At 58.4% G+C, this 56,170-nt stretch carries 53 protein-coding genes, 1 tRNA gene, 2 pseudogenes and 1 riboswitch (2 of these 57 only partly in view); of the genes and pseudogenes, 33 read left to right on the forward strand and 23 right to left on the reverse strand.

Features of this window, described 5'->3' with window-relative positions:
* The 7 genes from atzF to QYH43_RS21425 all read right to left on the reverse strand — a co-directional run.
* Positions 1 to 1,070, reverse strand: the 5' portion of a protein-coding gene (gene atzF / locus QYH43_RS21395) for an allophanate hydrolase (protein WP_301158034.1). It extends 709 nt beyond the left edge of the window; 1,070 of the gene's 1,779 nt are visible here — the first part of the coding sequence; the start codon lies at positions 1,068 to 1,070; the stop codon falls past the left edge of the window.
* Positions 1,071 to 1,095: 25 nt separating this feature from the next.
* Positions 1,096 to 4,728, reverse strand: a complete 3,633-nt coding sequence (uca, locus tag QYH43_RS21400; protein WP_301158035.1) for an urea carboxylase — start codon at positions 4,726 to 4,728, stop codon at positions 1,096 to 1,098.
* Positions 4,729 to 5,007: 279 nt separating this feature from the next.
* Positions 5,008 to 5,649 carry an urea amidolyase associated protein UAAP2 gene (locus QYH43_RS21405; RefSeq protein ID WP_301158036.1) on the reverse strand — a complete coding sequence of 214 codons (642 nt, stop codon included), beginning with the start codon at positions 5,647 to 5,649 and terminating at the stop codon, positions 5,008 to 5,010.
* A gap of 11 nt (positions 5,650 to 5,660) precedes the next feature.
* Positions 5,661 to 6,386, reverse strand: coding sequence for an urea amidolyase associated protein UAAP1 (locus tag QYH43_RS21410; protein WP_301158037.1), 726 nt, complete (start codon positions 6,384 to 6,386; stop codon positions 5,661 to 5,663).
* A 13-nt stretch (positions 6,387 to 6,399) separates the two neighbouring features.
* Entirely contained in the window at positions 6,400 to 7,188 is a 789-nt protein-coding gene (locus tag QYH43_RS21415) for an ABC transporter ATP-binding protein (protein ID WP_095060244.1), read from the reverse strand.
* Positions 7,185 to 8,000, reverse strand: a complete 816-nt coding sequence (locus tag QYH43_RS21420) for an ABC transporter permease (protein ID WP_301158038.1) — start codon at positions 7,998 to 8,000, stop codon at positions 7,185 to 7,187. The genes QYH43_RS21415 and QYH43_RS21420 overlap by 4 nt, the downstream gene beginning before the upstream one ends.
* Positions 8,001 to 8,015: 15 nt before the next feature.
* Positions 8,016 to 9,083 carry a putative urea ABC transporter substrate-binding protein gene (locus QYH43_RS21425; protein WP_095060248.1) on the reverse strand — a complete coding sequence of 356 codons (1,068 nt, stop codon included), beginning with the start codon at positions 9,081 to 9,083 and terminating at the stop codon, positions 8,016 to 8,018.
* Positions 9,084 to 9,143: 60 nt separating this feature from the next.
* Positions 9,144 to 9,244, reverse strand: a riboswitch (guanidine-I (ykkC/yxkD leader).
* 434 nt (positions 9,245 to 9,678) lie between these two features.
* Between QYH43_RS21425 and QYH43_RS21430 the strand changes: the two genes are divergently transcribed.
* Positions 9,679 to 10,131, forward strand: a complete 453-nt coding sequence (locus QYH43_RS21430; protein ID WP_301158039.1) for a hypothetical protein — start codon at positions 9,679 to 9,681, stop codon at positions 10,129 to 10,131.
* Positions 10,132 to 10,192: 61 nt separating this feature from the next.
* Here QYH43_RS21430 and QYH43_RS21435 read toward each other — a convergent pair whose 3' ends face one another.
* Positions 10,193 to 11,305, reverse strand: coding sequence for an enoyl-CoA hydratase/isomerase family protein (locus QYH43_RS21435; protein ID WP_301158040.1), 1,113 nt, complete (start codon positions 11,303 to 11,305; stop codon positions 10,193 to 10,195).
* Between the two features lie 132 nt (positions 11,306 to 11,437).
* On the opposite strand from QYH43_RS21435, the gene ung reads away from it, so the two are divergent.
* The gene (gene ung, locus QYH43_RS21440; protein ID WP_053155726.1) at positions 11,438 to 12,130 is read left to right on the forward strand and encodes a uracil-DNA glycosylase; all 693 of its coding nucleotides are present in this window, start codon (positions 11,438 to 11,440) and stop codon (positions 12,128 to 12,130) included.
* A gap of 56 nt (positions 12,131 to 12,186) precedes the next feature.
* Here ung and QYH43_RS21445 read toward each other — a convergent pair whose 3' ends face one another.
* From QYH43_RS21445 to QYH43_RS21465, 5 genes and pseudogenes are all read right to left on the reverse strand, one after another.
* Complete coding sequence (locus tag QYH43_RS21445) at positions 12,187 to 13,233, reverse strand: AbrB family transcriptional regulator (RefSeq protein ID WP_095060314.1); 1,047 nt, start codon at positions 13,231 to 13,233, stop codon at positions 12,187 to 12,189.
* Positions 13,226 to 14,740, reverse strand: a complete 1,515-nt coding sequence (locus QYH43_RS21450; protein WP_301158041.1) for a tripartite tricarboxylate transporter permease — start codon at positions 14,738 to 14,740, stop codon at positions 13,226 to 13,228. The genes QYH43_RS21445 and QYH43_RS21450 overlap by 8 nt, the downstream gene beginning before the upstream one ends.
* A 1-nt stretch (position 14,741) precedes the next feature.
* Entirely contained in the window at positions 14,742 to 15,200 is a 459-nt protein-coding gene (locus tag QYH43_RS21455) for a tripartite tricarboxylate transporter TctB family protein (protein WP_301158042.1), read from the reverse strand.
* 59 nt (positions 15,201 to 15,259) lie between these two features.
* Positions 15,260 to 16,237, reverse strand: a complete 978-nt coding sequence (locus QYH43_RS21460) for a tripartite tricarboxylate transporter substrate binding protein (RefSeq protein ID WP_095060258.1) — start codon at positions 16,235 to 16,237, stop codon at positions 15,260 to 15,262.
* Between the two features lie 39 nt (positions 16,238 to 16,276).
* Positions 16,277 to 16,648 (reverse strand): annotated as a pseudogene (locus QYH43_RS21465) (OprD family outer membrane porin); the annotation flags it as partial.
* 301 nt (positions 16,649 to 16,949) lie between these two features.
* On the opposite strand from QYH43_RS21465, the gene QYH43_RS21470 reads away from it, so the two are divergent.
* Complete coding sequence (locus QYH43_RS21470; protein ID WP_007979804.1) at positions 16,950 to 17,621, forward strand: response regulator; 672 nt, start codon at positions 16,950 to 16,952, stop codon at positions 17,619 to 17,621.
* Complete coding sequence (locus QYH43_RS21475) at positions 17,614 to 19,002, forward strand: sensor histidine kinase (protein ID WP_095060260.1); 1,389 nt, start codon at positions 17,614 to 17,616, stop codon at positions 19,000 to 19,002. Before QYH43_RS21470 ends, QYH43_RS21475 begins: the two co-directional genes overlap by 8 nt.
* Positions 19,003 to 19,037: 35 nt before the next feature.
* On the opposite strand, the gene QYH43_RS21480 is transcribed toward QYH43_RS21475, so the two are convergent.
* On the reverse strand, positions 19,038 to 19,859 hold the full coding sequence (locus QYH43_RS21480) for an HDOD domain-containing protein (RefSeq protein WP_095060262.1): 822 nt from the start codon (positions 19,857 to 19,859) through the stop codon (positions 19,038 to 19,040).
* Between the two features lie 34 nt (positions 19,860 to 19,893).
* Entirely contained in the window at positions 19,894 to 20,835 is a 942-nt protein-coding gene (locus tag QYH43_RS21485) for a folate-binding protein YgfZ (protein WP_301158043.1), read from the reverse strand.
* A gap of 149 nt (positions 20,836 to 20,984) precedes the next feature.
* On the opposite strand from QYH43_RS21485, the gene QYH43_RS21490 reads away from it, so the two are divergent.
* Together QYH43_RS21490 and QYH43_RS21495 are read left to right on the forward strand one after the other, a co-directional pair.
* Complete coding sequence (locus QYH43_RS21490; protein ID WP_095060266.1) at positions 20,985 to 21,239, forward strand: succinate dehydrogenase assembly factor 2; 255 nt, start codon at positions 20,985 to 20,987, stop codon at positions 21,237 to 21,239.
* Positions 21,223 to 21,675, forward strand: a complete 453-nt coding sequence (locus QYH43_RS21495) for a protein YgfX (protein WP_301158044.1) — start codon at positions 21,223 to 21,225, stop codon at positions 21,673 to 21,675. Before QYH43_RS21490 ends, QYH43_RS21495 begins: the two co-directional genes overlap by 17 nt.
* Here QYH43_RS21495 and nadB read toward each other — a convergent pair.
* Positions 21,644 to 23,260 (reverse strand): L-aspartate oxidase, encoded by a 1,617-nt coding sequence (nadB, locus tag QYH43_RS21500; protein WP_301158045.1) that lies wholly within the window; start codon positions 23,258 to 23,260, stop codon positions 21,644 to 21,646. The two genes, QYH43_RS21495 and nadB, sit on opposite strands and share 32 nt — an antisense overlap.
* Before the next feature lie 553 nt (positions 23,261 to 23,813).
* On the opposite strand from nadB, the gene rpoE reads away from it, so the two are divergent.
* The 4 genes from rpoE to QYH43_RS21520 all read left to right on the forward strand — a co-directional run bounded on the left by rpoE (position 23,814) and on the right by QYH43_RS21520 (position 27,588).
* The gene (rpoE, locus tag QYH43_RS21505; protein WP_003172477.1) at positions 23,814 to 24,395 is read left to right on the forward strand and encodes an RNA polymerase sigma factor RpoE; all 582 of its coding nucleotides are present in this window, start codon (positions 23,814 to 23,816) and stop codon (positions 24,393 to 24,395) included.
* 31 nt (positions 24,396 to 24,426) lie between these two features.
* Positions 24,427 to 25,014 (forward strand): sigma-E factor negative regulatory protein, encoded by a 588-nt coding sequence (locus tag QYH43_RS21510; RefSeq protein ID WP_095060272.1) that lies wholly within the window; start codon positions 24,427 to 24,429, stop codon positions 25,012 to 25,014.
* 8 nt (positions 25,015 to 25,022) lie between these two features.
* Positions 25,023 to 25,982: a MucB/RseB C-terminal domain-containing protein gene (locus tag QYH43_RS21515; RefSeq protein WP_095060274.1), complete on the forward strand. Its 960-nt coding sequence runs from the start codon at positions 25,023 to 25,025 to the stop codon at positions 25,980 to 25,982.
* 178 nt (positions 25,983 to 26,160) lie between these two features.
* A complete protein-coding gene (locus QYH43_RS21520) occupies positions 26,161 to 27,588 on the forward strand; it encodes a DegQ family serine endoprotease (protein WP_095060278.1) in 1,428 nt (475 codons plus the stop codon).
* Between the two features lie 63 nt (positions 27,589 to 27,651).
* Here QYH43_RS21520 and QYH43_RS21525 read toward each other — a convergent pair whose 3' ends face one another.
* Positions 27,652 to 29,085, reverse strand: coding sequence for a M48 family metalloprotease (locus QYH43_RS21525; protein WP_095060280.1), 1,434 nt, complete (start codon positions 29,083 to 29,085; stop codon positions 27,652 to 27,654).
* A 99-nt stretch (positions 29,086 to 29,184) separates the two neighbouring features.
* Here QYH43_RS21525 and QYH43_RS21530 point away from each other — a divergent pair, with 99 nt between their 5' ends.
* Together QYH43_RS21530 and QYH43_RS21535 are read left to right on the forward strand one after the other, a co-directional pair.
* Entirely contained in the window at positions 29,185 to 29,424 is a 240-nt protein-coding gene (locus QYH43_RS21530; protein ID WP_095060282.1) for a sulfurtransferase TusA family protein, read from the forward strand.
* A 32-nt stretch (positions 29,425 to 29,456) separates the two neighbouring features.
* Entirely contained in the window at positions 29,457 to 30,527 is a 1,071-nt protein-coding gene (locus QYH43_RS21535) for an AI-2E family transporter (protein ID WP_095060284.1), read from the forward strand.
* A 72-nt stretch (positions 30,528 to 30,599) separates the two neighbouring features.
* On the opposite strand, the gene QYH43_RS21540 is transcribed toward QYH43_RS21535, so the two are convergent.
* Positions 30,600 to 31,073 (reverse strand): peroxiredoxin, encoded by a 474-nt coding sequence (locus QYH43_RS21540; protein ID WP_095060286.1) that lies wholly within the window; start codon positions 31,071 to 31,073, stop codon positions 30,600 to 30,602.
* 10 nt (positions 31,074 to 31,083) lie between these two features.
* Positions 31,084 to 31,644 carry a glycine cleavage system protein R gene (locus tag QYH43_RS21545; protein WP_095060288.1) on the reverse strand — a complete coding sequence of 187 codons (561 nt, stop codon included), beginning with the start codon at positions 31,642 to 31,644 and terminating at the stop codon, positions 31,084 to 31,086.
* A gap of 327 nt (positions 31,645 to 31,971) precedes the next feature.
* On the opposite strand from QYH43_RS21545, the gene dapA reads away from it, so the two are divergent.
* From dapA to QYH43_RS21610, 13 genes are all read left to right on the forward strand, one after another.
* Entirely contained in the window at positions 31,972 to 32,850 is an 879-nt protein-coding gene (gene dapA / locus QYH43_RS21550) for a 4-hydroxy-tetrahydrodipicolinate synthase (protein ID WP_095060292.1), read from the forward strand.
* A gap of 17 nt (positions 32,851 to 32,867) precedes the next feature.
* Positions 32,868 to 33,983 carry an outer membrane protein assembly factor BamC gene (gene bamC / locus QYH43_RS21555; protein WP_095060294.1) on the forward strand — a complete coding sequence of 372 codons (1,116 nt, stop codon included), beginning with the start codon at positions 32,868 to 32,870 and terminating at the stop codon, positions 33,981 to 33,983.
* A 4-nt stretch (positions 33,984 to 33,987) separates the two neighbouring features.
* A complete protein-coding gene (locus QYH43_RS21560) occupies positions 33,988 to 34,746 on the forward strand; it encodes an MBL fold metallo-hydrolase (protein ID WP_301158046.1) in 759 nt (252 codons plus the stop codon).
* Positions 34,747 to 34,774: 28 nt separating this feature from the next.
* The gene (gene purC, locus QYH43_RS21565; protein WP_095060298.1) at positions 34,775 to 35,488 is read left to right on the forward strand and encodes a phosphoribosylaminoimidazolesuccinocarboxamide synthase; all 714 of its coding nucleotides are present in this window, start codon (positions 34,775 to 34,777) and stop codon (positions 35,486 to 35,488) included.
* A gap of 83 nt (positions 35,489 to 35,571) precedes the next feature.
* Positions 35,572 to 35,661, forward strand: a tRNA-Ser gene (locus QYH43_RS21570).
* 649 nt (positions 35,662 to 36,310) lie between these two features.
* Complete coding sequence (locus tag QYH43_RS21575; RefSeq protein ID WP_095060300.1) at positions 36,311 to 37,204, forward strand: amidohydrolase family protein; 894 nt, start codon at positions 36,311 to 36,313, stop codon at positions 37,202 to 37,204.
* Between the two features lie 35 nt (positions 37,205 to 37,239).
* Entirely contained in the window at positions 37,240 to 38,214 is a 975-nt protein-coding gene (locus QYH43_RS21580; RefSeq protein WP_095060302.1) for an alpha/beta hydrolase, read from the forward strand.
* 249 nt (positions 38,215 to 38,463) lie between these two features.
* Positions 38,464 to 39,459 (forward strand): GlxA family transcriptional regulator, encoded by a 996-nt coding sequence (locus tag QYH43_RS21585; protein ID WP_301158047.1) that lies wholly within the window; start codon positions 38,464 to 38,466, stop codon positions 39,457 to 39,459.
* A gap of 343 nt (positions 39,460 to 39,802) precedes the next feature.
* Positions 39,803 to 40,492, forward strand: a complete 690-nt coding sequence (locus tag QYH43_RS21590) for an ABC transporter permease (RefSeq protein ID WP_060541253.1) — start codon at positions 39,803 to 39,805, stop codon at positions 40,490 to 40,492.
* Positions 40,489 to 41,487 (forward strand): ABC transporter ATP-binding protein, encoded by a 999-nt coding sequence (locus QYH43_RS21595; protein WP_301158048.1) that lies wholly within the window; start codon positions 40,489 to 40,491, stop codon positions 41,485 to 41,487. The genes QYH43_RS21590 and QYH43_RS21595 overlap by 4 nt, the downstream gene beginning before the upstream one ends.
* Positions 41,488 to 41,489: 2 nt before the next feature.
* The gene (locus QYH43_RS21600) at positions 41,490 to 42,158 is read left to right on the forward strand and encodes an ABC transporter permease (RefSeq protein ID WP_301158049.1); all 669 of its coding nucleotides are present in this window, start codon (positions 41,490 to 41,492) and stop codon (positions 42,156 to 42,158) included.
* Between the two features lie 66 nt (positions 42,159 to 42,224).
* The gene (locus QYH43_RS21605; protein ID WP_301158050.1) at positions 42,225 to 43,094 is read left to right on the forward strand and encodes a glycine betaine ABC transporter substrate-binding protein; all 870 of its coding nucleotides are present in this window, start codon (positions 42,225 to 42,227) and stop codon (positions 43,092 to 43,094) included.
* 136 nt (positions 43,095 to 43,230) lie between these two features.
* On the forward strand, positions 43,231 to 44,286 hold the full coding sequence (locus QYH43_RS21610; protein WP_301158062.1) for an amidase family protein: 1,056 nt from the start codon (positions 43,231 to 43,233) through the stop codon (positions 44,284 to 44,286).
* Positions 44,287 to 44,289: 3 nt separating this feature from the next.
* Here the strand turns inward: QYH43_RS21610 and QYH43_RS21615 are convergent, their stop codons facing one another.
* Positions 44,290 to 45,174, reverse strand: a complete 885-nt coding sequence (locus QYH43_RS21615) for a LysR substrate-binding domain-containing protein (protein ID WP_301158051.1) — start codon at positions 45,172 to 45,174, stop codon at positions 44,290 to 44,292.
* A 158-nt stretch (positions 45,175 to 45,332) separates the two neighbouring features.
* On the opposite strand from QYH43_RS21615, the gene QYH43_RS21620 reads away from it, so the two are divergent.
* Together QYH43_RS21620 and QYH43_RS21625 are read left to right on the forward strand one after the other, a co-directional pair.
* Entirely contained in the window at positions 45,333 to 48,362 is a 3,030-nt protein-coding gene (locus QYH43_RS21620) for an FAD-binding and (Fe-S)-binding domain-containing protein (RefSeq protein ID WP_301158052.1), read from the forward strand.
* 43 nt (positions 48,363 to 48,405) lie between these two features.
* Complete coding sequence (locus QYH43_RS21625; RefSeq protein ID WP_256580383.1) at positions 48,406 to 48,564, forward strand: hypothetical protein; 159 nt, start codon at positions 48,406 to 48,408, stop codon at positions 48,562 to 48,564.
* A gap of 18 nt (positions 48,565 to 48,582) precedes the next feature.
* On the opposite strand, the pseudogene QYH43_RS26935 reads toward QYH43_RS21625, so the two are convergent.
* Positions 48,583 to 48,870, reverse strand: a pseudogene (locus QYH43_RS26935) (Arm DNA-binding domain-containing protein); the annotation flags it as partial.
* A gap of 194 nt (positions 48,871 to 49,064) precedes the next feature.
* On the opposite strand from QYH43_RS26935, the gene QYH43_RS21635 reads away from it, so the two are divergent.
* The 4 genes from QYH43_RS21635 (at position 49,065) to QYH43_RS21650 (ending at position 51,402) form a co-directional block, all read left to right on the forward strand.
* Positions 49,065 to 49,502: a hypothetical protein gene (locus QYH43_RS21635; protein WP_301158053.1), complete on the forward strand. Its 438-nt coding sequence runs from the start codon at positions 49,065 to 49,067 to the stop codon at positions 49,500 to 49,502.
* Between the two features lie 237 nt (positions 49,503 to 49,739).
* A complete protein-coding gene (locus QYH43_RS21640) occupies positions 49,740 to 49,931 on the forward strand; it encodes a DUF1508 domain-containing protein (protein ID WP_095060610.1) in 192 nt (63 codons plus the stop codon).
* Positions 49,932 to 50,052: 121 nt separating this feature from the next.
* A complete protein-coding gene (locus QYH43_RS21645; RefSeq protein WP_095060612.1) occupies positions 50,053 to 50,979 on the forward strand; it encodes a LysR family transcriptional regulator in 927 nt (308 codons plus the stop codon).
* Between the two features lie 57 nt (positions 50,980 to 51,036).
* The gene (locus tag QYH43_RS21650) at positions 51,037 to 51,402 is read left to right on the forward strand and encodes a 5-carboxymethyl-2-hydroxymuconate Delta-isomerase (protein WP_301158054.1); all 366 of its coding nucleotides are present in this window, start codon (positions 51,037 to 51,039) and stop codon (positions 51,400 to 51,402) included.
* Positions 51,403 to 51,405: 3 nt separating this feature from the next.
* On the opposite strand, the gene QYH43_RS21655 is transcribed toward QYH43_RS21650, so the two are convergent.
* On the reverse strand, positions 51,406 to 52,341 hold the full coding sequence (locus QYH43_RS21655) for a LysR family transcriptional regulator (RefSeq protein WP_301158055.1): 936 nt from the start codon (positions 52,339 to 52,341) through the stop codon (positions 51,406 to 51,408).
* Positions 52,342 to 52,455: 114 nt separating this feature from the next.
* Positions 52,456 to 53,373, reverse strand: coding sequence for a DMT family transporter (locus tag QYH43_RS21660; RefSeq protein WP_301158056.1), 918 nt, complete (start codon positions 53,371 to 53,373; stop codon positions 52,456 to 52,458).
* Positions 53,374 to 53,724: 351 nt separating this feature from the next.
* Here QYH43_RS21660 and QYH43_RS21665 point away from each other — a divergent pair, with 351 nt between their 5' ends.
* A complete protein-coding gene (locus QYH43_RS21665) occupies positions 53,725 to 55,374 on the forward strand; it encodes a phosphoethanolamine transferase (protein ID WP_301158057.1) in 1,650 nt (549 codons plus the stop codon).
* Between the two features lie 186 nt (positions 55,375 to 55,560).
* On the forward strand, positions 55,561 to 56,170 hold the 5' portion of the coding sequence (rnd, locus tag QYH43_RS21670; RefSeq protein ID WP_095060622.1) for a ribonuclease D. The gene runs 524 nt beyond the window's last position; 610 of the gene's 1,134 nt are visible here — the first part of the coding sequence; it begins with the start codon at positions 55,561 to 55,563; its stop codon lies beyond the right edge, outside the window.

Below are 56,170 nucleotides of genomic sequence, written 5' to 3' on the forward strand. Positions count from 1 at the left end.
GCTTGCAGCCGGTACTGGGCGCGGAAAGTTTGCACGCCATTGACGGCGGGCGCCTTGGCCAATACGGCGCGGATCACCGGCAGCACGGCTTCGGGATTTCGTTCCATCAATTCGCCGGCCACGCTGTACCGTTCGGCAACCCATGGGCCTTCATAGAGCAGGCGCGCAGCTTCCAGGAATGGCGACAGGTCCAGTTCCACCGCCTCACCGCCCAACGCCTTGAGCCGGTCGATGGCATCACCGAAAAGCAACGGGCCTTCAGGGCAGCCGAAAAACTCAAGGTCCTGCGCACGCGGCACGCCGAAGCGGAACGGGCGTGGCGCACCGAACGCCGAGCCGTCATTCCACATCGGGTTGCTGCGACTGTACTCATCTCGAGGGTCGAGGCGTGCGGTGAGCGCCAGCAACTGACTCGCCTCCTGAGCCGTCGCGGTAAATGTGGTCACGCAATCGAGGGTGCGACAGGCCGGGACCACCCCGGCGGTAGAGATCAGTCCCTTGGTGGCTTTCATGCCAACCAGATTGTTCAGCGCTGCCGGCACGCGGCCGGAGCCTGCCGTGTCGGTGCCCAATGAAAAGCTCGCCACACCGAGCGCCACCGCCAGCGAAGAACCGGCACTGGAACCACCTGACGGGTACTCCGGCAACACACTGTTCGGGCAGGCGCCATAAGGCGAACGGCTGCCGTTGAGGCCTGTGGCGAATTGGTCGAGATTGGTCTTGCCCAACGGGATCGCGCCCAGCGCCAGCAGTTGCTCGACGATGGTCGCCGAACGTTCCGGCACATAGGCAAACGAGGGGCACGCCGCCGTGGTCGCAATGCCCGCCAGGTCGATGTTGTCCTTGATCGCGAACGGCACGCCATACAGCGGCAGGCTGTCGATGTCGCGGCCATCGAGGGCGGCGAGGTAGGGTTCCAGTTCATCGACACTGAGCAAATGGATGAACAGGTGATAGTCCGGGTTCAGCGCCGCGGCTTTGTCCCGCAGGCTCAGCAACAGTTGCCGAGGTGTAATGCTGCCGTCGCGGTAAGCGCTGCGCAGGGCGTCGAGTTGCAGATTGATGTTCATGGTGTCGGTCCTTATCAAAATGGCTTCAGTCGAGTTCCAGCACGGCGACGCGTTGTCCGGCGCGCACCGTGGAGCCTGGCTGCACACGAATTTCGCGCACCACGCCGGCCATCGGGGCGAGCAGGGGGATTTCCATCTTCATCGACTCCAGGATCACCAGCACATCGCCGGCCTCGACCCGGCTGCCGGCCTCGACCTGCACTTGCCAGAGGTTGCCGGCGATGTGGCTGTCTATGCTCAGTTGGCCGTTGCCCAGCGGCGCATCTTCGGTCGGCTCAGGGGCTGCTTCCTCGCTGTCGAAATGCGCCTGGCCGCTGGCGATCCAGCGCTCGCGTTCGGCGTTGAACGCACCTTGTTGTTGCTTGCGAAACGCCTCGATGCCGCCGGCCTCTTTCGCCAGAAACGCCTGGTAATCCGCCAGGTTCAACTGGCCGTGCTCGATGTTCAGATCGAAGCGACCCAAGGGGAAGTCGCGGCGGATGCGCAGCAGTTCATCGGCACTGACCGGGTAGAACCGGATCTGGTCGAAAAAGCGCAGCAGCCACGGTTTGCCATCGAACGCAGCGACTTCACGGTAGCGGTTCCACATCTGCAAGGTGCGGCCGACAAACTGATACCCGCCGGGGCCTTCCATGCCGTACACGCACATGTAGGCGCCACCGATGCCCACCGAGTTCTCGGCGGTCCAGGTGCGCGCCGGGTTGTACTTGGTGGTCACCAGGCGATGGCGCGGGTCGAGGGGGGTGGCGACCGGTGCACCGAGGTAGACGTCGCCCAGGCCCATCACCAGGTAACTGGCGGCGAACACCGTGCGCTGCACTTCATCGAGGTTCGGCAGGTCGTTGATGCGGCGGATGAATTCCAGATTGCTCGGGCACCACGGCGCGTCCTTGCGCACGGTGGTCATGTATTTCTCGATGGCCAACTGGCACGCCGGATCGTCCCAGGACAGCGGCAGATGCACGATGCGCGACGGCACTTGCAGGTCCTTGGCGGCGCACACGGCATCCCATTCGCCAGCGACGATGCCGAGCAGGTCGGACAGCGACAGTTGCTCAGGCTGATAGTGGATTTGCAGCGAGCGGATACCGGGCGTCAGGTCGATCACGCCGTGCAGGTGTTGGCTTTCCAGGGCTTGCATAAGGGCGTGGACGCGGAAGCGCAAAACCAGATCCAGTTCGGGGGCGCCTATCTCAAGCAGTAAATGAGTATCGCCTGAGAGTCTTGCAACCAGCCGCGTATCGTCCTGCCCAATATCCAACACCACAGGCGACACAAATCCCTGTAGGAGCTGGTTTGCCAGCGATGAAGTTGATGCGGTGTCTGGTCGGGCCCCATCGCTGGCAAGCCAGCTCCCACAGGTATCCCATTTCAAGGCGAGGCTTCGGGCAGTCTTGAGGTCGACGGGGGAGAACTGCACTTTGTCCCCAGCCTTGAGTTGCCCCAGTTGCCAAAGATCCGCTTCGATCACGGTCACCGGGCATACGAATCCGCCAAGGCTGGGACCGTCCGGACCGAGGATCACCGGCATGTCACCGGTAAAATCCACCGCGCCGATCGCATACGGATTGTCGTGAATGTTCGACGGATGCAGCCCTGCTTCTCCGCCATCGGCACGCACCCATTCCGGCTTCGGTCCGATCAGGCGCACGCCGGTGCGGCTGGAGTTGAAATGTACTTCCCACTGTGTGGCGAAGAAGGTGCCGATGTAGTTTTCAGTGAAGTACTCCGGCGCGCCGTGAGGGCCGTAGATCACGCGAATCTGCCGCACCGCCGGTAGCGCGGCGAGCTGTTCTTCAGCCAGTTGCTGACCGATGCTGTGGTCACTCAAGGCCGGCACATGCAACACATCGCCAGCACGCAAGGCGCGCCCGCCGTGACCGCCGAACTGGCCGAGGGTGAAGGTGCTTTTGCTGCCCAGGTAATCCGGCACTTGCAGGCCACCGCGCAGGCACAGATAACTGCGCGCACCGGCGCCGGCAATCGTACCGAGGCTCAACGTTGCCCCCGATTCAATCAGCAGCGCCGTGTTCATCGGCACGGTTTCGCCATTCAAGGTCAGAGGAATAGCGGCGCCGGTCACGGCCACGACTGCATCGCAATTGAAGCGCAGCATCGGCCCGCTCATGGTGATTTCCAGCGCCGCGGCGCCTTCGTCGTTGCCCAGCAAGCGATTGCCCAGACGCAGCGCGCGGCTGTCCATCGGCCCCGATGGCGGCACACCGACGGCCCAGTAACCGAGGCGGCCGGGGTAGTCCTGAACGCTGGTCTGGGTGCCGGCGCTGATCACCTCAAAGGTGTTGGCCTGATACACCAGGCCTTCCAGGCAGCGGGTCCACGGTTGGCCGCTGGCGAAGGGCGCATCCAGCAGAATCTGCCGCAGGTAATCGCGGTTGGTTTCGACGCCATACAGCTGGCTGTCGCCGAGTGCTTGATGCAAATCGGTGCGAGCCTGTTCCCGCGTCGTCGCCCAACTGATGACCTTGGCGATCATCGGATCAAAGTAGGGCGGGATCTCGCAGCCAGCCTCGACCCAGGTGTCGATACGCAGCTGAATGCCATTGGCCGCTGGAAAGTTCACAGCGGTGAGCAATCCCGGACTCGGCTGAAAATCCCGGCCCGGATCTTCCGCATACAGCCGTGCCTGAATCGCATGTCCCTTCGGTTTCAATTCCTGAACCAATTCGCCCAGCGGCGGCAAATCACCGGCCGCCAGTTGCACCATCCAGCGCACCAGGTCGACGCCCCATACTTGTTCCGTGACGCCGTGTTCCACCTGCAAGCGGGTATTCACTTCCAGAAAATAGAAGCGCTGGGCGTCGCTGTCGAACACAAACTCGACGGTGCCGGCGCTGCGATAATTGACCGCTTTGGCGAGCTTGATGGCCGCCGCGCACAACGCCTCGGCCATGCCATCCGGCAGATTGGGTGCCGGGGTTTCCTCGAGGACTTTCTGGTTGCGCCGCTGTACCGAACAGTCACGCACGCCGAGGGCAATCACCTCGCCACAGCCGTCGCCAAACACCTGGACTTCCAGGTGACGAGCCCGCTGGATGTATTTCTCGATGAACACCCCGGCGTCGCTGAAATTGTTCTGGCCCAGGCGCTTCACCGCTTCGAAGGACTCACTCAACTCGGCGGCACTGCGGCACACGCGCATGCCGATGCCGCCACCGCCGGCGGTGCTTTTGAGCATCACCGGGTAACCGACCTGTTCGCCGGCAATCAGCGCGGCGTCGAGGCTGTCGAGCAACTCGGTGCCTTCGAGCATCGGCACGCCGTGTTGCTTGGCCAAGGTGCGGGCGGTGTGCTTGAGGCCGAATACGCGCAGTTGCTCAGGCGTTGGGCCGATGAAGGCAACCCCGTCGGCTTCGCAGGCTTGCGCGAACGCGGCGTTCTCGGAGAGAAAACCATAGCCGGGATGGATTGCGGTAGCGCCCGTGGATTTGGCGATGGCGAGGATTTTTTCCACCGCCAGATAAGTACCGCCCGCCGCGCCTTCACCGAGGCTGTGGGCTTCGTCGGCTTGTAGGATGTGCAGGCTGGCGGCATCGGCCTCGGAGTACACGGCAACGCCCTGCACCTGCAGTTCGCGCAAGGTGCGCAGGATGCGGCAGGCAATGGCGCCACGGTTGGCAATCAAGACTTTTTCGAACATGGCATAACCCCCGGAGGCGACAGCACATCAGCCTCGACTTGGGATGCGGGCCGTCCCGCAGTTTTTCGAAAGGCACCGGGGTCGTCCCCGTTGACAGAAATACACAGCACCCTTGTAGGAGCTGGCTTTCCAGCGATAGCGGCGTGTCAGCCGACATCATGGCTGAAGGTGCCGGTCAATCGCTGGCAAGCCAGCTCCTACAGGGGAGCGGTTACTTGATGCACTGCCCCGAACGGGCCTGGCACAGGGCAAACAACCATTTACGCAATCGCGCTAATTTCAGTTCCATACCAGCAGCTCCGCAGGTGTCGGGTTGTAGGCGTTGCACGGGTTGTTCAGTTGCGGACAGTTGGAAATCAGCACGATCACATCCATTTCGGCACGCAGGTCGACGTACTTGCCCGGTGCGGAAATCCCGTCTGCAAAGGTCAACCCGCCCTCGGCCGTGACCGGCACGTTCATGAAGAAATTGATGTTTGGCCCGATGTCGCCCTTGCCCAGTCGACCGTCATGCGCACAGGCGCGCAGGTAGTTGTCGCGGCAGCTGTGCATGTAGCGTTTTTCCAGCGCGTAACGCACGGTGTTGCTCTCTTGCGCGCAGGCGCCGCCGAGGGTGTCGTGGCGCCCGCAGGTGTCGGCGACGATGGTCAGCATCGGCTTGCCAAGGTTGGAATACAGCACGCTGCCGGTGCTCAGGTACACGCTGTTTTGACGGCGCAAGGTGCGCTGCACGTCGTAGCGCTCCTTGGGGTTGGCAACGCTGTAGAACAACGTATCGACGGCCTGATTGCCTTCCAGATCGAGGATGCGCAGGGTTTGACCGGCCTTGACTTCCATCAGCCAGGGTTCACCGGCGGGGATGGTGGCGCGGTAGATCGCGGTTTCAGGCTGCTTTTCAGTGGTGATGAGAGCGAGTGACATGGCAGCGATCCTCAGGCGAACAGACGGTCGGTGTTGATGAAACCGCGCTCGTTCTCCGGGCGCGAGGTGCGGCAGTGTTCGGCGACGCTGGCGTCGGCGTTCATCCAGCTCAGCTTCAAGGGTTTGGGCGTGTACTCCGGCGACGGGTCCAATGGGTGTTGCAGGGCCGTGAGCACCACCAAGGTATCCATCGGTGCGTACAACTCGATGTAATCACCGGCCTTGGAATTGCCCTCGACGAAGTGGAAGCGCCCGGCGTCATCGACGTTCACCCGGCTGAACAGGTTGAGAGTCATCAGCAGGTCCGACAGGCCCAGGCCCCACTTGCCCAGTTCCACCAGCAGGTTGTCGGTACCGTTGCGGAAGAAGCCGTTGCGCAGTTCCTGGTAGCGACCGGTGCCGTATTTTTCTGCAACCTCTTCAGCGCAGAGCACACCGCCGAGGCTGTCGCTCCAGCCGCAGGTGTCGGCGGTGATCGCGACCAATACGCGGCCCATGTCCGAGTACAGGCAATGGCCGGTGGTGAGCTTGGCGGTGTGTTGGCATTTGAGGCTGTCGGGCAGGTTCAGGCGTTCGGTTTTTTCATTGGCGTTGAGCAGCGTCAGGCTGACGTTGGCACCGCCCCGCAGGTCGGTCAGGCGCAGCAATTGGCCGCGTTTGAGCACGAACGAGCGATGGCCACCACCCGGCAGCATTTCTTCGGCGAAGGGCGGGAACAGTTGGGTCGAATCAGTCATCGGGAAAATCCTCTCAAGCGGTTCGAAGTGAGCCCGCCAGTTGCACCGGCAAGGCGTCGACGGCGGCACGGCTGATGCGGCGGTCGCTGTTCAAGGGAATGTCGTAGGTGATGCGCGCGCCGTAGGCCCCGGGGGCGTGCGGATCGAGGCGGACCTTGTCGAACACCAGCAAGCGCGTGCCGAGGCTGAAACCTTCGGACAGGTCGTGGGTGACCATGAACACGGTCAGTCGGGTCTCGCGCCACAGTTCCAGGAGCAAGCCGTGCATGTCTTTGCGGATGCCCGGATCGAGCGCACCGAACGGTTCGTCGAGCAGCAGCACCCGCGGCTTCATGATCAGCGCCTGGGCGATGGCCAGTCGTTGCTGCATGCCGCCGGAGAGCTGCGCCGGGTATTTGTCCAGCGAATGTCCGAGGCCGACTTTGTGCAGCAATGCCGAGGCCTGTTCCCGAGCCTCACGCTTGGCGCTACCAAACAGGCGTCCGAGCAGTGGCGAGCGAGGCAGTTCGAGACCGAGGGCAACGTTGTCCAGCACGCTCAAATGCGGGAACACCGAGTAGCGCTGGAAGACCACGCCACGGCTGGCGTCCGGCTCACCGGCCAACGGTTGACCGTCGAGCAGGATCTGGCCGCGACTGGCACGCTCCTGACCGAGCAGCAGGCGCAGGAAGGTCGATTTACCGCAACCGGAGGCGCCGACCAAGGTGCAGAATTCACCCTCGTCGACGTTCAGGTTCAGGCCTTCGAGCACCACTTGATCGGCGTATTGCTGCCAGACGTTTTTAACGGTGATGAAGCTCATGCCCGCGCTCCTTCATACCAAGGGAACGCACGTTGGGTCAGGTACTTCAGGCCCCAATCCATCAGCCAGGCAAGCAGGGTGATCCACACCACGTAGGGCAAAATCACGTCCATTGCCAGGTAGCGGCGCACGAGGAAAATCCGGTAACCCAAACCGTCGGTAGAGGCGATGGCTTCGGCGGCAATCAGGAACAACCATGCCGAGCCGAGCATCAGCCGCAGCGAGATCAGCAACCGTGGCAGCAATTGCGGCAACACCACTCGCAGCATCAGGGTCCAGGTCGAGGCACCCAGGGTTTGCGCCTTGATCAGCAACTCCACGGGTATTTCCCTGGCGCGCTGTTCCAGATCCCGGGCCAGCGCCGGGGTGATGCCGATCACGATCAGCATCACCTTCGACAACTCCCCCAAGCCGAAAACGATGAACAGGATTGGCAGGATCGCCAGCGGCGGCACCATCGACAGCACCGTCAACAAGGGCGACAACGGTGCGCCAAACAGCGGCAGGGTGCCTGCGGCGATGCCCAGGCACAGACCGGCCAAGGCACTGATGCCGAGGCCGATGGCCAGCCGGCGCAGGCTGGACGCGGTGTCTTGCCAGAGCAGGTATTCGCCGGTGCGGCTGTCGGCGACAAACGCCAGGCGTTTCACCGCATCGGTCATCTGCACGGCGCTGGGCAGCAGCTTGTCATTGGGGTTGTCCGCCAGTCGCTCGGCCGAGCCCATGAAGTAGGCAAACAGCACCAGGGCCAACGGCAGGATCACCAACAGCAGGCGACTCGGGCGATCCGGGTGGCGATTGATCAGGCGCATGGCCAGTTCTCCTGATTACAGCTTGGCGTCGGCGGCCATCTGCACGTAGCTCGGATCGAAGCGCAGCTTGAGGTTGCCTTTGTCGCCGCTGGTCACGCCATTGGCGAAGGCCATGCCGACCGCGCTGGTGTCTTTGGCGCCTTCACCCAGCAAACCGTGCTGGAAGGAAAACTCGGCGACTTTGCGCATGGTTTCCGGCAACTGCTGACTGGTGCTGAAAGCCAACGCTTCCTTGGGTGTGGCGAACAGTTTGGTGGTGTCCAGTTGCGCCTGGAAACCCGCCAGGTCAGTGCCCGATGCCTTGGCCATGTGTTCCAGCGCGGCTTTGCTGGCGGCGCTTTTCGCGTTCATCAACTCGACCACTTCGAACCAGGCACCCGTCAGGGCTTTGCCCAGTGCCGGGTTGTCTTTGAGGGTGGCGCTGTTGACGACCATCATGTCCATGATTTCGCCGGGGATCTGGCTGGAATTGAAGACTTCGGTCACCGCAGGCTTGGCCTTGATGTCCGAGAGCATCGGGTTCCAGGTGGTGACGGCGTTGACTTGATCGGTGTTGAAGGCGGCCGAGATATCGGCGTCGGAGGTGTTGACCACTTTCAGGTCTTTCTCGGTGAGGTTCACCGAATCCAGGGCCCGGGCCAGCAGGTAGTGCGAGACCGACAATTCGACCAGATTGACGTCCATGCCCTTGAGGTCGGTGAGTGTCTTGCCTTCGCCCTTGAGCACGATGCCGTCGTTGCCGTTGGAGAAGTCGCTGACGATCAGCGCGGTGCTGTCGACGCCACCGGCTGCCGGGATGGTCAGTGCATCCATGTTGGTCATGGTGCAGCCGTCGAACTGGCCGGCGGTGTACTGATTGATCGATTCGACGTAGTCATTGAGTTGCACCACGTCGATCTTGATACCGTACTTCTTGGCCCATTTGTCGACGATGCCCTGGCTGCCGGCGTATTCCCAAGGCATCCAGCCGGCGTAGATCGTCCAGCACACGCTGAAGTGATCTTTCTGGGCAGCTTGGGACGAGAAGCTCACGAGGGCTGCGAACGCAGCGGCGAGCAGGGCGGATAAACGAAGCTGGGACATGGTGGTTCTCCAGTTGGTCAAGGGCGGACAGGAAGGCAGCGGCACCGCTAGCGGTGGCTTGTCTCCCGGGCTTTTGTCCCGCCGTGTAACCTCAACTGGAGGTCGCCAACTCTCGGACCAGCCACTCGCGCTTGCGAGCCGGAACCCTAGTCAGCCATTGCAAATTGTGGTGCCGCGAACCTGTAGTGAGTCCTGCACGGTATTGACTAAGCGAGAGCCGTGCCAAGTCCGCTCGAGGTGTCTGGCACGGGGATCAGCGAAAGGGAGGGGAGGGGCGATCAGGTGCTGTTGCATTGTGATGGTGCGTCCGTGCACTGAGATGTAGCGCGATCCGCCACTGATCAGAAGGTCAGCGCCGACTGGCACTTGGGAGTAAAAATACACGGTCCACGCCATCACGGCGGTGGATATCGCCATGGTCACCGTTAATCAACGGGTGAATAGATGAAAAACCTTTCATCGGGCAGATGTTTCAACGTGTTGCGCGAACGCACCAGATTCCGAAATCGATGTCTGATCTTTCGACAGTCAGCAACATTTGACTGTCGCCTGCCAGCGTCGCTGGTGTGGCTAACCCGCGGTCCAGGAGGCCGCTATGTATCGCCGAATTCTTCTGCTTGCTGTGTTGGGATTGTCCCTTGTTGGGTGCGTGCCCTATTACGATGAAGGAGGCAGTTACTACCGTTCCGAAGTCTATACCTCGCCGGCGCCGACCTATTACGCCGGGGGCAGTTCCTACTATTCCAATGGCGGCGGTTATTACTCGCCAGCTCCCCGATACTACTCACCGCCAGCGCGGTACTACCAGCCGACGCCGCGTTATTACTCGCAGCCGCGGGTCTATCAATCGGCTCCACGCTATTACCAGTCGGCCCCGCGGTATCATCAGCCCTCGCGCAATGACTATCGGGCACATCAGAGCCAAGGATGGGACGGCCGCAACAATCGAGGCGGCAGGGACAATGACCGAGGCCACGACGGGCGGCGGGGCGGTCGTGGCGATCATAACGGTCGTGGCGATCACGATGGCCGCGGCGGTCACCGCTGATCGTTACAACAATGCAATTCCAATGTGGGAGCTGGTTTGCTCCCACATTTTTTTGCGGACTTCAGTAATTCAACAAATCCGCCAGCGGATGCCGACCTTCCCATGCCTTGTGGAAATGCGCCTCCACCACCGCGTCCGGCACGTTGTTGATGTCCGGCCAATGCCAGTGGGGCGTCTGATCCTTGTCGATCAACCGTGCACGCACGCCTTCGCTGAATTCCGGATGACGACAGCAGTTGAGACTCAGGGTGTATTCCATCTCAAAGACCTGGGCCAGCGACAGGTGTTTGGCGCGAATGATCTGTTCCCACACCAGATGCGCAGTCAAGGGTGAGCCTTCGCTCAGGGTCCTGGCGGCGCGACTCATTATCGGGTCGCTGTTGTCGCGCAGGGCGCTGATGGCTTTCCAGGCGCAACGCACATCGCTGACATCCAGCAGTTCGTCGATTTGCTGGCGACGCGGCAGCCACTGGGCTTCGGGCATCTGTGCCACGGCTTCCTGCTGCAGGGCCTTGAGCAGACTGTTGAGCTGCATCGGTGTCTGTTCCTGCCAGTTCAATTGCAGCAGGCCTTCGATCAACTCCGGTTGCTGCTCATCGCGCAGAAACCGATCCGCCAGATCCAGATCGATCGCATCGCGGCCATTCATGTGCGCACCGGTCAGGCCAAGAAACAAGCCGAGCTTGCCCGGCAGCCGCGACAGAAACCAACTGGCGCCAACGTCCGGGTACAGGCCGATGCTGATTTCCGGCATCGCCAACCGGCTGCTTGGCGTGACGATGCGGATGCTTGCCCCTTGCAACAGGCCCATCCCACCGCCGAGCACATAACCATGGCCCCAGCAGATCAGCGGTTTCGGGTAGGTGTGCAGGCGGAAGTCCAGGCGATATTCCGCCGCGAAGAATTGCGCGGCCAGGGGCGGCACTTCACCGGGGTGGGCGCGACAGGCTTCGACCAGGCTGCGCACTTCGCCACCGGCGCAAAAGGCCTTGGGGCCATTGCCGCGCAGCAGGACGCAGACGATTTGCGGATCTTTGGCCCAAGCGTCCAGTCGGTCGCGCAGGGCATTGATCATTGGCAGTGACAGGGCGTTGAGCGACTTTTCGGCATCCAGGCTGGCGATGCCGATACGGGCGCCGTCGGTGCCGGTGAGCTCTTCGAAGTGCAGATTCATCGTGACCTCGATCGGGAATTTGAGGGTTAAGTATGATCGCTGTGCAAGAAAGCGCCGGATCTGCATCAGATCAATTGACAAGCGTGGTGCGCTTTCCTAGGGTTCGCCCCATTGTTTTTGCCGGATGTAACCATGACTGCTGATGACCGTATCAAACTCGAACCGAGCTGGAAGGAGGCGCTGCGTGCCGAATTCGACCAGCCCTACATGACAGAGTTGCGAAATTTTCTGCAGCAGGAGCGGGCGGCCGGCAAGGAGATCTATCCGCCAGGGCCGATGATCTTCAATGCACTCAATTCCACGCCGCTGGACAAGGTCAAAGTCGTCATCCTCGGTCAGGATCCCTACCACGGTCCGGGTCAGGCCCATGGCTTGTGCTTCTCGGTGCAACCGGGCGTGCCGGCGCCGCCGTCGCTGGTGAACATTTACAAAGAATTGAAGCGCGACCTGAACATCGACATTCCCAACCATGGCTACCTGCAAAGTTGGGCGGATCAGGGCGTACTGATGATCAACACCACCATGACCGTCGAACGGGCCAACGCCAACGCGCACAAAGACAAGGGCTGGCAGTTTTTCACCGACCGGATCATTGAAGTGGTCAGCCAACAGCAGCCGCACCTGGTGTTCATGTTGTGGGGCGCCCATGCGCAGAGCAAGCAGAAGCTGATCGATGCGACCAAGCATCTGGTGCTGACCTCGGTGCACCCGTCGCCGCTGTCTGCCTATCGCGGCTTCCTCGGTTGCGGGCATTTCAGCCGCACCAACAAATTTCTCGAACAGAATGGCGAGACGCCGATCGAGTGGCGGTTGCCGCCGGTTTGATGGGAATTGGTTGAGCTTTTGTGGCGAGGGAGCAAGCTCCCTCGCCACAGGTGGAGTTAAATTTCTGGTTCTTCCGGTTGTCGATTCCAATACTTGAACAACGGCTCTGCCAGAAACAACACAAACAACAGCCGCATCACCTGCATCGCCGTCACCAGCGGCACCGACAATTGCAGGGTCTCCGCCGTCAGGCTCATTTCGGCAATCCCGCCGGGCATCATGCCCAAGGTCAGCGAACGCAGATCCAGATGGGTCAGCGCACTCAAACCCAATGCCGCCACCGTTGCGATCAACATGGTCAGGACGGTGCCAATCAGTGTCCGCCCCATGAACGAGGGCGCACGCCGGAAAAACTGCCGATTGAAGTGACAGCCCAAGCCGCTGCCGATCAACCATTGGCCGATCTGACTGCCGCCGTCAGGCAAACCGATGTGCAAGTCCCAGCCGATGCTCACTGCCGCACTCACCAGCAACGGTCCGAACAACCAGGGGTTGGGTTGACGCAGCCGTTCCCAGATCCAGGCCGCCAAAGCGCCCGCGGGAAGCAAAATCGCCAGCCAGCGCCAATCGATGCTGCCGGCGTAGGAGAGTGGCGCACCGTCGCCCAACAGATATTTGAACGCTGCCGGCACACAGAGCACTACCACCAACACGCGCAGACTCTGGCCTGCAGCTACCCGGCTGAGAACCGCGCCATTGCGTGCACCGAGGTTGACCATCTCGCCGGAACCGCCGGGCATGCTGGAGAAAAACGCAGTGGCGCGATCCTCACCGGTGCGGCGCATCAGCCACACACCGACGACCGCCGACAGGCTGGTGACTAGCGCACCGAAGAAGATCAAACCGAAATGACTGAGTACCTGCTCCATTACCACCGGAGTGAAATGCAGGCCGATACCGATACCGACGATCCACTGGCCGCACTTGCGGCCGCCAGGGATTTCCGCCAATTGCCAGGGTGTCAGGCAGCGCACGAGGATGATCGCCAGCAACGAACCGACCATCCACGGCAAAGGCCAGCCGACCTGGCTGGCAAGGAAACCGCCGAGCAGGCCGACCAGCGGGGTTCCCCACCAGGCTTTGAAAGGTGTTCGATCAGACATCGGCAACAACGCGCCGCGCAACTGAACGTTTACGCCAGATGCGCGCAATCGGCACCAGCAACATGACCACGATCAACCCCCAGACACCGACGGTGATACCGCTCGACCAGAGAATATCCAGCGAACCATTGGAAATCGACAGCGCCCGACGCAGATTCTGCTCCATCAAACCACCGAGGATGAAGCCCAGCAAAACCGGCGACAACGGGAAGTCCAGCTTGCGCAGGATGTAACCGAAGATGCCGATGCCGATCATCAGGAACAGATCGAAGGTCGTGGCATGCACGGCGTACACGCCAATGGCGGTGATGATGGCGATCATCGGCACCAGCGCCCAGTTCGGCACGGCAAGGATTTTGGTGAAGATGCGGATCATCGGGATGTTCAGGATCACCAGCATGATGTTGGCGATGAACAACGATGCGATCAGGCCCCAGACGATGTCCGGTTGCTGCTGAAACAGCAGTGGGCCTGGCGTGATGTTGTACAGCGACAGCGCGCCGATCATCACGGCTGTGGTGCCCGAGCCAGGGACGCCGAGGGTCAGCATCGGCACCAATGCACCGCAGGCTTCTGCGCCAATGGCGGTTTCCGGAGCGGCCAGGCCACGTTTGTCGCCCTGTCCGAATTTTCCGCTTGGGCCAGCGATGCGTTTCTCGGTCATGTAGGCCACAGCACTGGCCAACGTTGCGCCAGCACCTGGCAGCACACCCATGATGAACCCGAGCACACCGCAACGCATGTTCACCCAGAACACCGAAGCCGCTTCCTTGAAGTTGAACAACATCCGCCCGGTGGCCTGGAACGCTTCTTGGCCACGGTGGGTTTTTTCCAGCAGCAACAGAATTTCGCTGATGGAGAACAGGCCCAGCACCAGCACCACGAACTGAATACCGTCAGTGAGGTGGATGTTGTCACCGGTGAACCGGTACACACCGCTGTTGGCATCAATGCCGACGGTCGACAGGAACAGCCCGATCAGCGCCGCGATAAACGTCTTGAGGGGCCGATCACCTGCCATGCCGCCGAGACAGACAATCGCAAATACCATCAGTACGAAGTATTCCGCGGGACCGAAGGCAATCGCCCATTTCGCCAGCATCGGCGCGAACACGACCATCCCGCAGGTCGCGATAAATGCACCAATGAACGAGCTCCACGCCGACAGTGACAACGCGACACCGGCCAGACCCTGACGGGCCATCGGGTAGCCGTCGAGGGTGGTCATGACGGTCGAAGCTTCGCCCGGGATGTTCAGCAAAATCGAACTGATCCGCCCGCCATATTCGCAACCCAGGTAAACCGCGGCCAACAGGATCAATGCAGACTCCGGTGGCAGGCCCAATGCGAAGGCGATCGGGATCAGCAACGCCACGCCGTTGATCGGCCCCAGGCCCGGAAGCAGGCCGACGACCGTACCGATCAGCGTGCCGCTGAGTGCAGTCACGAGGTTGTAAGGGGTTAACGCGACACCGAAGCCGTGACTCAAATAACCAAGCGTATCCATATCAGTTCTCCAGAACGTCGAGCAGGCCCAGAGGCAGTGGCACGTCCATGACTTTGTCGAACAGCAGGTACAGACCGACGCTCATCAGGCTGATGATGATCGCGCCCGGCAGCCAGCGCCCGCCGTACAGGCGAGCCAGAGGAATGCCAACCAACATGCTGCTGAGGATGAAACCCAGCGGTTCGAACAGTCCGGCGAAGACCAGTAGCAACAGCACGCAGATACCGATCTTGGTCAGGGTCTCGCGATCCATCGGCGGATCTTCATCGGTGTGCTTGATCGGCGAAGGGCGATACACCATGTAAACCAGGGCCAGGCCCATCAGCCCCAGCATCAGCAGCGGGAACGCGCGCGGGCCGATCGGTTCGTAGGAAAACGGTGCCTGATAGGGCAAAGCCATCAGCACCAGGCTGACACAGGCCAGCAACAGCACCGAAGCAAAAATGCGTTGTAAGAGCATGGGGAACTCCTGTGCTGCGACTCCGTGAAAGGGGAGTCGCAGCCGCTAGACAGAGACGATCACTGAATCAGGCCGAACTCTTTGGCCAGCACTTTGTAGTCCGCAACCTGCTTCTTCACGTAGGTGTCCAGTTCCGGGCCGGTCATGGCGAACGGGAACAGTTCACGCTGATCGCGCAGCTTGGCGAACTCAGGCGAGGCCAGCAGTTTGTCGAAGGAGTCTTTCCACCAGGCGTAGTCTTCGTCGCTGACTTTTGGCCCGAGGTAGAAGCCACGCACCACCGGCCATACGATGTCGTAGCCTTGCTCGCGGGCGGTCGGAATGTCCTTCATTTCCGGCTCCTCCAGACGCTTGTCGGAGAACACTGCCAACAGGCGCATGTCACCGCTCTGGATGTGCGGCATGGAGTCGGAGATGTCGGTGCTGCCGACCTGGATGTGGCCGCCGAGCAGGGCGGTGGCGATTTCACCGCCACCTTCGAGGGCAACGTAACGCAGGTCGCGCGGGTTGATGCCAGCGGCTTTGGCGATCAGGGCGGTTTGCATCCAGTCCTGGCTCCCGACGGTGCCGCCGGAACCGATCACCACTTTGCTCGGATCTTTCTTCAGCGCCTGTACCAGATCGTCGAGGGTCTTGTAGGGCGAATCGCTTTTCACCGCGATGGCGCCATAGCTGGTGCCGACCGCTGCCAGCCAGCGCACGTTGGTTTCATCGAAACGACCGAACTTGCCTTGGGCCAGGTTCAACAGCGAACCGCTGGACCATGCCACCAAAGTACCGGCATCGGCCGGACGCTGAGCGACCACCGCGTTGTACGCCACCGCGCCGACACCACCAGGCATGTAGGTCACGCGCATCGGTTTGGTCAGCAGTTTTTCGTTGATCAGCGCGCTCTGCGCCAGTTTGCAGGTCAGGTCGAAACCTCCGCCGGGGGAGGCCGGGGCGATGCATTCCGGGCGTTTTGGCTCGGCAAGCGCGTGGCCGGTGAACAGCAGGACGCTGGCGGCGAGGGCTAGTTTACGCATTGACAGGTTCATTCATGTCTCCTTGGGAGTTGTTGTTATCGACGTGCTGAATTACCAAAGGGCAACGCTATAGCTCACCAGCAGACGCACTTCGTCGGCATCGCGAGCAGAATAGTTGGAACGGTAAGTGGCATTGCGCAGGCGCACGGCGACATCCTTGGGCGCGCCGCTTTGTACAACATATTTAATCTCGCTGTTGCGTTCCCACTCTTTGCCTTCGTCGCCGTTCTTGAGCTTGATGTTGTCACCGCTCACGTAACGGCTCATGAAACTCAGGCCCGGGATGCCGAGCTTGACGAAGTCGAAGTCATAACGCGCTTGCCAGGAATGCTCTTCGGCGCCGGAAAAGTCGTTGATCTGTACGAAGTTGACCAGGTAGGGGGCGGCACCATCTACATACGGGAAGGCGGTGTCACCGGCCAGTACGGTAGGGCTGACGCTGGAGAGGCGGGTAGGCGCGAATGCCCGGGTCTGCAAGGACTGCATGGGTGACTTACTCCGTTTATTGTTCTTATTTATCGAAAACGCTTCGAGGCGTTTTTCGGGTCGCTGCGTGGCAACAGCGACGGCAGTCGAAACTGCCCGTGGCTAGACTCTAACGAGCTAACCTTTCGCTAACCTTTCAGAAGACTTTCGCGTTTTTTTAGGCTTCACAGTGGCGGATGCGGCTGTAAACTCCGCGCCAAAGAATGGCGTCGACCATCCCTGAATGAGGTAAAAATCCATGCGTGTCCTGCTCGTCGAAGACCATCTGCAGCTCGCCGAAAGTGTCGCCCAGGCGCTCAAGAGCACCGGGCTGACCGTGGATGTGCTGCACGATGGTGTAGCGGCCGATCTGGCGCTGGGCAGCGAGGAATACGCCATGGCGATCCTCGACGTCGGCTTGCCGCGCATGGATGGATTCGAAGTGCTGGCGCGGCTGCGTGCGCGGGGCAAGAACCTGCCGGTCCTGATGCTGACCGCCCGCAGCGACGTCAAGGATCGGGTCCATGGCCTGAACCTCGGCGCCGACGATTACCTGGCCAAGCCTTTTGAGCTCACTGAACTCGAAGCCCGGGTCAAAGCCTTGTTGCGCCGCAGCGTGTTGGGCGGTGAGCGTATTCAGCGCTGTGGTGTGCTGGCCTACGACCTGGAAACACGGCGCTTCACGCTGGGTGAAGAATTGCTGACCCTGACCTCCCGCGAGCAAGCGGTGCTTGAAGCGCTGATCGCACGCCCTGGTCGGGTGATGAGCAAAGAGCAATTGGCATCCCAGGTGTTCGGCCTCGACGAAGAAGCCAGCCCCGATGCGATCGAAATCTACGTGCACCGCTTGCGCAAGAAACTGGACGGTCAGCCGGTCGCCATCGTGACCTTCCGCGGCCTCGGCTATTTGCTGGAAAGCCGCGATGCATAAGCCCAGCAGCCTGCGCTGGCGGTTGCTGTGGAACCTCGCACTGTTGCTGGTGGTGTTGATGCTGGCCAGTGGATTGAGCGCTTACTGGAACGGCCGCGAAGCCGCCGACACCGCGTATGACCGGACCTTGCTGGCGTCGGCGCGGACCATCGCCGCCGGCCTGTCCGAACGCGACGGCAGCCTCAGTCTCGACGTGCCTTACGTGGCCCTCGATACGTTTGCCTACGACAGCGCCGGACGGATTTTTTATCTGGTCAACGACATCAACCAGAAGCTGATCTCCGGTTATGAAAACCTTCCGCCACCGCCACCGGGTACGCCACGCACCGATAACTATCCTGCCCTGGCCCGCTTCTACAATGCGACGTATCAGGGGCAGAACGTGCGCGTCGTCAGCCTGCTCAAGGCGGTCAGCGAACCGAACATGAACGGCATGGCGGAAATCCGTGTGGCGGAAACCGATGAAGCCCGGGTCAGCATGGCCCGCAGTCTGGCGGCCGATACTTTATTGCGCCTGGGCATGCTGGCGCTCGGTGCGTTGTTGTTGGTGTGGTTTGCGGTCAGTGCGGCATTGCGTCCGCTGGAACGCTTGCGCACGGCGGTGGAGGAGCGACAACCCGATGATCTGCGGCCGCTGCCCCTGGTGGAAGTGCAGCGCGAATTGTGGCCGCTGGTGCGTGCGCTCAATCACTTTACCGAGCGTTTGCGCGAGCAGTTCGAGCGCCAGGCGCAGTTCATTGCCGATGCCGCCCATGAATTGCGCACACCGCTGGCAGCGCTCAAGGCGCGACTGGAACTGGGCATGCGTTCGGCTGAGCCCGACACGTGGCGCAGCACCCTGGAAACTGCCGCCCAGGGCACCGATCGCTTGACCCATCTGGCTAACCAACTGCTCTCTCTGGCGCGGGTCGAAAATGGCGCCCGGGCGATTGCCGAGGGTGGCGCGCAGTTGCTGGATCTGAGTCAGTTGGCGCGTGAGCTGGGCATGGCCATGGCACCGCTGGCCCACAAACGTGGCGTCGCACTGGCGCTGGAGGCAGACGAGCCGGTATGGATGCGAGGCGAGCCGACATTGCTGAATGAACTGCTGAGCAATCTGGTGGACAACGCCCTGGCCCACACGCCAACGGGTGGCAATGTGATTTTGCGTGTTACCGCACCGGCGGTGCTGGAGGTCGAAGATGACGGCCCGGGCATTCCCGCTGAAGAGCGTGGCCGGGTGTTCGAGCGGTTTTACCGGCGAAATCAGCATGTCGCCGGATCAGGTTTGGGGTTGGCGATTGTCGGAGAAATCTGCCGCGCACATCTGGCGCAAATCAGCCTGCATGATGGAGAGCACGCAGGGTTGAAGGTGCGGGTGAGTTTTACTGCGGGGGAGTAACACTCTATCTGTGACTAGGGGGCTGGCATTCATGTTCAGTAAAACATCGAACGGGTTTCTTCCAGATCGTCGCACAGCACCTTGTCGTCAAAGTCGATGCCCAGCGTCTTGAGTGCCGGCACGTTCAAGACATCGACGCGGGCGAATGGATGGTCGGTATCCTTGTGGCAATACAGGCTGGCAATCTGCACCAGGTCCGCATAATCGACCTGTGCAGAGTGGCGTTTGAAGTCCAGGTATAGCCGCGGCACTTGTACGAGCTTGTTTGGAAACTCCCAGACTTTGAGCAGTTTTTCGCCAATCAGTGGATGTATTTCGTCGATCACATGATTGAGGCTGACCGGGTCGGACAACAATTCATAATGGTCTTCGGCATAGGTCAGGATCGGCAGCACGCCAATCTGGTGCACCAGCCCGCCGAGCGCGGCTTGATCGGGTTTAAGCCGGGTGTAGCGGCGACACAGGGCATAGCTGACCCCGGCAATTTCCAGGCTTTTGCGCCAGACATCGCGCATTTTCTGCTCCACGACATCGGAGCGGGCATGAAAAATCTGCTCCATCACCAGCCCGATGGCCAGGTTACAGCTGTAGTTGATGCCCAGGCGTGTGATTGCGGTGTGCAGATCGGTCACTTCCTGGGTGGCACGCAACAGCGGACTGTTGACCACTTTGATCAGGCGCGCCGACAGTGCGGTATCGCGACCGATCACTTTGCTCAGGGTACTGACGCTGACTTCCGGGTTTTCAGCGGCCTTGCGAATTTGCAGGGCCACTTCCGGCAACGTTGGCAGAACCAGGTCATCGTTATTGATGGCCTCAACCAAATCCTGTTGGATCTTTTCCGCCAGCTCGCTCATTTAGTTTCTCTAGGTGTTGCGCCAAGTGCTGCCGTTATTGCTGGATTTCGCGATCGCGGTCCAGTTCATAGGGCAGGTCGAGCAGCTGTAAGGAGGGACCTTCAAGCGCCCCCAAGTGGATATCCCCACTTTCTGCTGCTTCGGCTTGCAACACAGCCAGGAGTTCAATGTTTTGCCCGGCGCGGGCGGCAATCACCACTTCGCCGATGGAGCTGCCATGGGTCGAAGAAAACAGCTGGATGCCCGGCTCCGGCAATTCGTCGGCACTGAGTTGCAGACGATACAAGCGGCGCTTGAGTTTGCCCAGATACTGCATCCGCGCGACGATTTCCTGGCCGGTGTAACAGCCTTTCTTGAAACTCACGCCACCAACAGCCTGCAGGTTGAGCATCTGCGGGATGAACAGCTCGCGGGTGCCCGGCATGACCTGGCCGATCCCGGCGCGAACCTGGCCCAGCAGCCATTGGTTCAAATCGCCTTCGCTCAAGTCGGCGGATAATGTGCCCTTGATGGCATCGGCCTGATCGGCGGCGACCCACAACTCGGCCCGTTCTGGCGAGACGCGAATCGCGATCAAACCATCGTTGCGTACAACGCTGTCGGTTTCTGTCGGCAGCTCAAGGCCGAGACGGCCCAGTGCCGCTTCGCCACGCTCAATGCCGAAGCGGACCCACGCAGCGCTTTCATCGGTCAATTTGGACTTGGAGAACACCGCGTATTTTTTCAGGTCTGCCAGTTGAGGCTCCAGCAACTCGGTGGCCATGGCCATGAGCACACCATCACCTTCAATCAGGATGCGAAAACTCGATTGCATCCGGCCTTTTTGCGTGCAGCGCGCGCCGAGGCTGGACCGGGCGTCGCTCAGGTAATTGAGATTGCAGGTCAGTTGGCCTTGCAGGAACTTGCCAGCGTCCGCGCCGCGAACCGCGAGAACACCTTCGTGAGACAGGGAGCAGAAAAAAGCAAAATCGGCCATGGGTCATCGCAGGGTAAAAAGTCTGGTAGACATCATAAGGGGGCGCCTTCGAAATGGGTAGTTAACAAAGGATCGTCGGTGACCGACCAAAGCCGACTGTTCGGTGAGGATCGGGCCTGTATACTTGCGGCCTATTTGAGGAGCGCTCCATGGTCGAAGATGTAGAACTGAATCGCCTCTACTGGCACAGCCGCCGCGGCATGCTTGAGCTTGACGTGTTGCTGGTACCGTTCACGAAAGAGGTTTACGCAACGCTCAACGAGGTGGATCGAGCGTTGTACGTCCGCCTGTTGACGTCTGAAGATCAGGACATGTTTGGTTGGTTCATGGAGCGTACCGAATCGGAAGATCCGGAGCTTCAGCGCATGGTTCGCATGATTCTGGATCGTGTCCAACCCAAGTAATGCGTTCGAATGCCACTGGCATGCCTCACGGCAGTTGCTGGCGGCGTATCTGTTGGCTCAGCTGTTCGCGCTGGGTTCGCTGTTTCTACTGTCTATTGCGCTCTGGACCAGCGTACTCGGGGCTTTGCTGTGCGTGGCTCACGGTATCTGGTTGTTGCCCCGGCAAATCTTGCTGACGCATCCGCAGGCATTCTGCGGCTTGCGTCGCGATGCCGATGGCTGGCAATTATGGAGTCGGGCGGGGGGATGGCAGCCGGTGCAGCTGCGGCCGGACAGCCTGGCGTTACCGTTGGTCGTGGTGTTGCGATTTCGGTTGAGTGGCGAGCGCCGGGTCAGGGCCATTTGCGTGCCCCGGGATTCGCAGGCGGCGGATGTGCACCGACGCCTGCGGGTCCGGCTCAAGTTCAGCCGGCGTAGGTGGGCGGCACCAGAATAGTGTCCAGCGCGACCGGCAACAGGTCCGGGTAGTCGAGGGTGTAATGCAGGCCTCGGCTTTCCTTGCGTTCCATGGCTGACAGGATCATCAGCTCGGCGACCTGGGCCAGGTTGCGCAATTCGATCAGATCCCGGCTGACCTTGTAGTTACTGTAGAACTCGTCAATTTCATCGAGCAACAGTTGCACGCGGTGTTGAGCCCGTTGCAGGCGTTTGTTGGTGCGCACGATGCCGACGTAGTCCCACATGAATCGCCGAAGCTCATCCCAGTTGTGCGCAATGATCACGTCTTCATCGGAATCGGTGACCTGGCTCGCGTCCCAGGTGGGAAGGAGGGCCGGCATGGTTACGCGGGGCAATTGCTCAATAATGTCCGCTGCCGCCGATCGCGCATACACAAAGCATTCCAGCAGTGAGTTGCTGGCCATGCGATTGGCACCATGCAGGCCGGTGAAACTGGTTTCGCCAATCGCATACAGGCCCGGCACGTCGGTGCGGCCCCGTTGATCGACCATCACGCCTCCACAGGTGTAGTGCGCCGCCGGCACCACCGGGATCGGTTGTTTGGTGATATCGATCGAAAACTCGAGGCAGCGCTCGTACACCGTCGGGAAGTGCGTCTTGATGAATGCTTCAGGTTTATGGCTGATGTCCAGATAGACACAGTCGACGCCCAGACGCTTCATCTCATGGTCGATGGCCCGGGCGACGATGTCCCGTGGCGCCAGCTCGGCCCGGGGGTCGAAACGCTGCATGAAGCGTTCGCCGTTGGGTAGTTTCAGGTGCGCCCCTTCGCCGCGCAGGGCTTCGGTGACCAGGAAACTCTTGGCCTGCGGGTGATAAAGGCAAGTCGGGTGGAACTGGTTGAACTCCAGGTTCGCCACCCGGCAGCCCGAGCGCCAGGCCATGGCAATGCCATCGCCGCAGGCACCGTCAGGGTTGCTGGTATAGAGGTAGACCTTGGCGGCGCCGCCGGACGCGAGAATGACAAAACGTGCGCCGTAAGTGTCGACCTGGCCGGTGCCGCGATTGAGCACATAGGCGCCGAGGCAGCGATCGCCTTCCAGGCCCAGGCGTTTTTCGGTGATCAGATCGACCGCAACCCGCTGTTCCAGCAATTCGATGTTGGGTCTTTTCCCGGCTTGATCGAGCAAGGTTCTGAAAATCGCCGCGCCCGTCGCATCCGCGGCGTGGATGATGCGCCGATGACTGTGGCCGCCTTCACGGGTCAGATGAAACTCGAACCCGCCATCGTCTGTGTTCGAGTGCTCATCACGGGTGAAAGGGACGCCCTGGTCGATCAGCCATTGGATGGCTTCCTTGCTGTGCTCGACGGTGAAACGCACGGCATCTTCATGACACAGGCCACCGCCCGCGTTGAGTGTGTCATCGACATGGGACTCAACGGTATCGGTGTCATCCAGTACAGCCGCGACACCACCTTGCGCCCAGAAGGTCGAGCCATTGGCGAGGTTGCCCTTGCTCAGTACCGCGATGCGCAAATGACCGGGCAAGGTCAGCGCAAGGCTCAAGCCGGCAGCGCCGCTGCCGATTACCAGAACATCGTGTTGAAACTGTTGGCTCATTTCAGGATTCCGCTCAAAGCGACCCGGGTCGGGGTTGGCGCACCTGGACTGGCGAGTCAAGGCAGCCGCACAGCCCACTAGTATATAGAGGAGGGGAGCGGCACAATACCCGAGCGAGCATGGCATTGTGAAACTACTGTGACGGAAAATACCGGACGCTTCGTCGGGTGGATTTTCTGCCTTTTAGGCGACACGAAGACTGTATCGTCGATTTAACAGTGTTTTTCCCTGCACGGTTGCACAATGTCGGGACAGCACAGCTATAAATAATTGGAACTTTTGCCAAAGTGCCAAGATCAATAGACCGTTGCCTGAATCAAGGGACAGTGTCGGTTTCGTTGCGGGATCGGTGTTTGATCCTTGCTGAAGAATCCGATGACAAGATTATTCGCGCAGCCGGGTCAACTCGCGCTGCGCTTTTCGTGCGTGCCAAATCAGAGCCCGCAGGAAACTTGCCTGGAGGGGGAGAACTTTTGCGAAAAGCCCGAGTCTATGTTTGCAAGTCTGGTGGTTTAGTTCTGCAAGCCTCCTCCGAGCTTATCGAGGAGTGTTCATGCTAACCCAGGAAGAGGATCAGCAACTGGTCGAACGCGTTCAGCGCGGCGACAAGCGTGCTTTCGATCTGCTAGTGCTGAAATACCAGCACAAAATTCTCGGGTTGATCGTGCGTTTTGTGCACGACACCCATGAAGCCCAGGATGTGGCGCAGGAAGCCTTTATCAAGGCCTACCGTGCGCTAGGAAATTTCCGCGGAGACAGCGCGTTTTACACGTGGCTTTACCGCATCGCCATCAACACGGCGAAAAACTATCTGGTTTCACGCGGCCGTCGGCCGCCGGATAGCGATGTCAGTTCCGAGGATGCAGAGTTCTACGATGGCGATCATGGCCTCAAGGATCTCGAGTCGCCAGAGCGGGCTTTGCTGCGGGATGAGATCGAAGGCACCGTCCATCGAACCATTCAGCAACTGCCGGAAGATTTGCGTACGGCGTTAACTTTACGTGAGTTTGATGGTCTGAGTTACGAGGACATTGCGAGCGTTATGCAATGTCCTGTGGGCACCGTGCGCTCCCGGATCTTCCGCGCCCGGGAGGCCATCGATAAAGCCCTGCAGCCGTTGTTGCAGGAAAACTAAAGACAGCGGCGACAGCCAAGAGAGGAACGCCATGAGTCGTGAAGCCCTGCAGGAATCGCTGTCCGCAGTGATGGATAACGAAGCGGACGAATTGGAATTGCGTCGGGTATTGAATGCCTGTGACGATGTTGAAACCCGTGACACCTGGGCTCGTTATCAGATCGCTCGGGCAGTGATGCACAAGGATCTGCTGCTTCCACGCCTGGACATCGCAGCGGCTGTTTCTGCTGCGCTGGCTGACGAAGCCGTACCGGCAAAAGCCTCCCGTGGACCATGGCGCAGCCTGGGTCGTCTGGCGGTCGCAGCTTCGGTGACCCTTGCGGTGTTGGCGGGTGTTCGCCTGTACAACCAGGACGAGATCGCCGGTGTTGAACTCGCGCAGCACTCCACCCAGCCTGGCCTGGCCGTTCCTCAAGTAAAAGGCCCTGCTGTTTTGGCCGGCTATAATGAGAGCTCGGAAGCTACCGGCCCAATGGCCAATGGCGTATTGCAAGGCCAGCCAGGCTTGAACGATCAACGTCTGCCAGGTTACTTGCGCCAACATGCACAACAGGCTGCATTGAAAGGAACTGAGAGCGCGCTGCCTTACGCTCGTGCTGCAAGCCTGGAAAACCGTTAAGGAGGATCATGCGCGCCATACCTCTACTTACGCTTCTGCTCAGTGGCTGGTTCATTGTTCCAGCCCACGCCGATGACGCTCAGGACTGGTTGAACCGTCTTGGCCAGGCCGAGCGACAGCAAAGCTTTCAGGGTACTTTCGTCTACGAGCGTAACGGTAGTTTTTCTACCCACAACATCTGGCATCGCGTCCAGGATGGCAAAGTCCATGAGCGGTTGCTCCAGCTCGATGGCTCTGCCCAGGAAGTTGTGCGCATTGATGGGAATACTCAATGCGTCAGCGGCATGTTGATAGCAGGACTGGGGGACTCTCCCAATTCTGCCGCTCGCGCACTCGATCCACAAAAGCTCAAGAATTGGTATGACCTTGCGGTTGTCGGCAAGTCGCGTGTGGCGGGTCGCCCCGCAGTGATTGTATCGCTGAAGCCTCGCGACCAGCATCGTTACGGTTTTGAACTGCATCTGGACAAAGAAACCGGCCTGCCACTCAAATCCTTGTTGCTGAGCGACAAGGGGCAATTGTTGGAGCGTTTCCAGTTCACGCGACTGGATACCGCGCAGGCCCCATCCGACAGCGAGTTGCAGCCAGGCGCCGATTGCAAACCGGTCAAACTCGAAAGTGACAAGGCTTCCGCCGTCAAGGTGGCGCAGGTTTGGCACTCTGACTGGTTGCCCCCAGGTTTCGAGCTGATTGCCAGTGCCGCACGCAAAGACCCGGCCACCAAAGCTCAGGTCAATAGCCTGATGTATGACGATGGTCTGGCGCGCTTCTCGGTGTTCCTCGAGCCGCTGAATGGTGCCCCGGTCATCGATACCCGCACTCAATTAGGGCCTACCGTTGCAGTGTCCCGGCGCTTGACCACGGCCCAGGGCGATATGATGGTGACCGTTGTCGGTGAGATACCGCTGGGTACTGCTGAACGAATCGCGCTTTCAATGCGCACCGACGCTACTGCAACCAAGCAGTGAGCTGAAATCGAAATGTTTGGTGAGCATTTCAGTTTGCAAAATCCCCCAAAATTTTTTATAGGTCAGAGCCCCTCGGCTCTGGCCTTGTTTGTTGTTCCCGGAACAAAAATACCGGCGTATTGTTCCCGGTGTTCCTTGCTCCATATCGCTTAACCCTGCTCGTCGTAACGGGAGCCGTATGTCGATACCAAGCTTGAAGTCTTATCTTTCCATCTTTGCCACTGTGCTGTTACTCGGTCAGGCGGTCACCGCGCAAGCGGTCGAATTGCCTGACTTCACGCAGCTGGTCGAGCAGGCCTCGCCTGCGGTAGTGAACATCAGTACCACGCAAAAGCTGCCGGATCGCAAAGTAAACCAGCAAATGCCTGATCTCGAAGGCTTGCCACCGATGCTGCGCGAGTTCTTCGAGCGGGGCATGCCGCCGCCTCAATCTCGATCGCCCCGTGATCGTCAGCGCGAAGCGACCTCTCTGGGGTCGGGTTTCATCATTTCACCTGACGGCTACATCCTGACCAACAATCATGTGATTGCCGATGCCGACGAAATACTCGTGCGTCTCGCTGACCGCAGTGAAATGAAGGCGAAGCTGGTTGGCACCGATCCGCGTTCTGACGTGGCGTTGCTGAAAATCGAAGGCAAGGACCTGCCGGTCCTGAAACTCGGTAAATCCCAGGACCTCAAGGCTGGTCAGTGGGTTGTCGCGATTGGCTCGCCATTCGGCTTTGACCACACCGTCACCCAAGGCATCGTCAGTGCCGTCGGTCGCAGTCTGCCTAACGAAAACTATGTGCCATTCATTCAGACTGACGTGCCGATCAACCCGGGTAACTCCGGTGGTCCGTTGTTCAACCTGAACGGTGAAGTGGTCGGGATCAACTCGCAGATCTACACCCGTTCCGGTGGCTTCATGGGGGTGTCGTTCGCGATCCCTATCGACGTGGCCATGGACGTTTCCAATCAGCTGAAATCCGGCGGAAAAGTCAGCCGTGGCTGGTTGGGTGTCGTGATTCAGGAAGTGAGCAAGGATCTGGCTGAGTCGTTCGGTCTGGATAAACCAGCCGGTGCGCTGGTGGCTCAGATCCAGGACGATGGTCCAGCTGCCAAGGGCGGTTTGCAGGTCGGTGACGTGATTCTGAGCATGAATGGTCAACCGATCGTCATGTCGGCGGATCTGCCGCATTTGGTGGGTGCATTGAAGGAAGGCGCGAAAGCTGATCTGGAAGTGATTCGCGACGGCAAGCGCAAGAATGTCGCGCTGACAGTTGGCGCTATTCCGGATGAAGACAAAGAGCTGGATGGACTGCCTAAATCCAGCGTTGAACGCAGCAGCAACCGTTTGGGCGTGTCTGTCGTCGAATTGACCGACGAGCAGAAGAAAACCTACGACCTCAAGGGCGGTGTGTTGATCAAGGAAGTCCAGGACGGTCCTGCTGCCCTGATCGGCTTGCAGCCGGGTGATGTGATCACACATCTGAACAATCAGGCCATTGGCTCCACCAAGGAGTTCGCGGAAATCGCCAAGGCGTTGCCGAAGAACCGTTCGGTGTCGATGCGAGTATTGCGTCAAGGTCGCGCCAGCTTCATCACCTTCAAACTGGCTGAGTAATCCGGTTGTTGGCTGAAAAAAAAACCGCCTCGAAAGAGGCGGTTTTTTTATGACTGAAACAAATCAGCCCATCATGTCCTTGATCATGCGCTCTTGCTCCATCAGCTCGCGTTGGCGTGCATCGATCCGTGACGACAGCGGGAAGTTGGTACCCGCCTTGCGCTTGGCGAAGTCCAGCTGCTGGATGGCCTGGCGATAGTCGCCGACCAGCGCAAAGTATTCGGCGCGCGCCTGATGCAGGCCGATGATGTTTCCGGACAGGCCACGAGTCTCCGCGACCTGATACCACACGTCCGGATCGTCCGGGCGCGACTTGAGCAGACCTTCGAGGGCCTTCTCCGCATCGGCGGTGCGGTTCTGTTTCAGCAACAAATCGACGCGCATCTGGTTCAGCGGATAATTGCCGGGATACTGGGCCAGCATCCGGTCAACCCGGGACTGGGCGTCCGGCAAGCGATTGTTGGTGATGTCCAGATCGACTTGAGCGAGGTTGTAGATGATCTCGTTTGGCGCCTTGGCCAGGAGCAACTTGAGATTCTCACGGGCCTCATTCAGTTGACCGCCCTTGATCTGAGCGATAGCCAAGCCATAACGCGCGACGTCACTTTTCGGGTTTTCATCAAGTAAGGCGCGGAAGCGTTTGGCGCCCAATCCCGGGGTTTCTTCATAGATCAGCTGGACGCGTGCGCGAATCAACTGATAGCGCAGGGAGTCTTCGATGCCACCTTTTGGGGCCTGCTCGGCGCGGTTGCGGGTGTCGGCGATCCGAGATTCGGTGACTGGGTGAGTCAGCAGGAATTCCGGCGGCTTGGCGTCGAAGCGATACTGACGGCCCAGGCGCTCGAACATGCTAGGCATTGATCGAGGGTCGTAACCGGCTTTTTCCAGATTGACGATGCCAATGCGGTCGGCTTCCTGTTCATTCTGGCGTGAGAACCGACGCTGTTCCTGAATCGCCGCTGCCTGGGTGCCTGCGATGGCGGCGATCCCGGCGTCGCCGGCACCTGCTGCGGCAATCACGATGCCGGCCAGCAGGGCCGCCATCATTGGCACTTGCATACGTTGCTGGGCTTCGACGCCCCGGGCGAAGTGGCGTTGCGACAAGTGAGCCAATTCGTGGGCCATCACCGAGGCATACTCGCCTTCGCTCTGGGCGTTAAGGAACAAACCGCCGTTGACCCCGACAATCCCGCCCGGCGCTGCAAAGGCGTTGAGCTGTGGGCTGTTGATCAGGATGAACTCCAGGCGCCGGTCACTGACCTGGCTGGTTTCAACCAGCCGATAAACACTGGATTCGACATAGTCCTTGAGCTGCGGGTCGTTGAGTTGCGATACCTGACTGCGCAGCATCGCCAACCAGGCGCGCCCTAACTGGTGTTCCTGTTGGGGTGAGACAATGGCAGAACTGGCGTCGCCGAGTGACGGCAAGTCGTCGGCGAAGCCCGGTGAGGCGAGCAGGCAAGCGAGCGTCAGCAGGGTAGGGCGCAAAAAAGTCATGCACAAAGCCTTAGAAGACAAAGACCTTACTGTAGCCGGACACCAGCGCTGCGACCAGATATTCTAGGCGACTCAACCACCTGAACCCGGAGTGATGCAATGATCGACGCTGTAGAGCATGACGTTGAGCTGGACGCCAGCGGCCTGAATTGCCCTTTGCCTTTGCTCAAGGCCAAGATGGAGCTCAATCGGATGGCCAGCGGCGCGGTGCTCAAGGTGGTTGCCACCGATGCGGGTTCTCAGCGTGACTTTCGCACCTTTGCCCGATTGGCCGGTCATACGCTGCTTCGTGAAGAAGATGAGGCGGGTGTATACCGCTATTGGTTGAAAAAAGCCTGAAATCTGCGGCGTTTTGTTCTTAAGGAATGTTGATGTTCAAAGTGTTACGCGACTGGATTCAGCGCTATTTCTCCGATGAAGAGGCGGTGGTGCTGGCTGTCCTGCTGTTTCTGGCGTTCACCGCTGTCCTCACGCTGGGCGGCATGCTCGCGCCGGTTCTGGCGGGGATGGTGCTGGCGTATCTGATGCAGGGGTTGGTGGTGTCTCTCGAGCGCCTGCGCGTTCCCGGCGGGGTGGCGGTGGGGCTGGTTTTTGCGTTGTTCATGGGGTTGCTTCTGGTCTTCATCGTGGTGGTCGTGCCGCTGCTGTGGCATCAACTGATCACGCTGTTCAACGAGTTGCCAGGCATGCTCGCCAAATGGCAGTCGCTTTTGTTGCTGTTGCCCGAACGTTATCCGCATCTGGTGTCCGACGAGCAGGTGTTGCGGGTCATCGAAGTGGCACGGGGCGAGATCGGCAAGTTCGGCCAGTTGGCGCTGACCTTTTCACTGTCGAGCCTGCCTCTGCTGGTGAACATCATGATCTATCTGGTGTTGGTGCCGATCCTGGTGTTCTTCTTTCTCAAGGATCGCGCAATGATCGGTGAGTGGGTGCGCGGTTATCTGCCTCGTGAGCGGGCGTTGATTACCCGTGTCGCCCGTGACATGAACCGGCAGATTGCCAATTACATTCGCGGCAAGGTCATTGAGATTTTCATTTGCGGCGGCGTGACCTACGTCGCCTTCGTTGTCCTGGAGCTCAACTATGCGGCGCTGCTGGCGTTGCTGGTGGGGATTTCGGTGGTAGTGCCGTATGTCGGGGCTGTCGTGGTGACGGTGCCGGTGTTTCTGATTGCACTGTTCCAGTGGGGTTGGAGCGATCAGTTCATTTATTTGATGGCGGTGTACGGGATCATCCAGACGCTGGATGGCAACGTGCTGGTGCCACTGTTGTTCTCGGAAGCCGTCAACATGCACCCGGTTGCGATCATCTGCGCGGTCTTGTTGTTTGGTGGGTTGTGGGGCTTTTGGGGTGTGTTCTTTGCGATCCCCCTGGCGACACTGTTCAAGGCCGTGCTGGATGCCTGGCCGCGTAAAGAGCCTGTGGTGGCACCGCTGCTTTAGATTGTAAAAAGATCGCAGCCTGCGTGGGAATATGTAATCCCGTAGCTGCCGCAGGCTGCGATCTTTTAGGAATCAGGCTTTATTCAGTGCCTGGGCCGCCGCCAAAACAGCGTCAACATGCCCGGGCACCTTCACACCGCGCCATTCCTGACGCAGCACGCCATCCTTGTCGATCAGGAACGTGCTGCGATCCACGCCCATGTATTCCTTGCCGTAGAGCTTTTTCAGCTTGATCACGTCGAACAGCTGGCAGAGCGCTTCCTCTTTGTCGCTGATCAGCTCGAAAGTGAACGCTTGCTTGGCTTTGAAGTTTTCGTGGGACTTGAGGCTGTCTCGGGAAACGCCGAACACTTCGGTGTTCGCGGCTTTGAAAGCCTCCAGCTGATCCCGAAAGCCTTGGCCCTGGGTCGTGCAGCCCGGTGTGCTGTCCTTCGGGTAGAAGTAGATCACCACCTGCTTGCCCTTCAGGCCCGCAAGACTGACGGTTTGCCCGCTGGTGGCGGGTGCTTCGAAATCGGCAACCGGTTGGTCGATGGCAACGGCCATGAGAACTTCCTTACATTGGGTTCTGTGGACGCCACGGTTCGATCAGGGCGTCGAGGTTCAGCGCGTCGGCGAAATCCAGGAACTGATCGCGCAGCCAGCTGATTTGCACGCCAGCAGGCAAGGTCACGGTAAACGTGGCGTTGAGCATGGTGCCGCCGGTTTGTGGAGCCTGATACGTGTCGCACGTCAGGTTTTCCAGCTCGACATTGTGGTCCATGAAGAACTGGCACAACTCGTTGATGATGTCCGAGCGGTAGGCCGAGCTCACGTAGGCAACGTACGGCAAGGCCTGCGGGCGGTTCTCCAGCGCTGCGCTACGCACCACGTTGACGGTGAACGCGTGTCGTTTGGCCAGAACAGGGAGGCTGCCTTCAAGGCGTGCCAGGGCATCCCAGCTGCCGGTGATTTCCAGTACGAGCGCACTGCATTCGCCATGACGGGTCAGGCGAGAGGTGACCACGGCGCAGCGGTTTTCATGGCTGGCGCGGCACAGGACGTTGGTCAGCTCCATGGGGTTGGCGCCGAGGGCACTGATGACAAGGAATTGTTCGCGAACTGTGGGGGTGGACATGCAGCATTCCTAAAGCGATGAGCGGTCGATACTGTCAGGGCAGTTTTTTCGGGGGCAAGCCTGCGGATGTCGAATTCAGAAAGCCTCAGGCGCAGGTTGCAACGTGCTCCAGTATGGCAGGAGCGGGGGGTGGCAACGCTGGAATGGGGCTTGTGATGCCGAAAAAGGAGGCAAAAACCCGACGGACGAGCTTGTCAGTACCGATCAAAGTCTGAAGGGTAGCGAAAAGCGGCGCCAAGGGGAATGGCGGCAGCGCAGTACTTCGCTTGTGCAAGCATCTTGGCGCCAGTACCATTACGGCTCTCTTTTTCCGGCAGGAGCGGTTGCATGATTGCGGGCAGTATGGTGGCACTGGTCACACCCATGGATGCACAAGGTCGTCTCGACTGGGACAGCTTGAGCAAACTGGTGGACTTTCACCTGCAAAACGGCACCCACGCCATCGTGGCGGTCGGCACCACAGGTGAATCGGCCACCCTTGATGTGAACGAACACATCGAAGTGATCCGCGCCGTGGTCAAGCAGGTCAATGGCCGAATTCCGGTGATTGCCGGTACCGGCGCCAACTCGACCCGCGAAGCGGTCGAGCTGACCCGTAACGCCAAAGAGGCCGGCGCCGACGCGTGCCTGCTGGTCGTGCCGTATTACAACAAACCGACCCAGGAAGGCCTGTACCTGCACTTCAAGCACATTGCCGAATCGGTCGACATCCCTCAGATCCTCTACAACGTGCCTGGCCGTACCTCCTGCGACATGCAGGCAGAGACAGTGATCCGTCTGTCCACCGTGCCAAACATCATCGGCATCAAGGAAGCCACTGGCGACCTGAAGCGTGCAAAAGCCATCCTTGATGGCGTGAGCAAAGACTTCATCGTGCTCTCCGGTGATGATCCGACCGCGGTCGAGCTGATCCTGATGGGCGGCAAGGGCAACATTTCCGTCACTGCCAACGTCGCGCCGCGCGAAATGGCTGACCTGTGCGAGGCCGCGCTCAAGGGCGACGCCGAGACTGCACGCGCCATCAACGAAAAACTGATGCCGTTGCACAAGGACCTGTTCATCGAAGCCAACCCGATTCCGGTGAAGTGGGCTTTGGTCGAAATGGGCCTGATGCACGAAGGCATTCGCCTGCCGCTGACCTGGCTGAGCGCACCTTGTCATGAAACGCTTCGCACGGCCCTGCGCCAGTGCAGCGTCCTGGTTTAATTGAGGAAGTACAACGCATGAAGCGAATGGCCGGACTTTCCGCACTTGCCTTGGTCATCTCCAGCACGAGTGGCTGTGGATGGCTCTGGGGCCCGGAAGGTTATTTCCGTGACCGTGGTAGCGATTACCTGGAAGCGCAACAGACTGCACCGATGCAATTGCCGCCAGACATCACCACCGCCAAGCGTCTGGATCCACTGCTGCCGATCCCGCGCAACGTGGCGGATGACACCGCCAAGGGTGAATACATCGTTCCTCGTCCGCAGCCATTGACGGCTGGGGCCGACGCCAGCGCGTACTCCCTGCAGAAGAGCGGTGATTCGCGCTCGATCCTGGCGCAAAGTCCGCCGGCCGAAGTCTGGCCTGTGGCTGTTCAGTTCTACCAGGACAATGGTTTCCGCCTGGATGAGCAGCGTCCGCAAACCGGTGAGTTCACCACCACTTGGCAACGTTCCGATGAACTGTCCGCAGCCATGGCCAAGCGTCTGAGCGCGGCCGGTGTCAGCGCCGACAGCGAAACCCGTGTGCGAGTGCGCATCGAGCCGGGCGTGCAGCGCAACACCAGTGAAGTCTATGTAGTCAGCGCTGAACGTTCTGCCGGCAGCACCGCCGACGTCGATTTCACCAACCGTTCGGTCAACACTGGCCTGGACGCGGCACTGGTCGACGACATGCTCGCGAGCATGAGTCGCATCTCGGAGAAGGGCGGTTCGGTCTCCATGCTGGCATCGCGAGATTTCGATGCGCCTAGCCGTGTGAGCCTGAGTGAAGACGGCAGCGGCAACCCTGTGCTGAACGTCGGTACCGATCTGGATCGTGCCTGGTCGAGCGTCGGTCGTGCGCTAGAACAGGGCGAATGGCGCGTTGAAGACATCAACCGCAGCCTGGGCCTGTACTACATCAACCTGGCTGAAAAAGCCGAGAGCAAAGACGACAAGCCTGGCTTCTTCAGCAGCCTGTTCGGCAGCGCGCCGAACAAGGAAGAAGTTGAAGCCCGTGCCGAGCGTTATCAGGTTCGCCTGAGCAAGGTCGGCGAGAACGTCCAGGTGACAGTCGAGAAAAACATCAACACCGTCGCGCCAGCTGATGTGGCACGTAAAGTGTTGAGCGTGATTCAGGACAACCTGGGCTGATCTCATGCGTTTTGCCGTTCTCGGCAGCGGTAGCCAAGGGAACGGCACGCTGATAGCCAGCGCTGATACGTATGTGCTGGTGGATTGTGGTTTCTCCCTGCGGGAAACCGAAAAACGCCTGCTGCGCCTGGGTGTGAACCCTGCGCAGCTGAGCGCGATACTCGTGACCCACGAACATGCCGACCACGTGCATGGCGTGGGTTTGCTGTCTCGGCGCTACAATCTGCCTGTCTACCTCAGTCGCGGGACCTTGCGCGGGATGCGCAAACTGATTGAACCCGCAGGTTTCCTGGCGGGTGGCGAACAGCTGCAAGTCGGTGCCTTGAGCATTGGTGTCATTGCCGTGGCTCATGATGCACAGGAGCCGACGCAGTATGTGTTCAGTGACGGTGAGCGGCGTTTCGGCCTGTTGACCGACCTGGGTTCGTACTGCGACAAGGTGCTGGACGGCTATCGGGATCTCGATGCGTTGATGATCGAGTCCAATCATTGCCGTGACATGCTGGCTCGCGGTCACTACCCGTCCTTTCTCAAGCAGCGGGTTGGCGGTGAACTGGGACATTTGAACAACCACCAGGCGGCATTCCTGGTGTCCGAGTTGGGCTGGCAAGGCCTGCAACATCTGGTCCTGGCCCATCTGAGCAGCAAGAACAACCTGCCGCGGCTGGCCCGGCAATGTTTTGTCGACACCCTCGGGTGCGACCCGGACTGGCTGCAACTGGCCGATCAAGATTCAGGGCTCGACTGGCGACACATCGCCTAGCCCATCTACTTACCAAGCGGAGCCCATCATGGAAAAACGTGAAGAACTCTACCGCGGCAAAGCCAAGTCGGTTTACAAGACCGACGACGCTAACCGCTTGATCCTGCTGTTTCGCAACGACACCTCGGCGTTCGACGGCAAGCGCATCGAACAGCTCGACCGCAAAGGCATGGTGAACAACAAGTTCAACGCCTTCATCATGCAGAAACTCGAAGCGGCCGGCGTACCGACCCAATTCGACAAACTGCTGGGCGACAACGAGTGCCTGGTGAAGAAGCTGGACATGATCCCGGTTGAATGCGTCGTGCGTAACTACGCCGCCGGCAGCCTGGTCAAGCGTCTGGGTGTGGAAGAGGGCATGAAACTCAACCCTTACACCTTCGAACTGTTCCTCAAGGACGACGCCAAGGGCGACCCGTTCATCAACGAATCCCACGTCGTGGCGTTCGGTTGGGGCACTGCCGAGCAACTGGTTCGCATGAAAGAACTGTCGCTCAAGGTCAACGAAGTGCTGAACAAGCTGTTTGACGACGCCGGCCTGCTGCTGGTCGACTTCAAACTCGAATTCGGCGTGTTCCACGACGGCACCATCGTCCTGGGCGACGAGTTCAGCCCGGACGGCTGCCGCCTGTGGGACAAGGCTACCGGCAAGAAAATGGACAAGGACCGCTTCCGTCAGGGCCTCGGTGACGTCATCGAAGCCTACGAAGAAGTCGCCAATCGTCTGGGCGTACCGCTTTAATCGACGCAAGCATCTGATAGCACAGAAATATTTCGCTCAGGGGGTTCGCTTCCGGCGAAAGTGTTGTTATGATGCGCGCCGTTGGAGAGATGCCAGAGTGGCCGAATGGGACGGATTCGAAATCCGTTGTACCTTCACCGGTACCTAGGGTTCGAATCCCTATCTCTCCGCCATACATAGAAAAGCCCCGCAAATCAATGGTTTGCGGGGTTTTTTGTTTTTTGATAGTGCTACTCTGTTGTACTACTCAATCTTGCTGTTTTGCGGTTCCGCAACGGTCATTTCTTCGCATGTCTGTCAGCCAGTTGCTGGGCAACGTCTAACGCGAATTTCAGGACGTTTGCAGCCTCTGTGAACGCTTCTGGATCATTCGTCCCCTCGAAGATTATTCCGCCCTTTGTGATGTCTGAATCGAACCCGCTTTCGCGCAAGGTGATGTTTCAACGTCTATCCAGCCCGTTACAGGCTGGCGTTCGCTTTTTCCTCGTTCCTTCGCCCGCACCGCCATCGGCAGTTTTTGCAAATCTAGCTGCCCTAGAGTTTATTCCAGTGTCGCGACAACAAAATTTCGCCATTACCCGAATGTACCGCTAACCAATCGGCCGGCCGAAGTATCAGTTCGGCGACCTCAGAATCCAGAGGACGATGACGCAGAGCTGCCCAAGTGCCTACTCGACGATTCCAGATCCAGGCGTTTTTTCCGGATCTTCGTTGACAACAAATCCTTGATGGCGAAATTTTGATACTACACGTCGAGTTGGCGGGAGCGACGAAGCGCTGACGGAGATTATTGTTTTCGCACAAAAGCAGGAAACAATAATCATGCTGCCGTCGACCAAGAAAATAGATTGCCACGTTCATTTTTATACTTCGGAAGATCTTCGTCGGGTGGCCGGTTCGTTGCCTTATACGTTACCTGAGCCGCATCCGCTGACTGCTTATTTGGATAGGTTGATAGATGCCGGAATTGCACCGACGCTTATCAATAATGTTCATCTAAGTATCCTGCCGGACTCAGAAAACGTGTTCGCTTCCTTTGAGGAGCTCAACAAACTCCAGGCCGTAGACCCGCAGCGCTATGGGGGTATCAAACTGGTGGGCACGATCAAGGCAGAGCCTGCTTATGCCACTCAGGAGCGTCTCTCGCACCCGCAGGTGATTGGCGCTCGAATCGTCCTGCATGATGCGAGACCTGAAACGGTTTCTGATACGCGGTTCAGTGATGGGCAATGGTCGGCATTTTATGCCCGTCTGTTCCCGCACCAGCATCTGCACATTTACGCGAAGGAAGCCGAGACGAATCTGCGCGTATTGCGCCAGATCCCTCGCGATGTACGGGTCATCATCGATCATCTAGGCACCTGTCACTGCGAGCGTGACATTACAGAACCGGCTTATACCGCGCTACTCGCTGAAGCGAGAGATCGAGGCAACGTATGGTTCAAAGGTCCTGGCTATCGCACCTCTGTTCACCCCGAGGAAACCGCTCGTTTCGTGACGCAGATTGCTTACGCGGTCGGCACGGACAAGATACTTCTGAGCGCCACCGATGCACCTCATGTCGGAACTGACAACCAGGGTGTGCCGTATTCCGACCTTTTTGATTTGAACAAGGCCTTCAACTTTGTTGATGCCGTTGCACATTATGTATCTAAAGAAACCCGAATTCCTGTTGGTCAACTTCTCCGTGGAGCACCTGACCAATTGGTAAGTTGATCTCCGCCCACGCTCCAACCTCGAGATATCTAGCGATGACGAACATTACAACAAAAGACATCAACTTCACCGTCAAGTATGGCGATGAAACCCTGAGCCTCAAAGGCACGGTTTTTCAGCCAGAACAACTCGACGCCGCGGCGCAAAAACTGCCACCGGTCATCTTCAACTCCGGCTTCACCGGCGGGGTCACGATGTACGGCCAACTGTTCGGTCGCGCCCTGGCAGGCCTGGGTTATCGCGTCATGACCTACGACGTGGCAGGCTTTTTTTCCAACAAGCACATCCGAAATACCCTCGAGTCAGGTGACAAGGTCATCACCAACGTCATCCTTGAAGATCAGAAAGATGAAGTGCTCGGTGCCGTTGAATGGGCGCGCGAGAATTTCGGTGAGATGCCGGTGGTCGCATCGTGGGCGATGGGCTCGGTGGCAAGCCTCGGTGCAGTGGCTGAACTGGCTGCGGCCGGCGGTGAACAGATCCGCTTCTGGGTGCCGATGAGCTACACCAACATCCGCACACTGCAAGCCTTGCGTGCTGATCAGGCAGCAGCTGACGCGGCCATTCTGCAACTCGCGGATGACGCGCCGATCCCTCCATTCGACACCGGCACTGATGCGACCCGTCTCGGTTATTACCCGCTGGACCCTGAAACTCAGGCTTATGTTGATCAGCAACTGGGTGGCTACACTGAAGCAGGCGGCGCGGACCGTTGGCCGGGCTGCACCTACGTGACGGCGAAGTCTTACAAGTCCTATGTGGCGTATGACCCTGAGCAGTCCATCGAGGGTGCCAAAGGCTTCCCGCCTGCGCTGATCATCCACGGCGCCGACAACACCTTGCACATGCCGTCGGAGTCTGTGCGTCTGCACCAAAACTATCCGGGCGATGCCGGCCCGAATGCGCTGATCATTTCGCACATGCAACACGGCCAGCAGAATCAGGTCGACAGCCCTGTGTTCGAGTCGATGATCCAGAGCATCGACGAAGCTATCCGCGCGCGCGGCTGATCCGCTCGTCACTCTCCTGCGAGACCTCGGGCGTCGAGGCCTCGCAGCGATTTTTTACATCGTGGGGTGTATTCCTCCCGTCATTCTGATCGGTCGTAACGCTTCGGCATGGCTCGTTCACTGTCTCAACGATTCAATCTGGCTGAATGCGTGCCCAACCCCTAACATGGTGTGTCCAAAGCCACTCCCTCGGGCTGGCCTAAGCTGTTCACTTGAACTGCTGGAACCAACCATGACAAGGACCCGGCGATGACAGCCCCCAGTGAATCAGCGACGTCTGTGAATAGCTCCACAACCAAGCGAATTGGGCTGCTCATTCTCCCTCAGTTCTCCATGATGGCCCTGGCAGGTGCCAGTGAGCCTCTGCGCGCGGCCAATCGACTTTCTGGCAAAGCGCTTTATGAGTGGAGCCTGCTTACGGAAACGGGTGGGCCGGTCAGCTCCAGCAGTGGTATCGAGATTCAGACCATACCAGTTGATCAGGCCCCGGAACTGGATCGTGTTTTTGTCCTGGCGAGCCTGGATATCGAGCGTCAGAAACCACCGAAAATGCTGCGCTTCCTGCAGCGTGCAGCGTCTCGCGGGATAACCGTAGGCGCACTGAGCACAGGTACGTTCATCCTCGCCCGCGCCGGGCTACTCGAAGGTAAGCGCTGCACCTTGCACTGGGAGTCCATCGGCCAGTTTTCGGAGGAATTCCCCACGATCGAAGTCACGAAGGAGCTGTACGTCAATCATGGAAACCGTTGGACGTGTGCCGGGGGGACGGCGGCCATCGATCTCATGCTGGCACAAATCGCGCTTGATTTCGGTAACCAGCTGGCGGCGAACATCGCCGAACAATTTCTGCACGCCAGGATAAGAGCGCCGGAAGAGCATCAGCGGATGTCGATTCAGTGGCGGTTCGGCATTCACGATCGCAGGCTGACAGCCGCCATCGCCTTCATGGAGGACAATCTGGAGAACATCGTCGGCATCGAAGAAATCGCCGACCGATGCAACCTGTCCCACCGTCAACTTGAACGGCTGTGGCATCAGCACTTCGGCATGACGCCGAAGAAATTCTATCTGGAGCTCAGATTGAATGAAGCACGCCGGTTGCTGCAAGAAAGCACCCAGCCCATTGCGTCCATTGCCTACAGCTGTGGGTTCGTTTCAGCGTCACATTTGGGTGCAGCTTACCGTCGTGTCTGGGGATGTACACCCGGTGAAGAGCGGCGGAAATTTGATGATGCTCATTCCTGATTTCAGTCATTGAGTGCATGGATCAACAAACGCTAATCCCCTGAAAGCATCCGTACCAACCCTCTCCTCAAAATCCCATAGCAAGCTAATGACTCGGTCAGACAGGCGGTGCGCTCTGGCAAACCTTGGTCATTTGGTGATCCTGCATACTTCCGTCTTCAATCGCCCCCGCGCCTTGCATTACGCGTTGATTTGTTACGTGACGTCGTTTTTTTGATAGAAATTGTCGAACCCGAATCTAAGAGGGTCTACGGTAGCGCGGTAATGTTTCCTACAGATCCGGCGCTCAATTCCAGATACGCGACCGATAAAAATAACAATGACTACAGAAGGCATAACAACCATGGAAACCTTGAGTTTCATTCTGGAAAACGTCGGGCTGATCAGTCTGCTACTTGGACAACACCTTCTCATCGTGGCGGTAGCGGTAGGTTTGGCAATCCTGACCGGCGTGCCTGTCGGGATCGCGATCTCTCAGCACCCCAGAACACGTCGTTGGGTCCTGGCCTTCGCTGCTGTCCTGATGACTATTCCTTCTGCCGCGCTGTTCGGGCTGATGATTCCGGCCCTGTCGCTGATTGGCTATGGGATCGGCGTCGTACCGGCGGTCATTGCGCTGTTTCTTTACTCCCAATTGCCCATCATCCGAAACACCACCACTGCGATCTCCAACATCGATCCTGCATTGCGCGAAGCGGCGATCGGGATGGGCATGTCGACCGGGCAACGATTGCGCAAAGTTGAACTGCCGATTGCGGTTCCGCTGATCATGGCGGGCGTGAGGATGGCGACCGTCATCAACATCGGCATCGCAGCCATCGCGGCCTACATCGGTGCCGGCGGTTTGGGCAGTCTCATCATTCGCGGCATTGCGCAGTCGGATACCCGACAGCTATTGGCCGGCGCGATCGTCATCAGTGTCATCGCCATTGCGGCCGATTACGCGTTGTACGGCTTGCAGCGCCTCCTGACGCCAAAAGGCTTGAACAAGAACAAAATGGCCACCGGCCAAATGAAGGAAGCGACGACGTGATCCAGATCGAAAACCTGAACAAGCAATTCGGCTCAATCACAGCAGTAGAAGATGTCTCATTCAATGTTGAAGAGGGGCAGATCTGCGTACTGCTTGGTCCGTCGGGCTGCGGTAAAACCACGACGCTGAAAATGATCAACCGACTGATCACGCCAACCTCCGGCAGGATCAGGATCGGTGGTCGCGACACGTCCGAACTGGACAGCGTCACCCTTAAACGCTCCATCGGCTATGTGATCCAGCAAGTCGGCTTGTTCCCGAACATGACCGTCGAGGAAAACATCTGCGTCGTTCCGAATCTGTTGGGATGGGACAAAAGCAAAAGCCTAAAGCGCGCAGCGGAGTTGCTGGAAGTGGTCGCGCTGGATCCGTCCAAATTCCTCAAGCGCTACCCGTGTGAGCTTTCCGGTGGTCAACAGCAACGCGTAGGCGTGGCCCGGGCCCTGGCAGCGGATCCGCCCGTCATGTTGATGGACGAGCCCTTTGGCGCGATCGACCCGATCAACCGAGAAGTGATCCAGGACGAGTTCATGCGCATCCAGCGACTCGTCAACAAGACCGTACTGTTCGTCAGTCACGACATCGATGAAGCGGTGAAGATGGCGGACTGTGTCGCCCTGTTCCATAACGGAAAAATCCAGCAATTCGGCAGCTCGGATGATCTGCTGGCCCGGCCCAACAGCGAGTTCGTGGCGAACTTCATGGGCGGCGACCGAATCATGAAGCGTCTGCGTCTGCTGCGCGCGGTTGATGTGGCCAGCAAAGTCCCGCCGCGGGAACACATGCAGATCGTCGGCGGCAACAGCGGTGTTACTTCGCAATCGCACCTGATCGTTAAACCTGGGGATGACCTGCGTCAGGTGCTTTCGCAATTGCTGGGTCGCGGCCAGGACTGGGCACTTTGCAACGACAGCGACGGACGCTTTATCGGCTATGTCCACCAAACCGACATCTTGGCGCGACTTGTTGAAAACATTACTCCGGTGGTGCACTGACAATGTCTGACTTACTGATCAGATTGTGGGAAGGGCTGCAGTTTTACTGGGGCGACATCAGCTACCTGACGGTCCAGCATCTGCAGATCGTGGCAGTCAGTGGGGCACTTGCCCTGATCATCGCGCTGCCGTTGGGCGCCTGGATGAGCCGGCCGGCGAACCAGCGTTACGCCATGGCCAGCATGCAGGTCCTTAACGTAGGGCAGGCAATCCCTAAGCTCGCGTTGCTGGCGTTGGCCATGAGCTTCATTGGTGTCGGTAGCGGCGCGGCCATCATCGGGTTGTTTGTCGCGACGTTGTTGCCCGTGGCAGTCAACACCTATGAAGGCTTGCGCGCAGTGCCGCAGCACTTGCTTGAAGCCGCCGAAGCTATGGGTATGACGCCACGGGAAACGCTGTGGAAAGTTGAAATTCCGAACGCGATGAATGTGATTTTCGCGGGCATCCGCACGGCGTTGGCGATCAACGTCGGTACTGCGCCGCTGGCCTTTTTGGTCGGTGGCGGCGGGCTGGGCGAGTTGATCTTTACCGGGATCGACTTGAACGACTTCGGCATGATGCTGGCCGGTGCCGCAGCGACCGCGCTATTGGCGATTGCGGTCGATCTGGGCTGCGGCTTGATTCAAAACATTGCAGTGTCACGGGGCTTGAGGTTGACCGGGCGTGAATGAATCTGAAGACCATAGACAAAAATCAATAATATGAGGTGCACGATGATTTATCGAATGCTTGCCAGTTTGATCTTTACCCTGAGTCTTGTTTCTGGCGTTGTAGGCAGTGCTTCTGCCAACAATACGATTGTGGTCGGCGGCAAGAAGTTTACCGAGCAGCAATTGGTTGCCGAGATGACCACTCAGCTCCTGCGCGCCAATGGCTACAATGTCGACAAACGCCCTGACCTGGGTTCTTCCGTTTTGCGCGCGGCGCAAGAGAATGGTCAGGTCGATGTGTATTGGGAATACACCGGCACTTCGCTGATTACTTACAATAAAGTCATGGACAAGCTCAGCCCTGACGAAACGTACAAAAAAATCAGCGAGCTTGATGCGCAGAAAGGCATCACCTGGTTGAACTCTTCCAAGGCCAACAACACTTACGCCTTTGCCATGCGCAAGGAAGAGGCACAGAAGGATGGAATCGTCTCGATCAGCGATCTTGCGAAGAAGATCGAAACAGGCAAGTCCTATAAATTTGCCTCCAATGCTGAATTCTTTTCCCGGCCTGATGGCCTGGGTCCTTTGCAAGAGACATACAAGTTCAAATTTGAGCGCAAGAACATCGTCCGCATGGACGGCGGGCTGACCTATCAGGCGCTTAGGGACGGGCAGGTTGATCTGGCCTTGGTCCTGTCGACGGATGGGCGGATTCCGGCCTTCGGCTTTGTGGTGCTCAAAGACGATAAAGGTTTCTTCCCCAGCTATGCGCTGACCCCGGTTATTCGCACTGAGGTGTTTAAAGAGAATCCGAAGATCGGCGAGTTGCTCAACGCCCTGTCGTCCAAGCTCGATGACGACACCATCGCGGGCCTCAATTCCCGGGTCGATGTCGGCCGTGAATCCATCGAAAGCGTGTCCAAGGAATTTCTGCAAAAGAGTCAGTTGCTGTAGTTAATTCGGGGTGACGTTGAAGTCACCCGGTTTGATCATAACTTTCCGGGCCAGCTCTCTTTAGCTGGCCTCTTTTTATCCTGCGTAGTTGTGACGCTCAGCCCAATCGCTTAGGGCGTGAGCTCATTCCGTTCGTCTGTACTTAGGGGAATTACAGAATCCGCGGAACACCAAGCGGGATGCTTCCGGCTCCAGCAGCGGTTCTGCCGCCGCCGTGGCGGCAGCGTTTGCACCGTTTGCGCTAGGGTCGGACACGAGCGGCTCGATCCGCGCGCCGGCCAGCGTCACCGGCACAGTGGGTTTGCGACCTTCGCTGGGGTTGATCAGCCGCAGCGGCATCATTCCGCTGTCGCTCGCGTTCGATACCGCCGACGTCATTACCAACAGCGTGCTGGATCAGGCCATTGTGCTCGATGCGATCAAGGGCCAGGACAAAAGCGATCCGGCGACCCTCGACCTTGCTGCAGATAAAATACAGTTCGAACCGGCACTGAGCCGTTCCTCGCTGCAAGGCAAGACCATTGGCGTGATCACCCATTTCAAAGGCGCCAATCCAGAGGTGGATGCAGTCTTCAAGGTCGCTCAGGAAACCCTCGGCAAGCGCGGCGCTCGTGTAGTCTCCATCGAACTGCCAAAAGCTTTTGAAACCTTATGGAGCGATGTGCTCGGTCCAGTGGGAGAGGGCGAATTCAAGCCTCAATTCGAACGCTACCTCGCCACCCTCAATCCGGGCCAACCGCGAACGCTTGCGCAGTTTCTCGAGCTGGCCAGGCAAAATCAGGCGCAAAACGCTGCACACGGGATGAACCCGGCACGCCTGGCCGGACTGGAAACGGTCGCGAATGCCACAAGCACCGATTCGCCGCAGTACATCTCCATCCTCTCCCGGAAGATTCCTCAGTTGCGCGCGCAGCTGATGGAGATCATGAAGCAGAACAAAGTCGACAGTCTGTTCTTCGCGACCAGCAACTGCCCGGCTTCGGTGGTGCATGGTGTGACCGATGACAGTTACGTCTGCACATCCGGCTTTACCTATGCGTCGTCGTATATTGCCTCCGCCACAGGATTTCCCGAGATTACGGTTCCGGCAGGCACCATCAAGGGCAACCTGCCGGTCGGTGTTTCGTTCCTGGGCGGCTATGGCGAAGACGCCAAGGTGGTTGGTTTCGGCTACGCGTTCCTTGGTCGGTAATCGTCAGATCTGTGTCAGCAGCCAGGTACGAAACGCGACGAGTGATGGCAGCATTTCGTTGCGCGGCGGATAAGCCAGGTAATAACTGCGCTGGCTGGCAAAGGGTCGATCGAGACTGATGAGTTCGCTGTTGGCCAACTCGTCGGCCACCAGAATACGCGGTACCAGACCGATGCCGATGCCGGCCCTGACGGCCTGGATCAAGTGCGAAGTGAGTTCGAAGCTCGGGCCCAGCCGCATCATCCGATGGGGCAGGCCTTGGTGGCTGAACCACTCGCCCCAGACGTTGGCATTGCTCGCGACGTTGAGAAGCGTCTGACCGCCAATGCGTTCCGGGGGCCAGGTGTCGTGGGCTTCGGCCGCTTGTGGGGACATGATCACCATCAGTTCTTCGGTGTGCAGGCGATGGCTGATCAAGCCTGGAAAGTCGGCATTGCCAACGACAATCGCGGCGTCGATGCCGCTGGTTTCAAAGTCAATGGCGTCGATTCGGGAATTGATGTGTACCAGGATGCCTGGATGGGTTTTGTAGAAATCATGCAGGCGCGGCAATAACCACTTTGAGCCGAAGGTCGGCAAGGTGGCCAGGCGTAACGTGCCGCTGCCTGATTGATAAGCCATGGCCTGCAACGTGGCGCTGCGTATGCGCCCGAGCGCTTCGCTCATTTCCCGCTGATAAAGACGACCGACATCGGTCAGTTGTACTTGCCGGCCTTCACGGCGGAACAGCGTCAGGCCCAGTTGCTGCTCCAGCGCTTGGACTTGCCGGCTCACGGCGCTTTGGGTCAGTGAGAGCTCCATCGCTGCACGGGTATAGCTTTCATGTCGGGCGGCGGCTTCAAACGCCAGCAGCAACGACATTGAAGGGGTGAGGTGACGGTAATTCATTCGTAAAAGTCATCGATAGCGGCAGGATTATCCGTTTGTCTGGTGCCGGACCCTGCAGGATCATTGGTGTAGCTGAAGACCTGAGGCTGCCGCATTAATGCTCAGGCGACAAGTGTTTTGAGTTTTCCGTGAATAGACCAACAAGAGACCCGCCTGCGATGATCGCTCAGTTGCCTACCGTTGCACTCGCGGCACAGTACCCGGAATTTCTGCAAGCCCTGCGTGCCAGCGGCTTTCGCGGTCAGCTCAGCGCTGACTACGCCACCCGCACCGTGCTGGCGACCGATAACTCGATTTATCAGCGTCTTCCGCAAGCGGCGGTGTTCCCCTTGGATGTGGATGACATCGTACGCATCGCGACCTTGATGGCCGAGCGACGCTTTCGCCAGATCAAGCTGACCCCGCGCGGTGGTGGCACCGGCACCAACGGGCAGTCATTGACCGATGGCATCGTGGTCGATCTGTCGCGGCACATGAACACCATCCTCGAAATCAACGTCGCCGAGCGCTGGGTGCGGGTGCAGGCGGGCGTGGTCAAAGACCAGCTCAATGCCGCGCTCAAGCCTCACGGGCTGTTCTTCGCGCCGGAGTTGTCGACGTCCAACCGTGCCACCGTCGGCGGCATGATCAACACCGACGCCAGCGGCCAGGGCAGTTGCACCTATGGCAAGACCCGTGATCACGTTCTGGAATTGCATAGCGTGCTGCTCGGTGGTGAGCGCTTGCACAGCCATCCGCTGTCAGATGCGGAACTGGAGGCGGCTTGCACGCAGCCCGGCCGTATCGGCCATGTGTATCGGGTGGCGCGCAGTATTCATGAGACCCAGACCGACCTGATCGAGGCGGTGTTTCCCAAGCTCAACCGTTGTCTGACCGGTTATGACCTGGCGCACCTGCGCAATGAGCAAGGGCGTTTCAACCTCAACAGCGTGCTCTGCGGTGCGGAAGGGTCATTGGGCTACATTGTCGAAGCCAAGCTCAACGTGCTGCCAATTCCAAAATACTCAGTGCTGGTGAACGTGCGTTACGGCAGCTTCATGGATGCGCTGCGCGATGCCAATGCGTTGTTGGTGCACAAGCCGTTGTCCATCGAAACAGTGGACTCCAGGGTGTTGCTGCTGGCGATGAAAGACATCGTCTGGCATAGCGTCGCCGAGTATTTTCCGACGGACGCCGAGCGCCCGACGCTGGGCATCAATCTGGTGGAGTTCAGCGGTGACGACGTGACGCAAGTGAACGCTCACGTAGAGTCGTTCGTGGCGCATCTGAAGGCCGACACGACGATTGAGCGGCTGGGCCACACGTTGGCGGAAGGCGCCGAAGCCGTGTCCCGCGTCTACACCATGCGCAAGCGATCGGTCGGACTGTTGGGTAACGTCGAAGGCGAGATTCGGCCACAGCCTTTTGTTGAAGACACCGCCGTGCCGCCGGAAAAACTGGCCGACTACATCGCCGAGTTTCGTGCATTGCTCGATAGTTATGGCCTGAGCTATGGCATGTTCGGTCACGTCGATGCCGGCGTGTTGCATGTGCGCCCGGCGCTGGACATGAAAGACCCGGCCCAGGCCGCACTCGTCAAACCGATTTCCGATGCTGTGGCCGAGCTGACAAAACGTTACGGGGGGCTGCTGTGGGGCGAGCACGGCAAAGGTTTACGCTCGGAATACGTTCCCGGGTTTTTTGGTGAGCTGTACCCGGCGTTGCAATCGCTCAAGGGTGCGTTCGACCCACACAATCAGTTCAACCCCGGGAAGATCTGCACACCCCCAGATGCTGCCCAAGGTTTGCTCAAGGTTAACGAAGTTTCGCTGCGGGGTGATTTGGATCGGCAGATTGATGAGCGTGTCTGGCAAAGCTTTGGCACCGCGATGCACTGCAACGGTAATGGCGCCTGCTACAACTACGACCCCAACGATGCGATGTGTCCGTCGTGGAAAGCTACACGTGAGCGGCAGCACTCGCCGAAGGGAAGGGCCTCGTTGATTCGCGAATGGTTGCGTTTGCAAGGCGCGGCCAATATCGATGTATTGCAAGCGGCCCGGGGCAAGTGGTCATGGTTGAGCGGGTTGCCGACGAGGTTGCGCAATAACCTGGCGCGCTCGCACGGCGAGTCGGACTTCTCGCATGAAGTCTATGACGCGATGGCGGGCTGCCTGGCCTGCAAATCCTGCGCGGGACAATGCCCGGTCAAAGTCAACGTCCCGGAGTTCCGTTCGCGTTTTCTGGAGCTGTACCACGGTCGCTATCAACGTCCTCTGCGTGACTACCTGATCGGCTCGCTGGAGTTCACGATTCCATACATGGCTTACGCGCCGGGCCTGTACAACGCAGTGATGGGCTCGAAATGGGTGAGCCGCCTTCTTGAGCGACAAGTCGGCATGCTCGACAGCCCACTGATCCACCGGCATGACTTGCAGGCCACTTTGACCCGCTGCAACGTCGCGGTCGCCAGCGTGCCAGCTCTGCGCGAACTGACCGAGGCACAACGTGAGCGCAGCGTGGTGTTGGTGCAGGACGCTTTCACCCGTTACTTCGAAACGCCGTTGCTGGCGAGCTTCATCCAGTTGGCTCATCAATTGGGTTATCAGGTGTTTCTGGCGCCCTATAGCCCCAACGGCAAGCCTTTGCACGTGCAGGGTTTTCTCGGGGCGTTCGCCAAGGCGGCGATCCGCAATGGCAATCAACTCAAGGCACTCGCCGACTGCGGCGTAGCACTGGTGGGATTGGACCCGGCGATGACGCTGGTCTACCGCCAGGAATATCAGAAAGTACCAGGACTCAATGATTGCCCGAAAGTCTTGCTCCCGCAGGAGTGGCTGTTCGATGTGTTGCCCGCAAACTCGCCTCCCGCTACCCAGACATTCCGTTTGTTGGCGCACTGCACTGAGAAGACCAATGTCCCGGCCAGTACTTCGCAATGGGAAGCCGTATTTGCCCGGCTTGGGCTCAAGCTGGTGACAGAGGCGACCGGCTGCTGTGGCATGTCCGGCACCTACGGCCATGAGGCGCGGAATCAGAACACCTCGCGGACCATTTTCGAGCAGTCATGGGCTGGCAAGTTGGATGAAAAGGGCGAAGCGCTGGCGACGGGTTATTCCTGCCGCAGCCAGGTAAAGCGCTTAACCGACAGGCAACTGCGTCATCCGCTGGACGTGGTGTTGGAGTATGCGCAGCTAGCTCACCGATAATGGGGGCGGCGTAAGTAGTCAGTGTATTCGTCCACTGTTGAGCATGTTTGACGTTTTTCCAACCGGCACGATGGGCCTCTATGTAATCGTTGGCTACGTCTTGGATCGTTACGGATTTCTGTATGCGATGGTGTTCAGCAGCCTGCTGTGCTGTGCGCTCATCATCACGCGCCTGCAACGGGTCAATGCCGTCCCGCAATAAACGTCGCTTATCGCTGCTGTTTTGCCGAGCCTCCTTTAAGCCGACTGCGGGGTAGGTGCCCAAGCCCATTTCTCTGCGTTTCCCCACAAGCTGGAACAGCAGTACCCAATATTTCTTCCCGTTGGGTTTGATCAGGAGGCGAAGACCATCACCATCCTCGTAGGCCGATTTCGCCTCCCACAACTTATCGATTGACTGCATTTTTTTAGGAGGTGTCCTACATCTTCCTGCGCTGTTTCGTATTGCTGTGTATCGATCTGAATGATTACCTAGCATCAACTCGTCAATGATTGGCGGGCTAATCATCTATTCAAATCCATGGAGGGTTCATGGCTAATGGTATTTTTGCCAGTACTCGGTATTAATGCGGTTTCACCTGTCTTTTCCTTCTGGTGGGAGGCTCTTGGATAACATAAAAAAAGGTAAGCCTTATCGGGTGATCATTCAGGGAGAGTTACCGATCTCCATACGAAGGTGATCCAGGAAGTTATATTCTGAATTTGATCGAGAAAATCATGCCCGGAGCGGAAAAGCGTTTAATTGAGGAAGGTTTCATTGTCTCTGTTCTGCTATTTAACGTGGTTGCCTTGATTCCGTGGCTGACATTTTTTTGGCATAGTCAGGGCAATGATTCCGGAAATGATGGTCCGGCTGCTATTTTTTTGCTGGTTGTTACGGCCGTCGGGACTTTGTTTGTTATGCCGGTTTACAGTTTGGCGATTTATTTGACCGGGATTATAAATTCAAGACGCCGCTTAAAGTGGATGGTGGTTTTGCCTTTGGGTATGGTTGTGCTTTTTTGTATTTTCTCATCATTGCTGTGGGCGAAGGTGGGGGTGGATGGGGCATATCTGTTTTTCTTTGCCGCGCTGGGGTACGCGGTGCACACTATACGCCTGCTCAAACAAGTTGTTGGGGTTGTCAAAGGCTGTCCATAGTCTGACGAGGGCGTCAAGCATTACAGTTGTGTAGGGGAGTGAAATTGTTCGAGTGAAAAGTTACTTGGCGACGTCTCCATATTTCCCATCTTTTAAACTTTTGTCTGTCTCGCAAGTTTGAGGGGCTTTCTCGCAATATTCGCTGACATTGCAGTTTATCGCTGTAAAAAAACTTCATTTACTCTGGCATCCGCAGATCACTGATCTGCAGTTACCAGCCATCGCAAGGAGCGAACGATGTATTTTGAAATCTACAGGCAGATCCGAGGGACTCTACAGACTGGCAGGGGTCAGTGGCGCTGGCGCTTGAGGGCGGGCAATCATGAAACGGTGGCCAGTGGCGAGGCCTATGTCAACAAGGCTGATTGCGTGCACGCCATCAGTTTGATCAAGGGTACGCACGATCAGACGCCAACCAAGGAAGTCTGATGGTGTGTGGTGAAGCTGCTCGCTCAGAGCAGCTTCGTTTCAACAGATCTCAGGGTTGTGAATAGACGCCAGTTGCATCCACTACCTAAACTGTCGGCAGACTTAGGGACGGGGGCAGTGGATGAATCGTAACGAGCTACGCAAGGCTGATATCAACCTGATGGTGGTGTTCGAAACGCTGATGCTTGAGCGTAACGTGACTCGGGTGGCGGAAAAGCTGTTTCTCGGTCAGCCGACCATCAGCTCTGCGCTCAACCGTTTGCGGGCGATGTTCAATGACCCCTTGTTCATTCGGGTCGGGCATCGCATGGAGCCGACAGCGCGAGCGGAAGAGATCATTCGACATCTGTCTCCCGCGTTGGACTCGCTGTCGGTGGCCTTGAGCCTGACCCATGATTTCGATCCCGCCAGCAGCACCATGACCTTTCGTATCGGGCTGTCCGACGACGTCGAGTTTGGCCTCTTGCCACCCTTGCTGCGTGCATTGCGCCAGGAGGCGCCAAGCGTGGTGTTTGTGGTGCAGCATGTCGATTACTGGCGGATCCCCGACTTGTTGGCGTCCGGCGATATCACGGTGGGCATCAGCCAGACCCGCGGTCTGCCGGCCAATGCCAAACGCAAGTTATTGCGACACATCCAGCCCAGCATTTTACGGGCCGACGCCTCCGACATGCCGCTGACCCTCGACGAATATTGCTCGCGTCCGCATGTGCTGGTATCCCATACCGCCAACGTCAGTGGCTACGCCGATGAGTGGCTGGCGGAGATCGGTCGTACACGTCAGGTGGTGCTCTCTGTTCCGCAATACAGTTCGTTGCCGGCCCTGCTGGCCGGGACCGATCTGATTGCCAGCCTGCCGGACTACACCGCTGAGGCGATGGCCGTCTCCGGTCAATTGTTCAAGGAGCCGTTTCCGTTCAAGACGCCGACCCTGGACTTGTCCATGGTCTGGCTCAGTCATGTCGACACCGACCCGGCCGAGCGCTGGCTGCGTGCGCGCCTGGAAGCGTTCATGAGCGAGCGCGCTGTGTTGCCCCTGCCTGAGTGAGCAGGGCGACAGCGTGATATATGTAGGATCTTTCCACCCACCATCAGGATCAATGTCATGCCTCACCTGCACATGGAATACACCGCCAACTTGCCTGATCTGAATGCCGACGTAGCGTTGATGCGGCTGAACAATACGCTGGTGGCTTCTGGTCAATTCGGTGCCGAGTTCGACATCAAGAGTCGTGCAGTGAAGGTCGAGACATTCAAGGTCGGAACGGCTTTGGCGGAGCGGGCGTTTGTGCATGTGAAGCTGTCGCTGTTGAGCGGCCGTTCCGCGCAGATCAAACAGCAGTTGTCGGAAAGCTTACTGGCTGTAGTGCAGGACCTGTGCGAATGGCCAGCAGGTATCGAAGTCCAGCTATGTGTGGAGATACTCGATATCGATCGCGAGTCCTACAGCAAGACGGCCATTAACAACTGAGACTCAGGCGACTTCCTGTTCCGTACAGGCCAGGATCACTTGTTCGCGTAGCCACCGATTGGCGCCGTCCTGATCAAGGTGTTGGCTCCACTGCAGTTCGAGGCTGAACCCCGGCAAGCCATCGGGTGCTTCGCAGTGATTGAATGCCGCTTCGGCGGCAAGTAACTGCTGGATGCGCCGAGGCAAGGTCAGGATGAAGTCAGTGCCGGCGATCATCTTGAGCGCTGCGCTGTAGCTGTTGGCGCGCGCGACGATTTGACGTTTTTTGCCCTGTTGCGCGAGCCAGCCATCGACCATGTTGGTGGCGGACGTCCAGGGTGTCGGAAACACATGTCGACGCTCGACGTAGGCCGGCAGGTTTAAACGTGGCTCCAGCGGTGTAGCGTGTTTGTCGAAGACACATACCAGATCGTCCTTGAGCAGTGTCCGTGAATTGAGGCCTGCGTGGTCACGATGAAAATTCGGGCCGAAGCAAATCACCAGATCAAGACTGCCATCGCGCAAGGCGTCGACAGGAATCTCGGCTTCAAACTTGTGCATGTTGACCGTCACCGGAAGATCGGCGAGCGCAAAACGTTTCAACAAGTGCGGCAGGATTAACTGTTCGAAGTATTCCGGTGCACAGAGATTGAACGTCACCGATTGCAAGGACGGGTCGAACATCGGCGAGCCTGCGTGACATTGGTTGATGCTGTCGAGGACCTTCAGAATGTGAGGGTACATCGTGCCGGCCTTGTCCGTCGGCTGCATACCTGCGCGGGAATTGATGAACAGTTCGTCCTCAAAGCAGTTGCGCAGTTTTTTCAGGCAATAACTCACCGTGGACTGGCTGACGCAAAGCCGCTCGGATACATCGGTTACGTTGTTTCGCTCGAACACGGCGACGAACACCATGAGGTCCTGCATATCGAGCTTTCTGAGCAAATTACTGTTCAGCATCCATTCTGTCTCGCAGTGCTACTGGCGCAGAACGTGCGCAAGCTGTGGGAATTGATCCTAGCGGAGCGGAGGAGTCAGGAGAATGCCTTGTGGGACGTTTCATGGGTATTGGTGTCAGCCTTGTACCGTGACCGGCACGGTTCTGCGGCTGGATTTCAACAGTGCCAACATGCCGATGCCCACCAATGCGGCGCCGGTAACCTCCAAGGGCAGTGGCGCCTGGCGCCCCCATAACCAGTGAAACAGGGTGATGAGCAGCGTGCTCAGGTAAATGTAGGAAATCACTGAAGAGGGGGCGATCACACCGATTGCACGGTGCAGCAACCAGAAGGTCGCCAGCGTCGCAAACAGCGCCAGATAGATCAGCCAGAAAAAATCATGGGCAGTCAGCAATGACGCCGAGCGCCAACCGCCGCTGAACCCACAGAACACCAGCAGAAACAATGCGCCGAACAACATGTTCCAGAACGTCATCGCCACCGGTCCTCGGCCCTTGAGGCTACTTCCTTTGAGTCGTTGGCTAAGCGGCGCATAGAACGCCATCGCCAGGCAGCCGATGCCATACACCGTCAATGCGTACAGCGATGGCAGTTCGTCTGGACCGTTGCCCTTCATGATCAGTAGCGCGGCCCCGGTAGCGGCAATCAGCATGGGCAAGATCCGTTGCTTCAGGCTGCTGTCAGGCGTCAGCACGGCTTCGAAAAGCAGGGTCAGCAATGGTACGAGCGTAAACAGGGTTCCGGTGTTGACCGCCGAGGTATAGCGCAGCGCCTCGAACAGCGAACCGAAATACAGCGCCAGCAGCAAACCGAGTGCGCAGTGCCCGAGCAATCCGCGGGCGGTCATGGCGATATCGCCTTTGAGCAACAGCAGCGGCAAAAACACCGTGGCGCACAGCAGCAGTCGTAATCCGGTCAGCAAGATCGGGTCGATGGCCTGGCTGACCTGTGCCGCCGCAGAAAACGAAGCGGCGACCAGCAAGGCCCAAAGCAGCATGCCAACGTGGGCGGCGGCGAAACCGGTGGTTTTCATAGGTGATTCCGAAGTCAGTGATTGGGGCAGGTGTAGCGCCAGTCCCGATTAGGCGCGCCAAGCCTGAAGGCCGCAAATCAGAAAGTCCGAGAGGGAATCTGGAAATTAAATAGTGCTGACATTCAGAGGGCGGTCGCGAGCGATCAAACGCAGGTTATTTAAGTCAGATCTGAACAAAAGCTGAACAATTCTCAAATACTTGGCAGGTTTGGCTTAATGGCTGACGTGAACTAATCGTTATCTTATTTTTCACAAAAAATTGATGGTTGGCTGCTTAAAATTAGTGTTGTCTGGGTGAATGGAATTTTCACATTTACCGCAGTCATTCCTTTTCAGGGACAGCGAATCATCATGTTGAAGTTTAAAGCCGTGCGCCCGGAATGGGTGACGCTGAGTGCCAGTGCTTTTTTATTAATTGCATTCAACTCTGTACTCTGGGGGCATCTTTTCGATATCGCCACGCCAGATAGCAAAGGTATCACTCTGTTCGTGGCGTTCGGGGTGATGATTTTTGCAGCGTTCAATATTCTATTGACGCTGCTGGCTTTTCGGCCGTTGCTGAAGCCCGTCCTGACGCTGCTTTTCATGATCAGTGCTGGCGTGGCTTACTTTATGGGCCAATATGGCGTTCTGATCGACGCTGGTATGTTGCGTAACTTTGCAGAGACCAATGCCACGGAAGTGCGTGACTTGGTATCAGTCCAATTGTTTGTCTATGTTGTTTTTCTCGGCGTCCTGCCATCGTTGTTGTTGTGGAGAACGCCGGTTGTTTATCGTCGCTGGCATCGCGAGTTGCTGAGTAAAGGGTTAGTGACGTTAGTGTCCGCCGCCGTCATTGGTGGCGTTGCACTGATTAACTACCAAGGTCTTGCTTCGCTGTTTCGCAATCATCATGAGTTGCGTTTGATGGTGGTGCCAAGCAATTACATTGGCGCAACGGTCAGGTATTTGGGTGAGCGGGTGGCGTCAGCGCAGCAACCGTTTGTGAAAATCGGCGAAGACGCTCAGTTAAACCCAGGCTGGCAAACCCATGGTCGTAAATCCCTGACGGTCCTGGTGGTAGGCGAAAGTGCCCGCGCGGAGAACTTTGGCATCCTCGGCTATGACCGTGATACCACGCCAAAACTTGATAAAGAATCTGGGCTGATCGCTTTTACCGATGTGACCTCGTGTGGCACTGAAACCGCTGTATCGGTTCCTTGCATGTTCTCCAACATGGGCCGCAAGGATTACAGCGCGAGCAAGGCAAAGAACGAAGAAGGTTTGTTGGATGTGCTCAAGCATGCCGGACTGGATGTGATCTGGCGGGACAATCAGTCCGGCTGCAAAGGCACCTGCGATCGCGTCACCCTTCAGGACGTGAGTAATCTCAAAGACCCGGGTCTGTGCGCCAACAGTGAATGCCGCGACGAAATTCTGCTGCAAGGGCTGCAGCACTTTATCGACACTCTGGATAAAGACACTGTGCTGGTATTGCATCAGATGGGCAGTCACGGTCCGGAGTATTTCAAGCGTTACCCGAAAGAGTACGAACGCTTTACTCCTGTCTGTGAAAGCAACGCGCTGAACAATTGCAGTCGCGAAAGTATTATTAACGGCTATGACAATACGCTGGTGTATACCGATCATGTGTTGTCGACCCTGATCGATTTACTGCGCAATAATCAGGAAAAGGTCGATACAGCCATGCTTTATCTGTCGGACCACGGAGAATCCTTGGGCGAATACAACCTGTTCCTCCATGGCACGCCTTACATGTTGGCACCGGAGCAACAGAAACATGTGGCGATGCTGGCCTGGTTCTCCGACAGCTATCAAAAATCGTTCTCTGTGGACACCCATTGCCTGCAATTGAGTCGTGAAAAACCCTTGAGCCAGGACAACCTGTTTCATTCGGTGCTGGGGCTGCTGGAGGTCAACAGTAAGGTCTACAACCAGAGTCTGGACATGTTTGCCGGGTGTCGGGGGGCGGTGATCGATGGCGTATTGGCTGACAAATGAGGCGTCAGCGCTTTCACGTGACCTTCAAACAAACTCGCGTTACCAGCGTCGCAAGGCAAGTTAATCCAAGCTCAACGGACTATTCTTCTGAAAACCAGGCATTTTTGCTGAGCCTCTTGTTCAGTGGATGCGCGGAAATCGCCGGGGGCGATATATACTGCGCGCCATTCTTCAAGGGAGAGCCGTGTGGCCATCGATATTCACTGGATTCGCGACAACGATAGCCTCGGTCGGTTTTGTACCGAGTGGCAACAGCTGCCATTCGTTGCCCTCGACACCGAATTCATGCGGGTCGACACCTTCTACCCGATTGCCGGCCTGCTGCAGATCGGTGACGGCCAACGCGCTTACCTGATTGATCCGCTGACCATTAATGACTGGAAGCCCCTGGCCGCGTTGCTGGAAAATCCCGCCGTGGTCAAAGTCGTGCATGCGTGCAGCGAAGACCTCGAAGTCTTGCTGCGCCTGACCGGCAGCCTGCCGGCGTCGTTGTTCGATACGCAACTGGCCGCCGCTTACCTGAACCTGGGTTTCTCCATGGGTTACTCGCGGTTGGTGCAGGAAGTGCTCGGCATCGACCTGCCCAAGGGCGAAACCCGTTCCGACTGGTTGCAACGTCCGCTGTCCGAGACCCAAATCAGCTATGCCGCCGAAGATGCCGTGCACTTGGCGGAAGTTTTCGTACAGTTGCGCCCGAAGCTTTCGGACGATAAGTACGCCTGGGTCCTGGAAGACGGCGCCGAACTGGTGGCCAACCTGCGCCGCGAGATCGACCCTTACGAGGTCTATCGCGACG

This window comes from Pseudomonas sp. C32 (assembly GCF_030417915.1).
In the GTDB taxonomy this organism is placed as follows: Bacteria; Pseudomonadota; Gammaproteobacteria; order Pseudomonadales; family Pseudomonadaceae; genus Aquipseudomonas.

Excerpts from the sequence above, each read along its gene's own strand:
- QYH43_RS21415 (WP_095060244.1), bottom strand. The coding sequence starts at position 7,188 with ATGAGCTTCATCACCGTTAAAAACGTCTGGCAGCAATACGCCGATCAA.
- QYH43_RS21490 (WP_095060266.1), top strand. The coding sequence starts at position 20,985 with ATGGTCGAAGATGTAGAACTGAATCGCCTCTACTGGCACAGCCGCCGC.
- QYH43_RS21620 (WP_301158052.1), top strand. The coding sequence starts at position 45,333 with ATGATCGCTCAGTTGCCTACCGTTGCACTCGCGGCACAGTACCCGGAA.
- bamC (WP_095060294.1), top strand. The coding sequence starts at position 32,868 with ATGAAGCGAATGGCCGGACTTTCCGCACTTGCCTTGGTCATCTCCAGC.
- purC (WP_095060298.1), top strand. The coding sequence starts at position 34,775 with ATGGAAAAACGTGAAGAACTCTACCGCGGCAAAGCCAAGTCGGTTTAC.
- dapA (WP_095060292.1), top strand. The coding sequence starts at position 31,972 with ATGATTGCGGGCAGTATGGTGGCACTGGTCACACCCATGGATGCACAA.
- QYH43_RS21475 (WP_095060260.1), top strand. The coding sequence starts at position 17,614 with ATGCATAAGCCCAGCAGCCTGCGCTGGCGGTTGCTGTGGAACCTCGCA.
- QYH43_RS21450 (WP_301158041.1), bottom strand. The coding sequence starts at position 14,740 with ATGGATACGCTTGGTTATTTGAGTCACGGCTTCGGTGTCGCGTTAACC.
- QYH43_RS21665 (WP_301158057.1), top strand. The coding sequence starts at position 53,725 with ATGTTGAAGTTTAAAGCCGTGCGCCCGGAATGGGTGACGCTGAGTGCC.
- QYH43_RS21585 (WP_301158047.1), top strand. The coding sequence starts at position 38,464 with ATGACAGCCCCCAGTGAATCAGCGACGTCTGTGAATAGCTCCACAACC.
- QYH43_RS21545 (WP_095060288.1), bottom strand. The coding sequence starts at position 31,644 with ATGTCCACCCCCACAGTTCGCGAACAATTCCTTGTCATCAGTGCCCTC.
- QYH43_RS21470 (WP_007979804.1), top strand. The coding sequence starts at position 16,950 with ATGCGTGTCCTGCTCGTCGAAGACCATCTGCAGCTCGCCGAAAGTGTC.
- QYH43_RS21520 (WP_095060278.1), top strand. The coding sequence starts at position 26,161 with ATGTCGATACCAAGCTTGAAGTCTTATCTTTCCATCTTTGCCACTGTG.
- uca (WP_301158035.1), bottom strand. The coding sequence starts at position 4,728 with ATGTTCGAAAAAGTCTTGATTGCCAACCGTGGCGCCATTGCCTGCCGC.
- rpoE (WP_003172477.1), top strand. The coding sequence starts at position 23,814 with ATGCTAACCCAGGAAGAGGATCAGCAACTGGTCGAACGCGTTCAGCGC.
- QYH43_RS21455 (WP_301158042.1), bottom strand. The coding sequence starts at position 15,200 with ATGCTCTTACAACGCATTTTTGCTTCGGTGCTGTTGCTGGCCTGTGTC.
- QYH43_RS21480 (WP_095060262.1), bottom strand. The coding sequence starts at position 19,859 with ATGAGCGAGCTGGCGGAAAAGATCCAACAGGATTTGGTTGAGGCCATC.
- QYH43_RS21405 (WP_301158036.1), bottom strand. The coding sequence starts at position 5,649 with ATGTCACTCGCTCTCATCACCACTGAAAAGCAGCCTGAAACCGCGATC.
- ung (WP_053155726.1), top strand. The coding sequence starts at position 11,438 with ATGACTGCTGATGACCGTATCAAACTCGAACCGAGCTGGAAGGAGGCG.
- QYH43_RS21460 (WP_095060258.1), bottom strand. The coding sequence starts at position 16,237 with ATGAACCTGTCAATGCGTAAACTAGCCCTCGCCGCCAGCGTCCTGCTG.
- QYH43_RS21445 (WP_095060314.1), bottom strand. The coding sequence starts at position 13,233 with ATGTCTGATCGAACACCTTTCAAAGCCTGGTGGGGAACCCCGCTGGTC.
- QYH43_RS21660 (WP_301158056.1), bottom strand. The coding sequence starts at position 53,373 with ATGAAAACCACCGGTTTCGCCGCCGCCCACGTTGGCATGCTGCTTTGG.
- QYH43_RS21655 (WP_301158055.1), bottom strand. The coding sequence starts at position 52,341 with ATGCTGAACAGTAATTTGCTCAGAAAGCTCGATATGCAGGACCTCATG.
- QYH43_RS21580 (WP_095060302.1), top strand. The coding sequence starts at position 37,240 with ATGACGAACATTACAACAAAAGACATCAACTTCACCGTCAAGTATGGC.
- QYH43_RS21560 (WP_301158046.1), top strand. The coding sequence starts at position 33,988 with ATGCGTTTTGCCGTTCTCGGCAGCGGTAGCCAAGGGAACGGCACGCTG.
- QYH43_RS21510 (WP_095060272.1), top strand. The coding sequence starts at position 24,427 with ATGAGTCGTGAAGCCCTGCAGGAATCGCTGTCCGCAGTGATGGATAAC.
- QYH43_RS21530 (WP_095060282.1), top strand. The coding sequence starts at position 29,185 with ATGATCGACGCTGTAGAGCATGACGTTGAGCTGGACGCCAGCGGCCTG.
- QYH43_RS21575 (WP_095060300.1), top strand. The coding sequence starts at position 36,311 with ATGCTGCCGTCGACCAAGAAAATAGATTGCCACGTTCATTTTTATACT.
- QYH43_RS21435 (WP_301158040.1), bottom strand. The coding sequence starts at position 11,305 with ATGAATCTGCACTTCGAAGAGCTCACCGGCACCGACGGCGCCCGTATC.
- QYH43_RS21615 (WP_301158051.1), bottom strand. The coding sequence starts at position 45,174 with ATGAATTACCGTCACCTCACCCCTTCAATGTCGTTGCTGCTGGCGTTT.
- QYH43_RS21515 (WP_095060274.1), top strand. The coding sequence starts at position 25,023 with ATGCGCGCCATACCTCTACTTACGCTTCTGCTCAGTGGCTGGTTCATT.
- QYH43_RS21640 (WP_095060610.1), top strand. The coding sequence starts at position 49,740 with ATGTATTTTGAAATCTACAGGCAGATCCGAGGGACTCTACAGACTGGC.
- QYH43_RS21650 (WP_301158054.1), top strand. The coding sequence starts at position 51,037 with ATGCCTCACCTGCACATGGAATACACCGCCAACTTGCCTGATCTGAAT.
- QYH43_RS21645 (WP_095060612.1), top strand. The coding sequence starts at position 50,053 with ATGAATCGTAACGAGCTACGCAAGGCTGATATCAACCTGATGGTGGTG.
- QYH43_RS21430 (WP_301158039.1), top strand. The coding sequence starts at position 9,679 with ATGTATCGCCGAATTCTTCTGCTTGCTGTGTTGGGATTGTCCCTTGTT.
- QYH43_RS21590 (WP_060541253.1), top strand. The coding sequence starts at position 39,803 with ATGGAAACCTTGAGTTTCATTCTGGAAAACGTCGGGCTGATCAGTCTG.
- QYH43_RS21600 (WP_301158049.1), top strand. The coding sequence starts at position 41,490 with ATGTCTGACTTACTGATCAGATTGTGGGAAGGGCTGCAGTTTTACTGG.
- QYH43_RS21425 (WP_095060248.1), bottom strand. The coding sequence starts at position 9,083 with ATGTCCCAGCTTCGTTTATCCGCCCTGCTCGCCGCTGCGTTCGCAGCC.
- QYH43_RS21625 (WP_256580383.1), top strand. The coding sequence starts at position 48,406 with ATGTTTGACGTTTTTCCAACCGGCACGATGGGCCTCTATGTAATCGTT.
- QYH43_RS21410 (WP_301158037.1), bottom strand. The coding sequence starts at position 6,386 with ATGACTGATTCGACCCAACTGTTCCCGCCCTTCGCCGAAGAAATGCTG.
- nadB (WP_301158045.1), bottom strand. The coding sequence starts at position 23,260 with ATGAGCCAACAGTTTCAACACGATGTTCTGGTAATCGGCAGCGGCGCT.
- QYH43_RS21535 (WP_095060284.1), top strand. The coding sequence starts at position 29,457 with ATGTTCAAAGTGTTACGCGACTGGATTCAGCGCTATTTCTCCGATGAA.
- QYH43_RS21525 (WP_095060280.1), bottom strand. The coding sequence starts at position 29,085 with ATGACTTTTTTGCGCCCTACCCTGCTGACGCTCGCTTGCCTGCTCGCC.
- QYH43_RS21420 (WP_301158038.1), bottom strand. The coding sequence starts at position 8,000 with ATGCGCCTGATCAATCGCCACCCGGATCGCCCGAGTCGCCTGCTGTTG.
- QYH43_RS21485 (WP_301158043.1), bottom strand. The coding sequence starts at position 20,835 with ATGGCCGATTTTGCTTTTTTCTGCTCCCTGTCTCACGAAGGTGTTCTC.
- QYH43_RS21540 (WP_095060286.1), bottom strand. The coding sequence starts at position 31,073 with ATGGCCGTTGCCATCGACCAACCGGTTGCCGATTTCGAAGCACCCGCC.